This is a genomic window from Microbacterium oleivorans (assembly GCF_023715745.1).
GTDB classification, from domain to species: Bacteria; Actinomycetota; Actinomycetes; order Actinomycetales; family Microbacteriaceae; genus Microbacterium; species Microbacterium oleivorans_D.
In genome coordinates this window covers 56449-114119 of the sequence record NZ_JAMBOV010000003.1, presented here as the reverse complement: position 1 = coordinate 114119, position 57671 = coordinate 56449, and the positions used below count along the sequence as shown (strand labels likewise).

Sequence of the window (57671 nt, the reverse complement as noted above, 5' to 3'; positions counted from 1 at the left end):
GACCTCGAGTGCTGCCGAACGACCCGGGTCGGACAGCGTCCCTGCCGCGAGGAACGCGCCGCGCCAGACTGCGGCGAGGTCGGGGCGTGCGCCGGTGGTGAGCTTGTTCGGCAGTCCGCGGACCGGGCGTCGACGGTTGTCGAGCAGTCCGGTCTGACGCGCCAGGGTCTCTCCGCCCTCGATGACGCGGACCGCGACGAGGTTGGCCGCCCGTCCGCCGGAGGATTGGACGTGCGCGAGTTCCGGCCGGACTCCGTAGATCTCCACGAGGTCCCGGGCGACGCGGCGGGCCAGGGTGTCGGTCTCCACCTCGGCCTCGACGGCGACGCGGCCGGCGATCGAGTGGAGCCCGCCCGAGAAGCGCAGGATCGTCGTGAGCTCTGCGACGCGGGCCGTGGGCCGCGGATCACGCACCGAGGTGAGTTCCGTCTTCACGTCAGCAGTCAGCGGCACGGCGATCCTTCGGTGGGGGCGAGGGGGACAAAGGATCAGCTTACTCGCGCACCGGTCACTCGCGACCCAGGTCGCGGTGCGCGACCCGCACCGCGACGCCCGGTTCGGCGCTCAGCCGCTCGGCCAGCTCGAACGACGTGACGACGGATCGGTGCTTGCCGCCGGTGCACCCGATCGCGATGACCGAATGCCTCTTGTTCTCGCGCTGATAGCCCTGCAGGACCGGGCGGAGCGCTGTCGCGTACGCGTCGATGAACTCGCGGGCGCCCTCCTGCTCGAGCACGAACTCGCGGACGGCATCGTCCTCGCCCGTGAGCGCACGCAGCGTCGGCTCCCAGTAGGGATTCGGGAGGAACCGCATGTCGGCCACGAGGTCGACGTCGGGCGGCAGGCCGTACTTGAACCCGAAGCTCATCACGGTGACGGTGTGACGCGCGTCGCCGTCCGCGCTGAACAGATCGACGATGCGATTCGCCAGCTGGTGGATGTTGAGACCGCTCGTGTCGACGATGACGTCGGCGGCCTCGCGGATCGCTGCGACCCGCTCGCGTTCACGACGGATGCCGTCGAGGATCGTCCCCTCCCCCTGCAGCGGGTGAGGACGCCGGACCGCTTCGAACCGTCGGACGAGCACATCGTCCGACGCGTCGAGGAACAGGACCCGCAGCTGCCTTCCGTCGCGCAGCGAGTGCGTGACGGAGGGGAGCTCGCCGAACAGCTGCCGGCCGCGGACGTCGACGACGGCGGCCACCCGGGGCAGCGCATCGGCGGCGAGGGCCGTGAGATCCAGCAGATGCGACAGCATCTGCGGCGGCAGGTTGTCGACGACGTACCAGTCGAGGTCCTCGAGGGCGTTCGCGGCCGTCGTGCGCCCTGCGCCGGACATGCCCGTGACGATCAGGACCTCGCCCGTCGTCTGGCCGTCCATCCGCACCCCGCCTTCCACGCGTGTCATCCCAGCCTAACCACCGGCGGGCACCGCATCCGAACCGGCAGCGAGGTGCGCATGGATCGTGGCCGCCAGCCGGGGACCGATACCGGGGAGTTCCTGGATCTCCTCGGGTGTCGCCTGCTTCAGGCGGCTGACCGAGCCGAAGTGGCGGAGCAGCGCCTTGATGCGGGTCGCTCCGAGTCCCGGCACCTCCGCCAGCACCGTCGTGATGTCGCGACCGCGCTTCTTGCGCTGGTGCGTGATCGCGAATCGGTGCGCCTCGTCACGCAGCCGCTGGAGCAGGTAGAGCGCCTCGGAGGAGCGCGGAAGGATCACCGGGAAGTCGTCGTCGGGCAGCCACACCTCCTCGAGCCGCTTCGCGATGCCGCACAGCGCGATCTCGTCGTGTCCGGCGTCGCGCAGCGCACGCGCCGCCGCCTGCACCTGCGGCTGTCCGCCGTCGACGAGCAGCAGCTGGGGACGATAGGCGAAACGCGGGCGCTTGCGGGTGGCATCCACCTCGCCGTCCGCCGTGGGATCGATCGCCTCCTGCTCGGCTTCGTCGCGGTCGATGTGCGCGAGCCGCCGCATGAGCACCTGGTACATCGAGTCGGTGTCGTCCGTCGTCTCGGCGACCGAGAAGGACCGGTACTGATCCTTCCGCGGTAGGCCGTCCTCGAACACCACCATCGACGCCACGACGCCCGTCCCGCCGAGGTGGGAGATGTCGAAGCACTCGATGCGCAGCGGCGCCTCGGTCATGCCGAGGGCTTCCTGCAGATCCGTCAGCGCCTTCGTGCGGGCCGTGTAGTCGCTGGTGCGGCGGGTCTTGTGCAGCATGAGCGCCTGTTGGGCGTTGAGTGTGGCCGTCCGCATGAGGTCGGCCTTCTGCCCGCGCTGTGCGACCTGCAGCGTCACCTTCTTCCCGCGCCGCGACTGCAGCCACTGCTCGAGTTCGGCGGCGTCGTCGGGAAGGGTCGGCACGAGCACCTGACGCGGGATGTCCTCGGCGGATGCCGCGCCGTAGGCGCGCTGCAGGATCTGGTCCACCAGCTCGGGACCGGAGATGTCCAGCTCTTTGTCGATGGTCGTGGCACGGACCCCGCGGACGCGGCCACCGCGCACGACGAAGTGCTGCACCGCGGCGGAGAGTTCGTCCTCGGCGACACCGAACAGGTCGGCGTCCGTGTCCTCGCTCAGCACGAGCGCGCTGCGGTTGAGGACGGCGTCGAGGGCCTGCAGCTTGTCGCGGTACGACGCTGCAGCCTCGTAGTCCATCGCGGCAGCCGCTTCGCGCATCCTCGCCTCGAGCCGCTTCGTGAACCGTTTGTCGCTGCCCGACATGAAGGCGACGAAGTCGTCGACGATCGCGCGGTGCTCCTCGATGGTCACCGTCATCGAGCAGGGTCCCCCGCACCGACCGATCTGCCCGGGGAAGCAGGGCCTCCCCGTCGCCATCGCCTTCTTGTAGGACGAGTCGCTGCACGTGCGGATCGGGAACACCTTGATGAGCTGGTCGATCGTGTCGTGGACCGCCCAGACCTTCGGGTACGGGCCGAAGTACTTCGCTCCGCGGATGCGGCGGTTGCGCGTCACGATGACCCGCGGGGCCTCGTCGGCGAGCGTCACCGCCATGTACGGGTAGGATTTATCGTCCTTGTACCGGACGTTGAACGGCGGCGAGTACTCCTGGATCCAGGTGTACTCCAGCTGCAGCGAGTCGATGTCGGTCTTCACGACCGTCCACTCGACCTTGGCCGCCGTCGTCACCATGCGACGCGTGCGCTCGTGCAGGGTGTGCAGCGGTGCGAAGTAGTTCGACAGCCGCGCGCGCAGATTTTTGGCCTTGCCGACGTAGAGGATCCGCCCGTCGGCATCGAGGAACCGGTAGACCCCGGGATCCGTGGGGATCTCTCCCGGCTTGGGCTTGTACGGCAGCGCGGACGCCACGTCAGCCCGCCTTGCGCGCGGGAGCCACTTCCAGGATCTCGGCGAGGAACTGGCCGGTGTGGCTCTCCGATACGGTCGCGACCTGCTCCGGGGTCCCCGTCGCCACGATCGTTCCGCCGCCCGAGCCGCCCTCCGGTCCCAGGTCGATGACCCAGTCGGCCGACTTGATCACGTCGAGGTTGTGCTCGATGACGAGCACCGAGTTCCCCTTGTCAACGAGGCTGTTCAAGACCTCGAGCAGGCGCTGCACGTCTTCGAAGTGCAGACCCGTCGTCGGCTCGTCGAGCACGTAGATGGTGCGCCCGTTCGAGCGGCGCTGGAGCTCGGTGGCGAGCTTCACGCGCTGCGCCTCGCCTCCCGAGAGCGTCGTGGCCGACTGTCCGAGCCGGACGTAGCCGAGGCCGACGTCGACGAGGGTCTTGAGGTAGCGGTGGATCGCCTGGATCGGCTCGAAGAAGTCAGCCGCCTCCGAGATCGGCATGTCGAGCACCTCAGCGATGTTCTTGCCCTTGTAGTGCACGGCGAGGGTGTCGCGGTTGTAGCGCTGGCCGTGGCAGACCTCGCAGTCGACGTACACATCGGGCAGGAAGTTCATCTCGATCTTGATGGTGCCGTCGCCCGAGCACGCCTCGCACCGGCCGCCCTTCACGTTGAAGCTGAAGCGACCCGGCTGATAGCCGCGCGCCTTGGCCTCGGTCGTCTCGGCGAACAGCGAACGGATGCGGTCGAACACACCCGTGTAGGTGGCCGGGTTCGAGCGCGGCGTGCGACCGATGGGGGCCTGATCGACGTGCACGACCTTGTCGAGGTGTTCGAGGCCCGTGACGCGGGTGTGCTTGCCGGCCACCCGTCGGGCGCCGTTCAGCTTCGTGGCGAGGACCTCGTAGAGGATGCCGTTCACGAGCGAGGATTTGCCGGAGCCGCTCACCCCGGTGACGGCGGTCAGGACGCCGAGCGGGAAGTCGACCGTGACGTTCTGGAGGTTGTTCTCCCGCGCCCCCACGACCCGCAGCTGTCGGCCCTTGTCGATCTTGCGCCGCTTCTTCGGCATCCGGATCGCACGCCGGCCGCTCAGGTAGGCGCCGGTGATGGACTCCTGGTCCGTCAAGAGCTGTTCGACCGGACCCGAGTGGACGACGTTGCCACCCTCGACACCGGCGCGCGGGCCGATGTCGACGATCCAGTCGGCCGCGTGGATGGTCTCCTCGTCGTGTTCGACGACCACGAGCGTGTTGCCGAGGCTCTTCAAACGCACGAGCGTCTCGATGAGGCGACGGTTGTCACGCTGGTGGAGTCCGATGGAGGGCTCGTCGAGCACGTAGAGGACACCCGTGAGCCCCGACCCGATCTGGGTGGCGAGACGGATGCGCTGCGCTTCCCCGCCCGAGAGCGAGCCGGCAGCCCGGCTCAGGCTCAGATAGTTGAGGCCGACCTGGATGAGGAAGTCCAGACGCGCTCGGATCTCGCGGAGGACCGCGGCCGCGATGGTCGCCTCGCGGTCGGTCAGCGAGAGCTGTGCGAAGAACTGCTGCGCCTCGCCGAGGCTCAGGCGGGAGGCATCCGCGATCGAGTGACCGTGGACGAGCACCGAGAGCACCTCCGGCTTGAGGCGGTCGCCGTTGCAGACCGGGCAGGGCACCTCGCGGAGGAACTCCGCCCACCGCTGACGCTGCGTGTCGGTCTCGGCCTGCGTGAACTGGCGCTCGATGTACGGGATGACACCTTCGAAGCCCGACGCGTACCGCATCTCGCGCCCGTACCGGTTCTTCCACTTGACCGTGACCTTGTAGTTCTCGCCGGTGAGGACTGCGTCCTGTACGTCGGCGGGGAGGTCCTTCCACGGTGTGTCGAGCGAGAATCCGAGGTCGTCCGCGAGACCCACGAGGAGTCGCTCGTAGTACTGGAACAGGCCCTTGCCCTGCGTCGTCCACGGGACGATGACACCCTCGGCGATCGAGAGCTCTTCATCGCCGAGGAGCAGCTCGGTGTCGACGGACATCCGGGTACCGAGACCCGAGCAGGCGGGGCAGGCACCGAAAGGCGCGTTGAACGAGAACGTGCGGGGCTCGATCTCCGTCAGCGTCAGCGCGTGACCGTTGGGGCAGGCGAGCTTCTCGCTGTAGCTCTGCCAGGCGTCGTCACCCTCTTCATCGACGAAGTTGACCTGCAGGATGCCGCCGGCCAGCCCCAGCGCCGTCTCGACGGAGTCGGTGACACGGCTCAGGATGTCGGGGTTCGCCACGAGGCGGTCTACGACGACGGCGATGTCGTGCTTGTAGCTCTTCTTCAGTGTCGGCGGCTCCGCGAGCTGGACCGCCTCGCCGTCGACGATCGCGCGGGCGTAGCCCTTCGCGGAGAGCTCCTTGAAGAGGTCGACGAACTCCCCCTTCTTCTGAGACACGACGGGTGCGACGATCTGGTAGCGCGTCCGCTCCGGGAGCTCCATGAGCTGATCCGCGATCTGCTGCACGGTCTGCCGCTGGATCCTCTCGCCGCACTCCGGGCAGTGGGGAACCCCGACGCGCGCCCACAGCAGACGCATGTAGTCGTTGATCTCGGTGATGGTGCCCACCGTCGAGCGAGGGTTCCGGTTCGTCGACTTCTGGTCGATCGACACGGCCGGGCTGAGGCCCTCGATGAAGTCGACGTCGGGGCGGTCCACCTGGCCGAGGAACTGGCGCGCGTACGAGCTCAGCGACTCGATGTATCGCCGCTGACCCTCGGCGAAGATCGTGTCGAACGCGAGGCTCGACTTCCCGGAGCCGGACAGACCGGTGAACACGACGAGCGAGTCCCGGGGGATCTCGAGGTCGACGTTCTTCAGATTGTGGACGCGCGCGCCGCGGACACTGAGTTTGGAGGCGTGGGGAACGGGGACGATGGGCACCGGTCAATCCTAGGTTGGGCCACCGACACGGGCTCCGCCCTTCGCTGCGGGCGATCAGTCCTCGGGCGCGGGTCGACTTCCGGCGAAGGGCCGCAAGCCGTCTCGCAAGCGTTCGACGTCCGCCACCCCGAGGCCGACCCGTGCCATGATCTGCCGCGGCACGTCGAGTGCACGCTCCCTGAGCGCCGCACCGTCATCGGTCAGCGCGATGTCGAGCACACGCTCGTCCGCGGGGCGCCGGCGCCGGACGACTCGTCCTTGCGTCTCGAGTCGTTTGATGGTCGGCGACAAGCTGGCGGGCTCGACCGCAAGGGCGGTCGCCAACTCGGTGAGCGACTGCGGCGCTCTCTCCCAGAGCGCGAGCATCACGAGGTACTGCGGGTGCGTGAGTCCGAGCGGTTCGAGGACAGGGCGATAGATCGCGACGACGTTGCGTGCGGCGGTGACGATCGCGAAGCAGAGTTGGCTCTCGAGCTTCAGCACGTCATCGTCATCCATCGATCCTCCTCGTCCTAATAGTTAGTATACTAATCATTATGAATGGCGACCAGGAGTCACGACCACCGCTTCGGGAACGGATCCGTGCCGCCGGCGGGTTCTACCGGTGGTGGAACAGTCGCCTCATCCGGTACGCCGGTCCCGCCTCGGTCGGCCCCTACGAGACCGAGCCCGAGCCGGTCAGGAGCGAACGCGCCTGCCCGCTCTGCGGCCACCCGATGTCGATGCACACCTTCGACCGCTCGGGCGAGCGGCCGCTGATGCACTGCCCCTGACGCGCCTCAGGCGTGCCCGGCGCGCTCCATCGCGCGTAGCTCCTTCTTGAGGTCCTGCACCTCGTCGCGCAGCCGTCCGGCGAGTTCGAACTTCAGTTCGTCGGCGGCCGCGAGCATCTGACGGGTGAGGTCCTCGATCGTTGCCTCGAGCTGGTTCGCCCCCTCGGCTGCGATCCCCTCGCGCCGCAGCTGCGGCGTCGGACTCTTGCCCTTGCCGGACTTGGTCTTCCCCTTGCTGCGGCCGTCCATCATGTCGCGCGTGTCGCTGGCCTCGCGCGCGAGCGCATCGGTGATGTCCGCGATCTTCTTGCGCAGCGGCTGCGGGTCGATGCCGTTCTCGAGGTTGTAGGCGATCTGCTTCTCACGACGCCGCTCGGTCTCCTCGATGGCGGCCGCCATCGAGTCGGTGATCTTGTCGGCGTACATGTGCACCTGGCCGGACACGTTGCGCGCCGCGCGGCCGATGGTCTGGATGAGGGACGTCCCCGAGCGCAGGAACCCCTCCTTGTCGGCATCCAGGATCGCGACGAGCGACACCTCGGGCAGGTCGAGACCTTCGCGGAGCAGGTTGATGCCCACGAGGACGTCGTACACTCCCTGGCGCAGCTCGGTCAGCAGCTCGACCCGTCGGAGCGTGTCCACGTCGGAGTGCAGATAACGCACCCGGACGCCGTGCTCGCCGAGGAAGTCCGTGAGCTCCTCGGCCATCTTCTTGGTGAGGGTCGTGACGAGCACCCGTTCGTCCCGCTCGACGCGCAGCTGGATCTCCTCGAGCAGGTCATCGATCTGCCCCTTCGAGGGCTTGACGATGATCTCCGGGTCGACGAGCCCGGTGGGACGGATGATCTGTTCGACGACACCGTCGGCGATCCCCATCTCGTACCGACCGGGCGTCGCCGAGAGGTACACCGTCTGACCGATCCGCTGCTTGAACTCATCGAACCGGAGGGGACGGTTGTCCATGGCGCTCGGCAGACGGAACCCGTGGTCGACGAGCGTGCGCTTGCGCGAGGCATCCCCCTCGTACATCGCACCGATCTGCGGGACCGTGACGTGAGACTCGTCGATGACGAGCAGGAAGTCGTCGGGGAAGAAGTCGAGGAGAGTGTGCGGTGCCTCGCCCGGCATCCGGCCGTCGAGGTGACGTGAGTAGTTCTCGATGCCCGAGCAGAATCCGAGCTGCTGCAGCATCTCGAGGTCGAAGGTTGTGCGCATGCGCAGGCGCTGGGCCTCGAGCAGCTTGCCCTGCGACTCGAACTCCTTGAGTCGCTCCTCGAGCTCGTGCTCGATCGTGCCGATCGCTCGCTGCACCGTCTCGGTGCCCGCGACGTAGTGGGATGCCGGGAAGATCGGCACGCTCTCGAGCTTCTGCACGACGTCGCCGGTGAGCGGATGCAGCATGTACAGCGCCTCGATCTCGTCGCCGAAGAGCTCGATCCGCACGGCGTACTCCTCGTACACCGGGATGATCTCGATCGTGTCGCCGCGGACGCGGAAGTTGCCGCGCGAGAAGTCGACGTCGTTGCGGTTGTACTGCATCGCGATGAACTTGCGGATGAGGGCGTCACGGTCGTACCGCTCCCCCACCTGCAGGGCGACCATGGCGCGAAGGTACTCCTCCGGCGCACCGAGGCCGTAGATGCACGACACCGTGGACACGACCACGACGTCCCGCCGGCTCAGCAATGAGTTGGTCGTGGAGTGACGCAGCCGCTCCACCTCGGCGTTGATCGACGAGTCCTTCTCGATGAAGGTGTCCGTCTGCGGGACGTACGCCTCGGGCTGGTAGTAGTCGTAGTAGCTGACGAAGTACTCGACAGCGTTGTTAGGCATGAGATCGCGGAACTCGTTCGCGAGCTGCGCCGCGAGCGTCTTGTTGTGTGCGAGCACGAGAGTCGGACGCTGCACCTGCTCGATCAGCCAGGCCGTCGTCGCGGACTTACCGGTACCCGTCGCACCGAGCAGGACGACATCGGTCTCGCCCGCATTGATGCGGGAGGCGAGGTCCGCGATCGCCTGCGGCTGATCGCCGCTGGGCTGGTACTCGCTGACGACCTCGAAGGGTCGGACGGAGCGCGTGGTCTGCATGCTCCCAGCGTAGGCGTGGCCTCCGACACCGGCTCCGGCGTTCGCCGTCGGCGTGGACCTCAGCGGGTCAGGCGCTCCCACAGCGCATCGACCTGCGCGACCGTCTCCTCCATCGACCCGGTCGTGTCGATCACGACATCGGCGATCGCGAGCCGGCGACCGTCGTCGACCTGCGACGCGATGCGGGCGTCGGCGTCGGCGGGGCTCATCCCCCGCAGCGAGACGAGCCGCTCCCGGCGCAGCTCGACGGGCGCGTGGGCCACGACCACCAGCTCCCAGGGATCCTCGGCTCGGGCTTCCAGGAGCAGCGGCACGTCGTAGACGACGATCGCTCCCGGATCGGCGGCGTGGGCTGCGGCGAAGCGCGCGGCGGACTCGGCCCGGACCGCCGGGTGCACGATCGCGTTGAGCGTGCGCACGGCATCCTCATCACCGAAGACGCGTGATGCGAGACGCGGGCGGTCCAGTTCGCCCGCTTGCGTCAGCACGTCGTCGCCGAAGGAGGCCGCGATCTCTGCGAGCACCGGCGACCCGGCTCGCTGCACCTCGCGGACGATGGCGTCCGCGTCGACGATCACCGCGCCATGCTCGGCGAGTCGACGCGCGATCGTGGACTTCCCCGACGCGATGCCGCCGGTCAATGCGATGAGAGTCACCCTCCGAGGATGCCACGCCACGTCAGACCCGGGCGGGTCCGCGGTCATCGGGGCCGCCGAACAGAACGGAGGCCTCCAAGCTGCGGGAGGCGCGGAGCGCCGCCGCTCGCGCGGCGTTCAGCAGCACGATCGGTTCGTACCCCATCGTCTCCGTCAGCGCGACCCCCACACCGACGATCGGCAGCAGCCCCGTCGGGTTGCCGGCGAGGTCGTCGATGCAGCCGCGGTAGATCGCCGCCGCCTGACGGCGTGCCTCCGCCGCGGTACTCGAGACGACGCACACCGACAGGGTCGAGTCGCCGTCCTCCCCCACGAACGCCGACGCCGGGGCGTGTCGGCGCACGGCGCGCCGCCACTGCGCCGCGAGCTCGTCTGCGGCATCCGACCCGAACGCCGCAGCCATCTCGTCCATGCCGTCGATGCCCACGACGACGACGCTCAGCAGATCCTGCCGCCAGCTCGCCCGTTCGGCCACGTCGCGGAGCGCGTCGCGATAGGTCCCCGCGAGCATCACGCCGTCCGCGGCGACACCGTTCTCGCTCAGCCACTCAAAACGGCGCGTCGCGCTCTTGGTGGAACGGAGGATGGAGGTCACGACGACAGCGACCATGGTCAGCACGACGGTGGCGATGTTGGCCGACACGGATCCGAACCACGTCGTGAAGAAGTCGCCCTCCGGCCCGTCCGCGAGGAACACCACGAGCCGCGCGCTGTAGTAGACGGCGGCGGCGAGGAGTACGAAGGCGAACAGCTGCGCGTTCCCGACCCGCCCCATCGGACGCCTCAGCGCTTCGACACCCCCCGCGGCGAACAATCCGATGATGGTCACCACCATGACGGGCCAGCCGCCCCAGCTGCCGTCTTCGGGCACTCGGATCACCGCGGCGAGGAACGATGCGACCGTGAGCACTCCGACGATCACAGCGGGCCAGGTGATGGGGCGGTCGTTGAAGCGGCGGTTCCCGAGCCAGATGAACGCGGGGGTGAGCGCGAACGACGCGTTCCCGATGGCGATCGCGACGGCGCCGCCGATCCCCGAGGCCCATGAGATGTAGGCGAAGGTCGTCGCCGTTCCGCAGAGGTAGCCCACGGCCCAGAGGCGGCCCGCTCCGGTGTCGCGGCGGCGCAAAGTCTCCACGACGAAGATCCCCGCGGCGGTCAGAGCGACGATGGCCGTCATGACGGTCACCGAGAAGAGGTCCAGGGTCATCGCTCGTCGTCCCCCGAGGCGGAGCGATCAGCCGCTTCGGCCGCGGTGTCCGCCGTGGCGGGCAACCGCACCATGAAGGTCGTCCCGAGCCCCAGCGTCGATGTCACGGTGATGTCGCCGCCGTGGGCCCGGACGATCTCCCTGCTGATGGCGAGACCGAGCCCGGTGCCCGGCACTCCGCTCTCGGCGCGGAAGAAGCGCTCGAACACCCGCTCCTGATCTTCCGAGGAGAGTCCGATGCCGCTGTCACGGACGAGGAACCAGGAGTGCCTGCCGTCGGTCGACGCGCCCACGGTGATGGTGCCGCCGTCGCGATTGAACTTGATGGCGTTGCTGAGCAGGTTGTCGGCGACCTGCCGGACGCGCGCCGCGTCGATGAACGCGGGGGTCGGGAGCAGGTCGCTCGTGTCGATCCGGATCGCCCGGTCGCGCGCCACCGGTCCGAGATCGGATGCCGCCGCCGCCACGACGTCGGCGAGGTCCGTCTCCTGCGGAGAAAGGGTGACCTCGACCGACATGCGCGACGCGGTCGAGGCGGCAAGGATCCCCGAGACGATCCCGAGGAGACGTTCGCTGTTGCGGTAGGCCACGTCGACCTGGCGAGCGATCGCCGGAGGCAGATCCTCATGGTCGAGGACGAGCTCGAGGTACCCGATGATCGAGGTCAGCGGCGTCCGCAGCTCATGGGAGACCGACGCGACCAGGCTGTCCCGCGCCTTGAGGGCGGTGCGCTCCTCGGTGACGTCGCGCGCGACGAGGACGATGCCGGCGGGCCGCCCGTCGGCATCTTTCATGCGACGTGCGGTCAGGCTGATCGCGGCCCGTCGGGACTCCGAGATGGGGAACCAGACGACGAGGTCGCTGAAGGTCTCGCCCCGGAGGATGCGGGCGAGGGGGCGTTCGTCCGGTGCGAGGGGGGTCTCGCCGTCGGCGGCGTAGATCTCCTGCGTGGCGCCGAGCCGGCCGAAACTCGGGATCCGCTGCTGGAACTTGCCGAGAGCGTCGTTGACGAAGGTGATCTCCCCGTCCGTGCCGACACGGAGCACCCCGAAGTCGACGGTGTCCAGGACCTCGGTGAGCAGCTGCTCCTGACGGCTGGCGTGCCGGAGTGCCGCCGCCAAGCGGACGTTCTGCTTGTCGAGGAGTGCGCGCTGAGCCTGGAAGCGACGCGTGCCGTTGTAGGTGGTGACACCGATCGCGATCACGACCGCGGGGAGGACGATGATCCCCCAGGTGAATTCGAATGACGGCGCGAGGGCGAGCGCGATCCAGTAGGCGCTGATCGATCCGACGCAGCCGACGATCAGCCAGACCCGCCCGAGGCTCGACAGCCACATAGTGGGAAACGCCCACAGCAGGGCGACCCCGGGCACATCCGACGTGCGCATCAGCCCGATGGCGACGATGTCCACCAGCGGGACGATCGCGACCCACGACGGGGGGATGCGCGACCAGGGCACGGCCAGGCTGGCGAGGGCGGCGACGACGACGAGCACGACTCCGGCCGCGAAGGTGGAGGCCTGCGCTATCCATCCACCGGGGAAACCGGACAGGAAGATGCCGGCGACGATCGCGGTCAGAAGGATCTGATTGTTCGCGACGACCCGATCGCGCAGCTCCGTCAAGGGCACGCGCGAGCGCGCAGCCCGCTCGGCGCGCGCGCCGGCGGCGGGCGGAGCCGTGGGCACGCTGTGAGCGTGAGCCGCGCCCTGATCCGCATCTGCCACACGAGAACGTTACCGGCCCGGACGCCGCCGCGGCATCCGCCCGGAAACGACCGAGGGGCCGGAGCACTCGGCTCCGACCCCTCAGTGATGCGGGTGTCGATCAGCGACCGGACAGCTTCTCGCGGAGAGCAGCCAGCGCCTCGTCGTCGGCGAGGGTGCCGGCACCGCTCGAGACCTCGGACGAGAAGGACGACGAGCCCGAGTCGGCGGGAGCAGCAGCCTCGGCCTCGAGAGCCTTGGCGACGGCGGCCTTGTGAGCCTCCCAGCGACCCTGAGCAGCGGCGTACTCGGCCTCCCAGGCGAGGCGGGCCTCGTCGAAGCCTTCCTTCCACTGGTTGGTCTCGGGGTCGAAGCCCTCGGGGTACTTGTACTCGCCGTTCTCGTCGTACTCGGTGACCATGCCGTAGAGGGCCGGGTCGAACTCGGTGCCGTTGGGGTCGACCGACTCGTTGGCCTGCTTCAGCGACAGCGAGATGCGGCGGCGCTCGAGGTCGATGTCGATGATCTTGACGAAGACCTCTTCACCGACGGAGACGACCTGCTCGGCGAGCTCGACGTGCTTGCCCGACAGCTCGGAGATGTGCACGAGGCCCTCGATGCCGTCGGCCACGCGGACGAACGCACCGAACGGGACGAGCTTGGTGACCTTGCCCGGCGCGACCTGACCGATCGCGTGGGTGCGGGCGAAGACCTGCCACGGGTCCTCCTGCGTCGCCTTCAGCGACAGGGAGACGCGCTCGCGGTCGAGATCGACCTCGAGGATCTCGACGGTGACCTCCTGGCCGACCTCGACGACCTCGGATGCGTGCTCGATGTGCTTCCACGAGAGCTCCGAGACGTGGACGAGGCCGTCGACGCCACCGAGGTCGACGAACGCACCGAAGTTGACGATCGACGAGACGGTGCCCTTGCGGACCTGACCCTTGTGGAGGTTGTTGAGGAAGTTCGAACGCGACTCGGACTGCGTCTGCTCGAGCAGGGCGCGGCGCGAGAGCACGACGTTGTTGCGGTTCTTGTCGAGCTCGAGGATCTTCGCCTCGATCTCCTGGCCGAGGTACGGCGTCAGGTCGCGGACGCGACGCAGCTCGATGAGCGACGCGGGGAGGAAGCCGCGGAGGCCGATGTCGACGATGAGACCACCCTTGACGACCTCGATGACGGAGCCGGTGACGACACCGTCGTTCTCCTTGATCTTCTCGACGTCTCCCCAGGCGCGCTCGTACTGCGCGCGCTTCTTGGAGAGGATCAGGCGGCCTTCCTTGTCCTCCTTCTGGAGGACGAGGGCCTCGACCTGGTCGCCGACGTTGACGACCTCGTTGGGGTCGACGTCGTGCTTGATCGAGAGCTCACGCGAGGGGATGACACCCTCGGTCTTGTAGCCGACGTCGAGGAGGACCTCGTCGCGGTCGATCTTCACGACGGTGCCTTCGATCAGGTCTCCGTCGTTGAAGAACTTCAGGGTCTTCTCGACCGCGGCCAGGAAGTCCTCAGCAGATCCGATGTCGTTGATGGCGACCTGCTTGGTGGCCGGGGCGGTCGTTGCGTTAGTCATGTAGGGGGTTGTCCTTGGATGGTGTTGTGTTCGGGCCACGGGGCCAGTCCGCACGAGGACGTGCGGCAACCGATCGTGGCAGGGTGGTTGTTCGTGCAATGTCACGCGGGCGCGGCGCAAGGGCCACGCGTGTGACACTCCAGGGTATCAGAGAGCGTCTGCGTAGTACCAGCGACCAGCGCGCCTCAGGAACCTGCTGTCTTCCTCGAGGAGTCGGCTCTCCCCCGTCGCCGTGTCTCGCCATCGGGCCCGGAACGCTACTCGACCCGTGCGGCCGTCGGGAGTCGTCTCAGAACGGAGCACCTCGAGGCCGAGCCACGAGGTCCCGTCATCCACCGACACGTCATCGGGGCGCGTCGCAGGCCACCAGGTGTCGGCGAGGTGCCGGGCATCCGCCAGCGCGAACGCCGTGTATCGGGACCGCATGAGGTCCTCGGGCGTCTCGGCGGGAACGCCGTCGAGGACGGGTCCGCAGCATGCCGCGAACGCCCGTCGGCCGCAGGGACAGAGCGCGTCCGGCGCAGGCCGACGCCCCCGATGAGCGGATGCCGCAGCCCCGAACGACATGTTCCCTCCCCCGCCGCATGATCGACGCCCGCGAGCTTACGCGCTGTGGAGAACCCGCGAGGAGGGCGGCCCCGGTCACTACCGTGGTCGCATGACCGCTCGACGTTGTGCTGCCCTGCTGGCGACGACCGTGCTCGCGGCGGCCCTCGCGGCGTGCGCGCCCGCGAGTGCACCGACGCCGACGCCCACGCCGACCGGCTTCGCTTCGGAAGAGGAAGCCTTCGCCGCCGCCGAGGCGACCTACCGCGCCTACGTCGACGCCCTGAACCGTGTCGACCTCAGCGACCCCGCCACCTTCGAGCCCGTCTATTCCTTACTGGACGGCGAGGCGCTAGCCAGCGAGAAGAAGACCCTCACACAAATGCACGCGGATGGCTGGAGGGTGTCCGGAGAAACTGAGGTGCCATCGATCTCGGCCGGAGAGATGCCAGCACAGATCCTGGTCTGTCAGGACGTCTCGGGAGTCGCAGTGGTCGACGCCGCCGGTCAATCCCGGGTTTCGCCTGATCGCCCTGACATCTTCGCGCTGGACGTAGAGATCGAGCAGGATCCCACATCTGTTACGGGCGCTCGCATCGTTGCGAGTACAGCGATTGAGGATGACAGGTGCTGACGCGATCACAATCTGCTCTTCTCCTCGTCGGACTCTTAGCATTCGCCGCAGTTGGCCAGGAGACACGCGCCTGGGCCGCGGGAGGCGAATGTGTCGGATCCAACACGTGGACCAATTGCGCGATCGAGAATGACTCTTCCTCGGTCTCGATCGGGGCCACACGCACCGAGACCACGACCCCTCGCTCACCCGCCCGCGGCAACGAGAACAACGGCGGCGGCACGAACGCCCCGATCCTGACGCCTCCGCCCCCGCGCGACCCGAACGCGTACTACCCGGGCGGCCGCACGCGGGAGCAATGGCTGGTCGACTGCGCCTTCGACCTCGCCTGCACGGCCCCGGTCACCGCCCCCGGCACCGCGCCACTGCCCGGTGCCGAGCAGGCGGAGCAGGACCCCGTGGACCCGGATCCCGCGCCCGCGGCACCCGATCCGACCACCGCCACCATCGACGACGTCGCGCATTTCGCGCCCTCACCGCCGCAGGTCGTGGGTGAGCCCGACGGGTTCGGCGTGGTGGGCATGCCGACCAACTTCGTGGTTGCTGCCACCGAGCACACGGTGGACGGTGAGATCTTCGACGTCCCGGTGACCGTTCGATTCACCCCTGTGTCCTTCGTCTTCGATTACGGCGACGGCACCACCCGCGAGACTCGGACGCCAGGGCGTTCCTGGCAGGAGCTCGACGTCCCGCAGTTCACCGCCACCGACACCAGCCACAGCTACAGCGCACCCGGGGAGTACAGCGCGGGCGTCACGATCCGCTACGTCGCGGAGGCCGACGCGGGCGGCGGCTGGTTCGCCGTCCCCGGCACCCTCGCGATCGATTCGCCGTCGACCCTCATCCGCGTCGTCGACGTCGACACGGCGCTGGTGCAGCGCACCTGCGACGAAGACCCGAGCGGTCCGGGATGCTGAATGCGAGGATGAGCGCGTGACCGCACGCCTCATGCTGCTCGACTCCGCCAGCCTCTACTTCCGCGCCTTCTACGGCGTGCCCGACACCGTGAAGGCGCCCGACGGGCGGCCCGTCAACGCTGTACGGGGATTCCTCGACATGATCGCGAAGCTCGTCACCACCTACGAACCGACCCACCTCGTCGCCTGCTGGGACGATGATTGGCGTCCGCAGTGGCGAGTCGACCTCATCCCGTCGTACAAGGCCCACCGCGTCGCGCAGGAAGTCGCGACCGCACCGGACGTCGAGGAGGTCCCCGATCCCCTCGAGATCCAGGTGCCCGTGATCCGCGAGGCTCTCGGGACCCTCCGCATCCCCATCATCGGCGCAGCGGAGCACGAGGCCGACGACGTCATCGGCACGCTGGCCTCGACGAGCGCGATCCCCGTCGATGTCGTCACCGGCGACCGCGATCTGTTCCAGCTCGTCGACGATGCGCGCGGCGTCCGCGTCGTCTACACGGGGCGGGGCATGAGCAAGCTCGAAGAACTCACCGACGCGGTCATCGTCAGCAAGTACGGGATCCTTCCGACCCAGTACGCGGACTTCGCCGCGATGCGCGGCGACGCATCCGACGGACTCCCGGGAGTCGCGGGGGTCGGCGAGAAGACGGCGGCCACGCTCCTCGCGGCCCACGGCGACCTGCCCGGCATCCGTCGGGCCGCCGAGGCCGGCGAAGGGATGAGCGCCGGCGTGCGGACGAAGATCCTCGCGGCGAGCGACTACCTCGACGTCGCCCCGCGTGTGGTCGAGGTCGTCCGCACGCTCGAGCTGCCACAGGTCGACTCGCGCATCGTCGCGCCCGATGACACCGCGGTCGCCGGACTCGCGGAGGCCTGGTCGCTCGGATCCTCCGCGACCCGAGCCGCAGCAGCGCTGTCGGCCCGAGCGTGACTCAGCGCGACGCCTTCCAGTCCCGCAGGCGCGTCAGCGGCCACGTCGTGATGATGCGCTCGGGAGGAACCCCCGCGCGCTCCGCGCGGATCGCACCGTGATCGAGCAGGGACAACTGCCCCGGCGCGTGCGCATCGGAGTCGATCGAGAAGAGGCATCCCGCTTCGATCGCCAGGGCGAGCAGGTCGTCCGGCGGATCCTCGCGCTCCGGGCGCGAATTGATCTCGACGGCGGTGCCGTATTCGGCGCACGCTTCGAACACCGCGCGCGCGTCGAAGGTCGAGGGCGGCCGCGTCCCCCGCGACCCCGAGACGAGCCTGCCCGTGACGTGACCGAGCACGTCCACACGGGGATCGGATGCCGCCGCAACGAGCCGCCGGGTCATCGGCCCGCGTTCCATGCGGAGTGCCGAGTGCGCCGACGCGACCACGACGTCCAGCGAACGCAGGAGCTCGTCCTCCTGGTCCAATGATCCGTCGTCGAGGATGTCGACCTCGATGCCGCTCAGCAGCGTGAACGTCGCGTCGCCGAACCCGGGGATCAGCGTCAGCTGCTCGCGCAGGCGCTCGGCGGAGAGACCGCGGGCGACGCGCAGGCGCGGCGAATGGTCCGTCAGCGCCAGGTACTCGTGGCCGAGGGCACGCGCCGCCTCGACCATCAGGTCGATGGACGTGAGACCGTCCGACCACTCGGAGTGCGCGTGCAGGTCGCCGCGCAGATGCGAACGCAGCGCCGACGCGACGGGCGGTGATACGCGCTCCCGGAGGTCCGCGAGGTAGGTGGGCACCCGACCGGACATCGCCTCGCTGATCACGGCGAATGTGGATCCGCCGATCCCCTTCCGCGCACGGAGGCGGGGCAGGTCGGCTCGCTCGTCCGCGGTCAGGTCCGCCAGGGTCTTCGCGGCGGCGCGGAACGCCTTCGACTTGTACCGGGAGGCGCGATCACGCTCGAGGAGCTCAGCGATCTCCGTCAGCGCCTCGATCGGATCCATGTCGGCCTCAGCGCCCGGATGCCGCGACCCAGGCGTCGAGCTTCGCCGCTGCCGCGCCCGAGTCGACGGCCGCCGCCGCTTCGGCATACGCCTCCGCGAGGCGTTCCACGAAGGACAGCTGCAGCTGACCGGCATCCCGGAACAGGCGGTACGACACGATGCCTGCGGCGGCGTTCAGGAGGACGATGTCGCGCACCGGTCCCGTCTCACCCTGCAGGACACGGCGGACGACGCCCGCGTTGTGCTCGGCGTCCCCGCCGAGGAGGTCGGCGATCTCCGCACGCGGGATGCCCAGATCACGGGGGTCCAAGTCGTGCTCGCGGACGTCGCCTCGACTGATCTCCCAGACCCGGCTGTGACCCGTCGTCGTGAGTTCGTCCATGCCGTCGTCACCCCGGAAGACGAGCGCCGTCGCGCCGCGCGTCTGGAAGACGCCCGTGATGAGCGGCACCCGGTCGACGTGTGCCACGCCGACGGCGTTGGCCTCCGCGCGCGCCGGGTTGCACAGCGGGCCCAGGAAGTTGAAGACGGTCGGGATGCCGAGCTCGGCGCGCGTGGGGCCGGCGTGACGGAACCCGGGGTGGAAGGCGGACGCGAAGGCGAAGGTGATGCCCACCTCGTCGAGCACCTCGGCGACCCGCTCCGGCGAACTCGTCAGGTCGACGCCGAGCGCGGCGAGCACGTCCGACGACCCCGACTTGGAGCTGGCGGCGCGGTTGCCGTGCTTCACGACCGGGATGCCGGTGGCCGCCACGATCACCGACGCCGTGGTCGAGACGTTCACGGTCCCGTAACGATCACCGCCCGTGCCGACGATGTCGAGCACATCGGCCGGCACCGGGAGAGGCACCGCGGCCTCGAGGATGGCGTCGCGGAACCCGACGACCTCGTCGACCGTCTCACCCTTGGCGCGCAGCGCCACGAGGAAGGCGGCGAGCTGGGAGGGAGTCGCGTCGCCCTGCATGACCTGGCGCATCGCCCACGTCGACTCCGAAACGCTGAGGTCCTGCCCGGAGAGCACCGAGGTGAGGATTTCGGGCCAGGAGTACATGTCCGCCATGCCTCCCGATCCTACTCAGCACTCTGTCAGGCGACTCGCGGCCCGGACATCGCACGATCCGATGCCGGAGAAAGGGACGAGTACCTTCAGGAATGCGAAACCCTCCCCCAACATCGGCCATAATGGGGAGCGTGACGACCACTCCCGCGACATACAACCAGGCACTGCGTTCGGTGAAACGACCGGACCCGGTGGCCGTCGGCACGATCGTGTGGCTCGGCAGCGAAGTCATGTTCTTCGCCGGCCTCTTCGCCATCTACTTCACGATCCGCAACACCTCGCCGGAGCTGTGGGCCGCCCGCACCGAGCTGCTGAACATCCCGTTCGCCGCGGTGAACACCCTCATCCTGGTGCTGTCGTCGTTCACGGCGCAGGCCGGCGTCTTCGCCGCCGAGCGCTTCCAGCCCTACCGCCGCGGTTCCCTCTGGAACTTCCGCCAGTGGGGCATGGTCGAGTGGTTCTACGTGACCTTCATCATGGGCGCCGTCTTCGTGTCCGGTCAGGTGTGGGAGTACGCCACCCTGATCGCGGAGGGCATGCCCATCAGCGCCGACTCGTATGCGTCGGCCTTCTACCTGACGACGGGCTTCCACGCTCTCCACGTGACGGGTGGCCTCATCGCCTTCCTGCTCATCATCGGACGCGCCTTCGCCGTCAAGAACTTCGGTCGAAAGGAGATGACCTCCGCGATCGTCGTGTCGTACTACTGGCACTTCGTCGACGTGGTGTGGATCATCCTCTTCGCCGTCATCTACTTCATCCGGTAACACAGAGCGGAGCTGAGTTCCTCAATGGCATCCAAGACCCCGCGTCGGCAGACGGGCCGTCGCAGCAAGTGGGCGGCCGCCGCTCTGATCGGCGTCGGCCTGCTGCTCACGGGTGGCATCTACGCCGGTGCGTCCGCGGCGATGGCCTCGACGACGTCGACCGAGACCTCCACGCTCACCGTCGAGGACGGCAAGAAGCTGTTCCAGGCGAACTGCGCGACGTGCCACGGCCTCGACCTCGAAGGCACGGCGGACGGCCCCTCCCTTTACGGAGTGGGAGAGCTGTCCGTCGAGTTCCAGGTCTCCACCGGCCGCATGCCGCTGCAGGCCCAAGGTCCGCAGGCTCCTCAGAAGGCCCCGCAGTTCACCGAGGACCAGATCAAGGCGATGGCCGCCTGGGTGCAGTCGGTCGCCCCCGGCCCGACCTACCCGGACGAGCGGATCCTCGACGGTGAAGGTAACCTCACCGAGGGCGCCGAGCTCTTCCGCATCAACTGCGCGATGTGCCACAACGTCGCCGCCGCCGGTGGTGCTCTGACCGAGGGCAAGTACGCTCCGGCTCTGACCAAGACCAGCCCTCTGCACATCTACGCGGCCATGGTCACCGGCCCGCAGAACATGCCGGTCTTCAACGACATGACCATCACGCCCGACGAGAAGCGCGACATCATCTCGTCCCTGATGTACCTCCAGAAGAGCGAGCCCGTGGGTGGCTTCACGCTCGGATCGCTCGGACCGGTCTCCGAGGGTCTGTTCATCTGGATCTTCGGGATCGGCACGCTGATCGGCATCGCGGTGTGGATCACCGCGAAGTCCAACTGACCCACCACCGACGCACAGAATTTCACGGACGAGGAGCACAATGTCACACGAGGAAGAGCCGCAGGCGCTCGAGAAGGCTCCTCAGCCTTCGTCGGGTCTCGTCGTCGCGGTCGCCGACCCCGTGCAGAACCCCGGTCTGCCGCCGCACCGCGAGCGCGTGACCGACAAGGATCCGGCGGCCATGGCCCGCGCGGTCCGCACCGTCTACACGCTGTTCTACATCTCGCTCGCCGCCAGCCTCTGGGCTGTCGCCGCGTACATGCTGTTCCCGATCGAGAGCGGCGCCTTCGGCGACATCCGGGCGAACAACCTGTTCATCGGCCTCGGCATCGGCTTCGCGCTACTGACCATCGGTATCGCTGCGATCCACTGGTCGAAGGCGATCATGCCCGACAAGGAGCACATCGAGGCGCGCCATTCGACCCGCGGCAAGGAGTCGACACGCGAGGCTGCCGTCGACGTCTTCCGTGAGGCCAATGAGGAGTCCGGGTTCGGCCGTCGCACCGCCATCCGTGGCGGTCTCATCGCTGCCCTCGTCGCCTCGATCGTCCCGGGCGTGACGCTGTTCCGCGGCCTGGCGCCGCACGCCTCGGAGGAGCACCCGCTCGCGGGGGACCCGGTTGCGCTGCTCAAGCACACGATGTGGAAGGAGGGTGAGCGCCTCGCGCACGACCCGTCCGGACTCCCCATCCGCGCCGCCGACGTTGCGCTCGGCTCCGCTGTGCACGTCATCCCCGAGTCCCTCAAGGACGTCGACCACCTGGATGGATACCTCGAGGAGAAGGCCAAGGCCATCGTCCTCCTGATGCGGTTGCTCCCCGAGCAGCTGCCCGCCGAGTACAACCGCCTCGACTGGTCCTACGACGGGATCGTCGCGTACTCGAAGGTCTGCACGCACGTCGGATGCCCCGTCGCGCTGTACGAGCAGCAGACCCACCACCTGCTCTGCCCCTGCCATCAGTCGCAGTTCGACGTGTCGCGCGGCGCCGAGGTCATCTTCGGCCCGGCCGCCCGCCCGCTCCCCCAGCTGCCCATCACGGTCGACGCAGACGGATACCTGATCGCCAAGAGCGACTTCGAAGAGCCCGTCGGGCCAAGTTTCTGGGAGCGTCATTGAGCACCGTGACTGAATCCTCGTCCACCACAGCGGTGGCCAAGCCGGCTGAGAAGCCGCTCGGCGGCCGCTTCATCGGCGCCACGGCCAACTACCTCGACGAGCGCACCAGCATCTCTGGGCTCGTCAAGGAGATCGGCCGCAAGATCTTCCCCGACCACTGGTCGTTCATGCTGGGCGAGATCGCGCTCTGGAGCTTCGTCGTCGTCTTCCTGTCGGGCTCGTTCCTGACGTTCTTCTTCGAAGCCTCGATGGCGCCCACGCACTACAACGGCGCGTACGCACCGCTGCGCGGCATCGAGATGTCCGCTGCTCTCGAGTCGACGCTGAACATCTCCTTCGACCTCCGCGGTGGTCTGCTCGTCCGCCAGCTGCACCACTGGGCCGCGCTGCTGTTCATCGCCGCGATCGGCGTGCACATGCTGCGCGTTTTCTTCACGGGCGCGTTCCGCAAGCCGCGTGAGCTCAACTGGGTGATCGGGTTCGTCCTGTTCATCCTCGCCATGGCGCTCGGATTCACCGGCTACTCGCTGCCGGACGACCTGCTCTCGGGCAACGGCCTCCGCATCATCGACGGCATGATCAAGGGTCTGCCGCTGATCGGCACCTGGACCTCGTACCTCCTCTTCGGCGGCGAGTTCCCGGGTATGGCGATCGTCGGCCGCCTCTACACGCTGCACATCCTGCTGCTGCCGTTGATCCTCATCGCCCTGATCGCAGCTCACCTGATGCTGATGATCATCAACAAGCACACCCAGTTCGCCGGCCCCGGCCGCACGAACGACAACGTCGTGGGCTACCCGATGGTCCCGATCTACATGTCGAAGATGGGCGGCTTCCTGTTCATCACGTTCGGTGTGCTCGTCCTCATCGCCTCGATGTTCACGATCAACCCGATCTGGAACTACGGTCCGTACGACCCGTCCCCCGTCTCCGCCGGCACCCAGCCCGACTGGTACATCGGCTTCGCGGACGGCGCCCTGCGTCTGGCACCCTCGAACCTCGACCTGGTCCTGTTCGACCACACGTTCTCGTTCGGCATCCTGCTCCCGGTCGCGGTGCTCGGTCTGTTTATCGTCCTCGTGGCGGTCTACCCGTTCATCGAGGCGTGGGTCACGGGTGACAAGCGAGAGCACCACATCGCGCAGCGGCCGCGTCACGCGCCGACCCGCACCGCCATCGGTGTCGCAGGCGTCATCTTCTACGCCGTCCTGTGGGCCGCCGCGTCGTCGGACATCATCGCCACGCACTTCCACCTGACGATGGAAGGGGTGATCCACTCCCTCCAGGCGCTGCTGTTCATCGGTCCGATCGTCGGCTACTTCGTCTCGAAGCGGATCGCCATCGCACTGCAGAAGAAGGACCGCGAGATCGCGCTCCACGGCTACGAGTCGGGTCGTATCGTCCGCCTGCCCGGCGGCGAGTACATCGAGGTCCACCAGCCCGTCGACGCGTACGAGCGTGTCAAGCTGATCGATTTCGAGGTCCACGAGCCCCTGGTGGTCCGTCCCAACGACAACGGCCGTATCCCCTGGCACCAGAACGTCCGCGCCTCGCTGTCGCGCTGGTTCTTCGAGGACCGCCTCTCGCCGGTCACGCAGACCGAGCTGGATGCTGCGATCGCCCACCAGCACCACGCGCTCGAGCACATCGCGCACGAGGAGCAGGAGGAGCTCCGCGGGGCTCACGAGCGTGCCGGCGTGCCGAACGCGCCGCTGCACCCGATCGACGACGGCCACAACCCCGAGACCGCCAACCGCCCGTCGAACATCATCGTGGTCGACGACGCGCCGCGGAAGAAGGACGACAGCTCGAACAGCTGACTGCCTCTCTGGCAGAAATGCGGCGGGGTCTGACCGACAGGCCGGACCCCGCCGCATTGTCATTCCCTTAGCGTCGAGACATGACCTCCTCCCCCACAGACGCACTCACCTACTTCCAGACGAAGCTGCGGCACGAGACGGACCCCAGCGACGTCTACGCCGCTCAGAAGGCCGGCGACCGGTTCGTGCTCGTCGACGTGCGCAACCGAGAGGCGTGGGACCAGGGACACGCGCGTGGCGCGCTGCACATGCCCTACCGGGAAATCGCGATCCGCGCACCGCAGGAGATCCCGGCGGGCACCCCGGTGGTCGTCTACTGCTGGAGCCCCGGTTGCAACGGCGGCGCCCGCGGCGCGGTCGAGTTCGCGCAGCTCGGCTACACCGTGCGCGAGATGATCGGCGGGTTCGAGTACTGGGCTCGCGAAGGGATGCCGGTGGACGCGGCATCCGGCCCGCTCCCCCGGGTCTTCGACCCGCTCGTGATGCCGGTGCGCGCTGAGGCGTAGTCGCCGCCGAGCGCCCGCTCAGGCGCTCGCCAGGCCCGCCTCGATGACCTCGGTCCATCGAGAAGCCGCAGCACCCGCGATCACCGGCACCACGGTGGCGTCCGGCTGATCGCCCACGACGTCGCAGACGACGGCCGTCACGTTGTCGCGGGACGCTGCCTCGAGCGCGAGCTCGACGACAGCATGTGCCGCTCGGACCGGGTCCGTCTCCCCTCGGAGGACCTCTGCCAGTGCGTCCTCGGGTAGGTAGTCGGTGACGCCGTCGCTGCAGAGGAACCATCGATCGCCGGCACGTACGTCGCGCGTCTCGACCCGGACGACGTCTTCGTCGTTGCCGCCGAAGGATGCGGTGATGACGTTGCGGCGCGGGTGCGTCCAGGCATCCTCGGGACGGACGAGCCCCCGGTCGACCAGGGCCTGCACGAAGGAGTCGTCCCGCGTCTGACGCACGAAGCCGCCGTCCCGCAGGAGGTAGGCCCGGGAGTCGCCGGTGTGCGCCACGACGAGCTCCTCACCGGCGGTGAGCCACACACCGGTCAGTGTGCTCGCCATCCCCGCGAGTGCGGCATCGCGGCGGATGTGTGCACCGATGTCCCAGTTCGCGGCTTTCAGCCGCTCGATGAGCTCTGCCGCGGACGGGAGTGCACCACGCAGGGTGATCAGCTTGTGGATGATCGCTGCGGATGCGAGGTCGCCGGACGGACCACCGCCAACGCCGTCCGCCACAGCTGCGGCGAACGGCGATGCGAAGGCGGCGTCCTGGTTGACGTCGCGGTAGCCTCCGACGTCCGATCGGACGCCTGCGTGGATGCGCACGGGGACTCAGCGGGCGAAGTAGCCCCGGTAGTACTCGTAGACCCAGCCGACGATGGCGACGACGAAGATGCCGAGCCCGATCGGGATCATGAACTCGCCGACGGCGAGCCCGATGAACGCGACGGCTGCCGAACCGGCGAGCACCAGCGGCCACCAGGACCAGGGGGAGAACTCGCCCATCTCGGGGTCGCCGTCGTCGATGTCAGCGGTGAGCGAATCCTCGGGGAGGACGCCGCCCTGCGCCTTCTCGACACGGCTCGTGTAGAACGCGATCATCGCACCCATCGCCGTCACGAAGACGAGGGCGACGGAGCCGACCCACTCGATCCGGTTGAACACCGGGAGCTGCGGGTGGGCGATGATGTTCCACGCCACGTAGACGACGGCGACGAGACCGAAGAACGCGGTCAGGATCCACCAGAGGTTGACGTTGGTCTTCACTTACTTGACCTCACCGTTCGTCAGATCGACCACCGGGGCGTCGGGTGCGTCCTTCGCGGGACCCACGCCGACCGGAATGCCGGCTTCGGGGTGGTTCAGGTCGAATGCGGGGCGCTCGCTGCGGATACGCGGGATCGACGTGAAGTTGTGGCGGGGCGGCGGGCAGCTGGTCGCCCACTCGAGCGAGCCTCCGTAGCCCCACGGGTCGTTGACCGTGACGCGAGGCGCGGTACGGGCCGTTATCCAGACGTTCAGAAGGAACGGGACCATCGATGCCGCGAGGATCATCGAGCCGATCGTCGACACCTGGTTCTGCCAGGTCCAGCCGTCCTGCATCGCGTAGTCGGCGTAGCGTCGCGGCATGCCGTCGGCGCCGAGCCAGTGCTGGATGAGGAACGTCATGTGGAAGCCGATGAACAGGAGCCAGAAGTGCACGAGGCCGAGGCGCTCGTTCAGCATCTTGCCGGTCCACTTCGGCCACCAGAAGTAGAAGCCGGCGAACATCGCGAAGACGACGGTTCCGAAGACGACGTAGTGGAAGTGCGCCACGACGAAGTACGAGTCGGAGACGTGGAAGTCCAGCGGCGGCGAGGACAGGATGATGCCCGTCAGACCACCGAAGACGAACGAGACCAGGAAGCCCAATGCGAAGACCATGGGCGTCTCGAACGTGATGGAACCCCGCCACATCGTGCCGATCCAGTTGAAGATCTTCACGCCCGTGGGGACGGCGATGAGCATCGTCATGAGGGCGAAGAACGGCAGCAGGACGGCACCCGTCACGTACATGTGGTGCGCCCAGACCGACACCGAGAGGGCCGCGATCGCGATGGTCGCGTAGACGAGGGTCTTGTAGCCGAAGATCGGCTTGCGGCTGAACACCGGGAAGATCTCCGAGACGATGCCGAAGAAGGGCAGCGCGATGATGTACACCTCGGGGTGGCCGAAGAACCAGAACAGGTGCTGCCAGAGCAGGACACCGCCGTTCGCCGGGTCGTAGACGTGAGCGCCGAGGATGCGGTCGGCTGCCGCGGCGAAGATCGCCGCCGCCAGGACCGGGAACGCCATCAGGATCAGGATGCTGGTGACCAGCGTGTTCCAGCTGAAGATCGGCATGCGCCACATCGTCATACCCGGCGCGCGCATCGTCATGATCGTGGTGATGAAGTTGACGCCACCGAGGATCGTGCCGAAACCGCTCATGCCGAGGCCCAGCATCCAGAGGTCACCACCGGCACCCGGGCTGAAGCTCTCGCTCGCCAGCGGCTGATAGGCGAACCATCCGAACGCGGCCGCACCCTGCGGGGTGAGGAAGCCGGCGACGGCGATCGTCGAGCCGAAGGTGAAGAGCCAGAACGCGAAGGCGTTCAGTCGCGGGAACGCGACGTCGGGCGCGCCGATCTGCAGCGGCAGCAGTGCGTTGGCGAAGCCGGCGAACAGCGGCGTCGCGAACATCAGCAGCATGATCGTGCCGTGCATCGTGAACAGCTGGTTGTACTGCTCCTTGGTCGGCACCACCTGCATGCCGGGCTCGAAGAGCTCCGCACGGATGATCAGCGCCATGACGCCGCCGAGCATGAAGAACAGCACGGACGCGATCAGGTACATGTACCCGATGGTCTTGTGATCGGTGGAGGTGATCCACTTCACCACGATGTTGCCCTTGTGCTCGACGCGCGAGCGGCTCAGCAGTGCCGCCTGGCGAGGGGGAAGGGTCGGTGCCGGAGGCGTGATGGTGGCCATCAGTTGTTCTCTCCCTCAGCGGCAGGTGCGCCGGTGCCCGGTGCGTTCTGCTGTCGATCGAGGACGTCATCGATGTCGCCGGTCTGCCCCTGGGCCTCGAGCGAAGCGATGTAGTTCTCGTATTCGGACTCCGAGACGACCTTCACGTTGAAGAGCATCATCGAGTGGTACTGGCCGCAGAGCTCGGCGCACTTGCCGACGTACTCGCCCTCCTTGGTGGGGACGAAGGACCAGTAGTTGTCGCGTCCCGGGTACATGTCCTTCTTGTAGAGGAAGTCCACGATCCAGAACGAGTGGATGACGTCGCGAGACTCGAGCTGCAGCGTCACCTTCTTGTTGACGGGGAGGACGAGCTCGGGGAGCTCGTTGGTGATGTTGCCCTGCGCGTCGGTCTGCGCCTGGACACCCATCGTCCAGACGGACTCCTCGGTGTCGTTGCAGTCGGAGCCGTTGTACTGGAAGTCCCATGCCCACTGCTTGCCGATCGCGGTGATGCAGACGTCAGGGGTCTCGTGCTGCGTCTCGATGATCGTCTGATCGCGAGCGGTGAAGGCGAAGAAGCCCAGCACGAGGATGACCGGAGCGATCGTGAAGAACATCTCGATCGGCATGTTGTAGCGCAGCTGCACGGGCAGACCCGACTGCCCCTTGCGACGCCGGTAGGCGATGGCAGCCCAGCCCATGAGGGCCCAGGTGATGACGCCGACGGCGAGGACGACGATCCACGACGTGGTCCAGAGGCCGGCGATCATCGACGTGTGGTTCGTCGCCTGGCCGCCCTCCTCGTCGAAGCCGGGGAGGAAGCCGTTCGCTGTCGTGGGGCTGCAGCCCGCCAGCGCGACCGCGGAGGCGATCGTGAGCGGGAGAGCTACCCAACGGAGTCGGCGATTGACGCGCACAGTGCACCTTTCGGGGACATGAAGGTCAGACTCATGCCAGTCTAGGGCAACCTCTTACGGAGTTCCGGCCATCCGCTCAGGATGGCCGGCACCGATCGAGGGAGCCCGGGATGGATCAGTGGAAGCTGTCGCCGCAGGCGCAGCTGCCGGCGGCATTGGGGTTGTCGATCGTGAAGCCCTGCTCCGAGATCGTGTCCTTGAAATCGATCTTCGCGCCGTCGAGGTAGGGCACCGACATGTCGTCGACGATGACCTCGACGCCGTCGAAGTCGACCGTCTTGTCGCCGTCGAGGTACCGCTCGTCGAAGTAGAGCTGGTAGATCAGGCCCGAGCATCCGCCGGGCTGGACCGCGACCCGGAGCCGCAGGTCGTCGCGGTTCTCCTGCGACAGCAGGCTCTTCACCTTCTCGGCGGCGGCGTCTGTGAGGGCGACGCCGTGGGCGGGAACGGTGTCGGTGGACTGCGTGGCGATGTCGGTCATGACTCTCCCCATGGTCGGGCCGCCAGTGCTCTTCAGGAACGGGGGCGGCGTGCTCTCTCGATTCTACGTCCCGGCGCGCCCGTCGGCCCGGCGACCCGAGTGGATCGTCGCGCGGGATCAGTCGGATGCGTCGAGTGCCGCGAGCAGCAGCGCCTCAGACACCAGCGCGTTGCGGAACGTCTCGACGTGCAGGGACTCGTTGGGGCTGTGCGCCCGGGCATGCGGATCCTCGACACCGGTCACGAGGATCTCGGCCCCCGGGAACTCCCGCACCAGATCGGCGATGAAGGGAATCGAGCCGCCCACACCGATGTCGATCGGGGTACGGCCGTAGCCGCTCTCGAGCGCAGCACGGGCAGCTTCGACGGCCGGGCCGGAGGTGTCGACCAGGAAGGGATTTCCGAAGTCGACGTCACGGAATGTCAGCCGCGCGCCGAACGGTGCCCGGCTGCGGAGGTGCGCCTCGATCGCGGCGAACGCGTCGGCAGCCGCCTGGCCGGGAGCGACACGGGTGCTCAGGACGACGGAGACCTTCGGCGACAGCGTGTTCGACGCGTTCCGCACGCTGGGCGCATCGATGCCCGTGATGGTGATCGACGGCTTGTTCCAGATGCGGCTCAGGATCTCATCGCGCCCGATCGGCGACACACCCTCGGGCAGCCCCGCCTCGCTGCGCAGCGTCTCCTCCGAATACGGCGGGGTCTCGGCGTCCCGCGATTCGAGCCCGTCGACGGCGACCGCACCGTCCCCATCCCACAGCGTCGCGAGCAGCGTGACGGCCGCGAGCATGGCATCGGGGACGGCTCCTCCGAACATCCCGGAGTGCGAAGCGTGCTCGAGCGTCTCGATGTCGAGGGTGAAGCGGACGTTACCGCGCAGCGACACCGTCAGCGCCGGTGTCTCGGAGTCCCAGTTTCCCGAGTCCGCGACCACGATGACGTCGGCGCGCAGCGCATCGGCGTTGTCGCTCAGGAACTGCGCGAACGACGCGGACCCGGCCTCTTCCTCCCCCTCGAAGAAGAGGTTCACGCCGAGGTCGAAGTCCGGACCGACCGACTCGACCAGCGCACGGAGCGCACCGATGTGGGCCATGATGCCCGCCTTGTCGTCGGCCGCACCGCGACCGTAGATGCGACCGTTCCGCAGGGTCGGCTCGAAGGGCGGGGACTCCCACAGCGACTCGTCGCCGACCGGCTGCACGTCGTGGTGCGCGTAGAGGAGGATCGTCGGCCGACCGTTTCGCGCGGGTCGCGTGGCCAGCACCGCCGGCATCCCCTCCTCTCCCGTCTCGGGGATGACCGCGGTCCGAATCTCCACCCGCTCGAAGATCCCCAGGTCGTCGACGATCGCCTTGACCGCCTCGGCGCTGCGCTGCACCTCGGCGCGGTCGAATCCGGGGAACGCGATCGAGGGGAACGCGATCGAGGGGATGCGGACGAGGGAGCCGAGGTCGGCGAGGGCGGCGGGAACCTGGGTGAGGGCCGCCTCCCGCACCGCGGAAGACCGGGTGGTGTCGGAAGTCATGCGGGTAATCTTATGTCGCACGCCTTTTTCGCCGATTCCGAGGAACCGCCCCGTGGCAAAGACACCGCCTCCCGCCGACACCGCCCCCGACGCCCCCACCGGCGCCGGGAAGAACCGCCCGACGCCCACGCGCGCCGAGCAGGAAGCGGCGCGCAAGCGGCCTCTCGTGGCGAACACGAAGGAGGCTCGTGCGCGAGCGAAGGCGGAGCTCGCGGCCCAGCGCGAGAAGGCCCGGATCGGCATGGCCAACGGCGACGAGCGCTACCTGACGCCTCGCGACCGCGGCCCGCAGCGGCGCTTCGCGCGCGACTACACCGACGCCGGCTGGCACTTCGGCGAGCTCGTCATGCCGCTGCTCGTCATCGTCATCCTCTTCGCCCTGGTCCCGAACACCGCCGTCGTCTTCTACGCGTACATCGGCCTCTGGGCCTACCTGCTCTTCGTGGTCGCCGACATGATCATGCTCTCGCGCAAGGTGAAGAAGCTCGCCGCCGCCAAGTGGGGCGACCGCCGCGAGAAGGGTCTCGGCTGGTACGCGGCGATGCGCTCGGTGCAGATGCGGTTCATGCGTCTGCCGAAGCCGCAGGTCAAGCGGGGCGAATACCCGAGCTGAGCCCCGGACAACCACGACGGCCCCGCACCGGAAGGTGCGGGGCCGTCGTCGTGGGTGGAGCGGATGCCGGGGCTCAGCGCACCAGCCCGCGGTTGACCTCGCGCGCCCAGAGCGGTCCGCGATAGATGAATGCGCTGTAGCCCTGCACGAGGTCGGCACCGGCGGCGAGCCGCTCACGAATGTCCCTGGCGGTCTCCACTCCCCCGGCGGCGATGACGCAGAAGTCGGCGGGCACCGCCGCGCGCACCCGGCGGAGCACGTCGAGCGAGCGCTGCCGGAGCGGGGCACCGGAGAGGCCTCCGGCCCCCATCGCCTCGACGCATGCGGCATCCGTCGTCAGTCCCGTCCGGGCGATCGTCGTGTTCGTCGCGACGATGCCGGCCAGCCCGGTGTCGACCGCGAGAGCGGCGATGCCGTCGATCTCGTCGTCCGTGAGATCGGGGGCGATCTTCACGAGGAGCGGTGTCGCGCCCGCGGCATCCTTCACCGCGGTCAGCAGAGGACGCAGGGTCTCGACGGCCTGGAGACCGCGCAGCCCCGGGGTGTTCGGGGAGGAGACGTTCACGACGAGGTAGTCGGCCACCGGGGCGACGAGTCGCGTGCTGGCGACATAGTCCGCCGTGGCGTCGGCGACGTCTACGATGCGCGACTTGCCGATGTTCGCGCCGAGGACCGGGCGGTGCGCACGTCGCCTCATGCGCGCCAGACGGCCTGCGACGACAGCGGCGCCCTCGTTGTTGAACCCCATGCGGTTGATGAGCGCGCGGTCGGCGGGGAGGCGGAACAGGCGCGGGCGCGGGTTGCCCTCCTGAGGGATCGCCGTGACGGTACCCACCTCGATGTGCCCGAATCCGAGAGCGTGCAGGCCGAGCGCCCCGACGGCGTTCTTGTCGAAGCCCGCGGCCACGCCGAAGGGCGAGTCGAAGACCAGACCGAGCGCCTCGGTGCGCAGCCGCGGGTCCGGTCGCGTGAGAGCTCGCGCGACCCAGAAGAACGGGGGGACGGCGGCGAGGCGGATGACGACCATCCCGAGATGGTGGGCCGTCTCGGGGTCCAGTCGGCGGAGGACGAGGTCGAAGAGGAGTCGATACATCGGCTCCCAGCCTAGGGCGACGGCGCAGACGCCGTGATCAGACCTCGTCCCGCGGGACCCGCTGCGCGTGATCCGCGCGGAGCAGCGCGATCGCCTCATCGAAGTCGTCGAGCGTCTCGAAGGCCTGGTACACGCTCGCGAAACGCAGGTAGGCGATCTCGTCCAGTTCGCGGAGAGGCCCGAGGATCGCCAGACCGATCTCGTTCGTGTCGATCTGCGAGACACCGGTCTGGCGGACGGCCTCTTCGACGGCCTGGGCGAGCATGGCGAGATCCGCCTCGGTGACGGGGCGACCCTGGCACGCCTTGCGGACGCCCGACATGACTTTCTCGCGGCTGAACGACTCGATCACGCCGGAGCGCTTGATGACGTTCAGACTCGCCGTCTCGATCGTGGAGAACCGTCCACCGCACTCAGGGCACTGCCGACGACGACGGATGCTGAGCCCGTCGTCGCTCGTGCGCGAGTCGATGACGCGGGAATCGGAGTGACGGCAGAACGGGCAGTGCATGGCGGCATCCAGCCTACGCGTCGAAGCGCGCCGTCACGGCCTCACCGTGCGCCGGCAGGATCTCGGCGCCGGCGAGCGTCACGATGTCGTCGTGCACCGCCTCGAGTGCCTCGCGGTCGTAGGTGATGACCTGCTGCGGGCGGAGGAAGGTGGATGCCGAGAGGCCGGACGCGTATCTCGCCTGACCGCCCGTCGGCAGCACATGGTTGCTGCCCGCGAGGTAGTCGCCCAGACTCACCGGGGTCCAGGCGCCGACGAACACGGCGCCGGCGTTGACGAAGTCCTCCGGGTGCGGATCGGCCAGGTGCAGCTCGAGGTGCTCGGGCGCGTACGCGTTGCTGAACGCCGTCGCCGTGGAGATGTCGTCGACGAGGACGACGGCGGACTGCGGACCGGCCAGCGCCTGCGCGACGCGGTCGGCGTGGTGCGTCGCGGCCGAGCGCCGCTCGACCTCGACCACGACCGCCTCGGCGAGGGCGGGTGCGTCGGTCACGAGGACGGCTGCCGCCTGCTCGTCGTGTTCAGCCTGACTGACGAGATCGGCGGCGACCAGCCGCGCATCGGCGGAGTCGTCGGCCACGATCAGGATCTCGGTGGCGCCTGCTTCGGAGTCCGTGCCGACCATGCCGGCCACGACACGCTTGGCGAGGGCGACGAAGTTGTTGCCGGGGCCCGAGATCACGTCGACCGGGTCGAGGCCGAGCCCGGGAACGCCGTGCGCGTAGGCGCCGATCGCCCCGGCGCCGCCCATCGCGTAGACCTCGGTGATCCCGAGCAGCCGTGCCGCGGCCAGGATGACCGGGTGCACCCGGCCGCCGTGATCGCGCTGAGGCGGGGAGGCGAGAGCGACCTGCGCGACGCCGGCGACCTGCGCGGGCACGACGTTCATCACGACACTCGAGGGATAGACCGCTTTGCCGCCGGGCACGTAGACCCCAGCCCGGCGGACGGGCCGCCAGTGCTGCTCGACGCGCGCTCCGGGATCGATCTCGGTCACGACGGGCGCCGGAACCTGGGCGGCCGACGCCCGGCGGACCCGGTCGATCGCCTTCTCGAGCGCACGACGGATCGCCGGGTCGAGGGAGGTCAGTGCCTCATCGAGGTGGGCGGCCGGGACCCGGATGTCGTGACCCTCCACGCCGTCGAACCGCGCGGCCTGCTCACGCAGGGACGCCTCGCCCCGGGCCGCGACGTCCGCGACGACCGCTGCCGCCGTCGTCAGCGCCTCGTCTCGCGCAGCGGTGGCACGGGGAACAGCGGCGAGGAGGTCGGCCGGGGAGGCGGCGCGACCGCGGAGGTCGATCGTGCGGAGCATCCCTCCAGGGTACCGGCGGCTCAGCCCCGGGTGACGCCCGAGACGTCCGTCAGGTAGCCGATCCGGCCGTCCTCGTGGCGCACGACGAACGAGTCCCCGCGGTCCTCGATGACGAGCGCCCACGCGGTCGGGCCGATGCGGAACAGCGGGGTCCCGTTCTCGTCCACGACGTCGCGTTCGACCGGGGCGAGCGCCCAGAACGCCTGGTGCGCGGAGGCCGGAGCCGGCGCAGGCTCGTCGTCCTCGATCGGGTCACCGAGCGGTGCCGGGTCGGGGTCGACCGACGGCGCCGCCATCGTGAAGCGGGCGTCGGAGATCGGACGCGCCACGACGGGGCGCGCGCCGCGGGCGACGCGGTGCGAGACGGTCTCGCTGCGGTGGAGGAAGTCCTCGTGGAACGGCGGGATGAAGGGAGCCACCACGGTCAGCGCGACACCGGCGGCCATGAGGATGACCTCGACCCACACGACCCAGCTGCTCAGCCAGATGCCGGTGGCGGCGCCGCGGGCGATGTTGTTCCAGAGCCAGCTCAACCAGAGCACAGCCGAGACGGAGAAGGCGACGGAGGCGAATTGATCGATCCCCAGGGAGCCGACCCGACGGATGCCGTCGGGCGAGAAGCGGCGGAGCACGAGCAGGAAGACCGCCACCGTCGGCACGCCGATCGCGAGGATCCAGTCGATGCCCGACGACCATACGCTCGAGCCCCCCAGGAGCTGGGTGTAGGGGCTGTCCCCGTAGAGCGGGAAGAACGAGAAGATGAATGCGAGTGCCCAGACGCCGAGCAACGACACCTCGCGCAGCGAGAACGGCCCGATGCCGTACTGCGGGGGGATGTGTCCGGGCTCGGCCGGGCTCGTGGGATCCGCTGGGTCGATCGGCTCTGCCGCGTTCGTCGGCTCTGCCAGGGGGGCCGGATCGACGGGGGCGACGACAGGCTCGTCCGGGGCCGCGGCGGGGACCTCGTCGGCGGGCTGCGCGACGGTGGGCGCCCCGGTCTCTGCGGGGACGGGAGCCCCGGCATCCGCCGAGAAGTCGTACGCCTCGGTCTCGTTGTCGGCGGACGAGGTGTCGTACACCGCGGTCTCGGGCGCACGGACCACGGTGATGTCGAGATCCTCGACACTGCTCCCGTTCTCGTCGGGCGTCTCGGGGGTCGGCTTCTGATCGGTCACGATACTCCTTCCGCGCGGCGCCGGGGGGCACCGCCTGCGATCCTACCCCGCTCGGTTCAGCCGACTCAGCCGAGACACTGGGGTCCCAGCAGACCCTTCAACTCGCCATAGAGGTCGACTGTCACCCCCACCTGCGCGGGGACCTCGAAGACCTTGGCGACGCCTGCCCGATGCAGCTTGAGCGTCACCTCCGTGTTCCCCGGATGCCGGTCCAGGACCGCCGCGAGCTGACCGATCGTCGTCTCCGTCGCCCGATGCTCGGGGAGGAGGAGGACGAGCGGCCCCGCCGCATCCACCGATCCGAGGTCGGGTACGAACGCGGACTGACCGTGCAGGTTGCGCCCGTCGTCGCGCTGGGAGACCCGACCTCGGACGACGAGGATCGAGTCGGCCTGCAGCATCGACTGGAACTCGGTGTACGTCTTGCCCATGAACATGACGGTCACCTCACCGTCGAAGTCCTCGACGGTGATCATGCCGTACGGGTTGCCGCTCTGCTTCGCGACGCGGTGCTGCACACTCGTGACCAGACCCGCGATCGTGACGATGTCCCCGTCGGAGATGTCCTCGGAGACAAGGAGGTCGTGGATGGAGGTGGAGGCGTGTTTGGCCAGCGGGATCTCCAGCCCGGCCAGCGGATGATCGGAGACATAGAGGCCGAGCATCTCGCGTTCGAAGGCGAGCTTGTCCTTCTTCGTCCACTCCGGACGCTCCGGGACACGCGCGACCTGCTGCGGCTCGTCGTCGCCCCACAGGCTGTCGAAGTCGAATCCGACCTCGCCGTTGGCCTCGCGGCGTTTGTCGAGGACCGCCTGCTCGGTCGCGTCCTCGTGGATCTCCATAAGCGCGCGCCGCGTGGAACCGAGCGAGTCGAACGCCCCTGCCTTGATGAGCGATTCCACGGTCCGCTTGTTCGCGACGTGGGCGGGGACCTTCGCCAGGAAGTCGTGGAAGCTCGCGTACGCTCCATCCGCTCGCGCCGAGACGATCCCGTCCACGACGTTGGTGCCGACGTTGCGCACAGCGCCGAGCCCGAATCGGATGTCCTCGCCGACCGCCGCGAAGTAGCGGATCGACTCCCCTACGTCGGGCGGCAGCACACGGATGCCCATCCGACGGCATTCGTTCAGGTACACCGCCATCTTGTCCTTCGAGTCGCCGACGCTCGTGAGGAGGGCGGCCATGTACTCGGCGGGATAGTGCGCCTTGAGGTACGCGGTCCAGTAGGACACCAGCCCATAGGCGGCGGAGTGGGCTTTGTTGAACGCGTAGTCGGAGAAGGGCAGCAGGATGTCCCAGAGGGCCTTGATCGCGCCCTCGCCGAAACCGCGTTCCTTCATGCCGCCCGAGAAGCCCTCGTACTGCTTGTCGAGCTCGGACTTCTTCTTCTTGCCCATCGCGCGCCGCAGGATGTCGGCCTGACCGAGCGAGAAGCCGGCCACCTTCTGCGCGATCGCCATGACCTGTTCCTGATAGATGATCAGGCCGTACGTCGTGTCGAGGATCTCCCGCAGCGGCTCCTCGAGCTCCGGGTGGATGGGGGTGATCGGCTGCACGCCGTTCTTGCGCAGGGCGTAGTTCGTGTGCGAGTTCGCCCCCATGGGGCCCGGTCGGTACAGCGCGATGACGGCCGAGATGTCCTCGAAGTTGTCGGGCTTCATGAGGCGCAGCAGCGACCGCATCGGCCCGCCGTCCAGCTGGAAGACGCCGAGTGTGTCACCGCGACTCAGCAGGTCGTAGGCCGCACGGTCGTCCAGCTCCAGGTGCTCGAGATCGAGCTCCTCCCCGCGGTTGCTGCGGATGTTGTCGAGGGCGTCGGAGATGATCGTGAGGTTGCGCAGCCCCAGGAAGTCCATCTTGATGAGGCCGAGGGTCTCGCACGACGGATAGTCGAACTGCGTGACGATCTGACCGTCCTGCTCGCGCCGCATGATCGGGATGATGTCGATCAAGGGCTCGCTCGACATGATGACCCCGGCCGCGTGCACACCCCACTGGCGCTTCAGACCTTCGAGGCCGATCGCCCGGTCGAAGACCGTCTTCGCCTCGGGGTCCGTCTCGATGAGCGAGCGGAACTCGCTCGCCTCCTTGTACCGCGGATGCTTCGCGTCGAACATGCCGCCGAGCTCCATGTCCTTGCCCATGACGGGCGGAGGCATCGCCTTGGTGAGGCGCTCGCCCATGGAGAAGGGGAATCCGAGGACCCGACCGGCATCCTTCAGCGCCTGCTTCGACTTGATCGTGCCGTAGGTGACGATCTGCGCGACCCGCTCGGAGCCGTACTTCTCGGTCACGTAGTCGATGACCTCGCCGCGGCGGCGGTCGTCGAAGTCGACGTCGAAGTCGGGCATCGAGACGCGGTCGGGGTTGAGGAACCGCTCGAAGATCAGGCCGTGCTCGAGCGGATCGAGGTCGGTGATGCGCATGGCGTACGCGACCATCGAGCCCGCACCCGAGCCACGGCCGGGACCGACGCGGATGCCGTTGTCCTTGGCCCAGTTGATGAAGTCGGCGACGACGAGGAAGTACCCCGGGAAGCCCATCTGCAGGATGATCCCGGTCTCGTACTCGGCCTGCTTGCGGACCCGGTCGGGGATACCGTCCGGGTAGCGGTAGTGAAGGCCCGCCTCGACCTCCTTGATGAGCCAGCTGTCCTCGGTCTCGCCCTCGGGGACCGGGAAGCGGGGCATGTAGTTCGCTGAGGTGTTGAACTCGACCTCGCACCGCTCCGCGATGAGCAGGGTGTTGTCGCAGGCCTCGGGATGATCGCGGAAGAGCTGGCGCATCTCCTGCGCGGTCTTGATGTAGTAGCCGTCGCCGTCGAACTTGAAGCGGTTCGGGTCGTCGAGCGTCGATCCCGACTGCACGCAGAGGAGGGCGGCGTGAGCGTCGGCCTCGTGCTGGTGCGTGTAGTGCGAGTCGTTGGTCGCGACGAGCGGAATGCCGAGGTCCTTCGACAGGCGGATGAGGTCGGTCATCACGCGACGCTCGATCGACAACCCGTGGTCCATGATCTCGGCGAAGTAGTTCTCCTTGCCGAAGATGTCCTGGAACTCGGCAGCGGCGGCTCGGGCCGCCTCGTACTGCCCCAGTCGCAGTCGGGTCTGCACCTCGCCCGACGGACAGCCGGTCGTCGCGATGAGGCCCTTGCCGTAGGTCTGCAGGAGCTCGCGGTCCATGCGCGGCTTGAAGTAGTAGCCCTCGATGCTCGACAGCGAGCTGAGCCGGAAGAGGTTGTGCATGCCCTCGGTGCTCTGACTCCACATCGTCATGTGGGTGTACGCACCGGAGCCGGAGACGTCGTCGCTCTTCTGATCGGGCGAGCCCCAGGCGACACGGGATTTGTCGCCGCGGTGGGTGCCCGGCGTGACGTAGGCCTCGAGACCGATGATCGGCTTGACCCCGGCGGACTGGGCGGCACGGTAGAACTCGAAGGCGGCGAAGGTGTTGCCGTGGTCGGTGACGGCGATCGCCGGCATCCCGTAATCAGCTGCCGCCTGCGTCATCGCGCCGATCTTCGCGGCCCCGTCGAGCATCGAATATTCGCTGTGCACGTGCAGATGGACGAAGGAATCGGATGCCACGGATCGAGTCTACGTTCCGGGTCCGACACGGGACCTAGGCTGGTCGGCATGGTCACTCCCGAGTTCGTCCTCGCCCTGCGCGAGAAGATCGGCACTGCCCCGCTCCCCCTCGTCGGAGTCACCGCGATCGTCTTCCGCGACGAGAAGGTGCTGATCGGACGGCGGGCGGACAACGGGTCGTGGCAACCCGTGTCGGGCATCGTCGATCCCGGAGAGGAGCCCGCCGACGCGGCCGTGCGGGAGTGTCGCGAGGAGGCGGGCGTCGTGGTGCGCGCCACCCGCCTCGCCGCCGTCCAACAGATCCCCCGCATCCAGTACGCCAACGGCGACCAGGTCGACTACCTCGACCTCGTCTTCCGCTGCGACTGGGTGTCGGGCGAGCCGCATCCGGCCGACGGGGAACTCACCGAGGTCGGGTGGTTCGGCCTCGGCGAGCTGGTGGACGTCGATCAGACCCACGTTCGCAAGATCGCCCTCGCCATCGCCGAAGACGATCCCGCGAGCTTCGCCGGCGGCCGCTGACTTTCAGGGCAGGTCACGGTGCTCCGCTCCGAGGATCACGACTGGTCGCGCAGCATCTCCAGGGCGTGGGCGAGGTCCGCCGGATACTCCGAGCGGAAGGTCGACCACACCCCCGTCGCGGGGTGAGCGAAGGAGAGCTCGCGCGCGTGGAGCCACTGCCGGGTGAGCCCCAGCCGCTGCGCGAGCGTCGGGTCGCCGCCGTAGAGGGGATCTCCGACGCACGGATGCCGGTGGGCGGCCATGTGCACCCGGATCTGGTGCGTGCGCCCCGTCTCGAGATGCACCTCGAGCAGCGAGGCACGGGGGAACGCCTCGAGCGTCTCGTAGTGCGTCACCGAGTCCTTGCCGTCGGGGGTGACCGAGAACTTCCATGAGTGGCTGGGGTGGCGGCCGATGGGCGCGTCGATGGTCCCGACCAAGGGGTCGGGGTGGCCCTGGACGACCGTGTGGTAGATCTTGTCGACCTCGCGTTCCTTGAACGCACGCTTCAACGCGGTGTACGAACGCTCCGTCTTCGCGACGACCATGAGACCGCTCGTGCCGACGTCCAGCCGGTGCACGACACCCTGTCGCTCGGCGGCGCCCGACGTCGCGATACGGAACCCTGCCGCCGCCAAGGCCCCGACGACGGTCGGGCCCTCCCACCCCAGCGAAGGATGCGCGGCGACACCCGCCGGCTTGTCGACCACGACGATGTCGTCGTCGTCGTGGACGATACCGAGATCGGGTACGGCGATCGCGACGATCTCAGGACCCCGCTTGTCCTCCCAGTCGACCTGCAGCCAGGCGCCGGCGGCGAGCTTGTCGGACTTGCCGACGGTGCGCCCGTCGAGTTCCACTCCCCCTGCCTCGGCCACCTCTGCCGCGAAGGTCCGGGAGAAGCCGAGGAGCTTCGCCAACGCGGCGTCGACCCGCGTGCCGTCCAAGCCGTCGGGAACCGGGAGACTACGGCTGGGCATGAGGATCAGCGGGCGCCGACGACTCCTCGTCGACGGCGGTCGCCGCAGTCGCGGCATCCTTCTCCCGTGATCCGTCGAAACGGATGCCGAGGAGGACGAGGATCGCGACGGCGAGCATCATCGTGACGATGAACGAGTCGGCGACGTTGTAGATGGCCGACGGGAACCCCAGCCAGAGCCACGGCGTGTGGATGAAGTCGACGACGTGTCCGACGAGGAATCCGGGGGCGCGGAACAGGCGGTCGCCGAGGTTTCCGAGGATGCCGCCGAGCAGCAGTCCGAGGACGATCGCCCAGGCTCGCGAGCGCACCCGCGTGACCGCGAGCACGACGATCGTCACGGCGGCGGCGGCGAGGACGAGGGTGAACACCCAGGTCACTCCCTCACCGAGGGAGAAGGCCGCTCCGGGGTTGAAGGTCAGGTACAGCTGGAAGAAGTCTCCGAGCACCGGGACCGCCTGCCGCTCGGGCAGGTTCTCAAGAGCGAGGAACTTCGTGAACTGGTCAGCGGCCAGCACCAGCACCGCGAGGATCGCGATGGTGGTGCCGGCCGCTGCGGCGCGCAGTGTCGTCCGCGACGCGGACGTTCGGCTCGACAACGTGCGAGTGGTCAGGACGCGGGGATGGGCGTCGAGCCCGAGGTGCCGGCGACGTCGAGGTCGCGCAGCTTCTCCTCGATGAAGCCACGCAGCTGGACGCGGTAGTCGCGCTCGAACTGACGCAGCTCGCTGATGCGGCCCTCGAGGGTGCCGCGCTCGCTCTCGAGGCGCGAGATCTCGTCCCGGGCCTTGGAGCGGGCCTCGTTGAGGATGGCGTCGGCCTCGGCCTGCGCCTCGGAGATGAGCTTCTCCTTCTGGGCCTTGCCCTCGGCCACGTGCTCGTCGTGCAGGCGCTGTGCGAGCTCGATGATGCCGGCGGACGCGGCTGCAGGAGCGGTTGCGCCGGCGGCGGGCGCTTCGGCGACGGGCTCGGACGGAGCCGGGGCCTCTTCGACGACGTCATCCTGCGGGGCGGATGCAGCGGCCTCGGGGGCGGGCGTCTCACCGGACTCGTAAGCCGCGAGCTTCGCCTTCAGCTCCTCGTTCTCAGCGATGGTCTTGCGCCACTCGACGACGATCTCGTCGAGGAAGTCGTCGACCTCATCCGGGTCGAAACCCTCCTTGAAGCGAACATGCTGGAACTGCTTGGTGACGACGTCTTCGGGAGTCAAAGGCATGTGTCTTTCCTCTTTCGGGGCTCAGGAAGCGGGCCGGTCAATGAAGACCCGCGAGGCGCGAGCCGTACCCCGACAGCATAGTCCGCGGCCGTCGTGGGTGCGACGACGGGGGGCGTCACACGCGGCTCAGGACCTGCGTGACGGACAGGAGCACGAAGCAGCACAGCATCGTGATCGGGAAGGCGAGATCCAGCGCGATGGGACCGATGCGCAGGGGCGGGATGAAGCGCCGGAAGAACTTCAGCGGCGGGTCGGTGACGGTGAACACGACCTCGGCGAAGACGAGCCACCCGCCGCGCGGACGCCACTCCCGGTTGAACATCGGGATGTACTCCAGCACCAGGCGTGCCAGGAGGAACAGCACATAGATGAGCAGGAGCGCGTTGAGGATCCCGGCGATGAGGCCGATGACCGACACGACGTCAGTGGGCGAAGGGGGCGGAGTCGGCGTCGCCCTGAGCGATCGCGCCTTCGCCGGAGACCGCGACGTTCTCGGGCGACAGCAGGAAGACCTTGCTCGTCACGCGCTCGATGCGGCCGTACAGCCCCAGCGAGAGGCCGCTGGCGAAGTCGATGAGACGACGAGCGTCGGCATCGCTCATCTGCGACAGGTTGATGATGATGGGGATGCCGTCCCGGAAGTTCTCGGCGATCATCTGCGCGTCGCGATACTGCTTCGGGTGCACCGTGACGATCTCGCTGACGGTGGCCGGAGCGGGCTGACGGACGACGGCCGGACGGTGGATGGGCGTCACGGGAGCGGTCTTGTTCTCGACCTGCTTCTCGCGGCGGGGAGCCGGCTCCTCATAGACCTCTTCCTCGTCGGCGAGGCCCAGGTACACCATGGTCTTCTTGAGCGGGTTCGACATCGCATCCTCCGTATTGCTCGTCTGTGATGAGGCTAACCGTGCAGGGGCCTCGGGCCGGTGATTGCCGATCCGATCCGCAGGTGTGTCGCACCCGCGGCGATCGCCTCGGCGAAGTCGCCGGTCATCCCGGCGGAGATCCAGTCGGCATCGGGCGCCACGCGGCGCAGTTGCGCGGCGTGGGCGGCGAGCCTCGCGAAGGCCTCGGCGGGTTCCTCGCCGAGGGGTGCCACGGCCATGACGCCGCGCAGTCGCAGTGATGGGCAGGATCCCACGACATGCTCGGCGAGAGCCTCCACACCCGCGGGCTGAACGCCCCCGCGACCCGGGTCGTCGGTGAGGTTGATCTGGATGAGGACATCCAGGATGCTCTCGTCTCCGTCTTCGCGGGCGGAGTCGAGCGCGTCGGCGAGTCGCGCGCGGTCAACCGAATGCACCGCATCGGCATCCCGCCGCACGGCCTTCGCCTTGTTCGTCTGCGCCTGACCGATGAAGTGCCAGCGCAGCGGGCTTCCCGCGTACGCGACGCGTTTGGCGCTGAGTTCCTGCTGCCGGTTCTCACCGACATCGGCGACTCCGAGGGCGGCGAGGTCCTGCACGAGTTCGACGGGGTGGAACTTCGTCACGACGATGCGGGTGATCGTCGCGGGATCGCGGCCCGCCGACCGAGCGGCATCCGAGATGCGCGCGTCGATGTCGGCGAGCCGCGAACGCAGATCCACGAGGGATTACTTCAGGAAGTCGGGGATGTCGAGGTCGTCATCGCCGAAGGCCGAGTCGTAGTCACTCGACGAGGACGCGGGGGCGGACACCGTGACCGACTCGCGACCGCTGTGCTCGGCCGCGGCGAGGTCGCGAGCGACCGTGTCGGCGGGCAGCGGCGGCAGCACCGGAGCGGATGCCGGGCGCGACGCCGTGATCGGCTCCACCTTGACCTGCGGCTCGCCTCCGTCGAAGCCGGCGGCGATCACCGTGACGCGCACCTCGTCGCCGAGCGTGTCGTCGATGACGGTGCCGAAGATGATGTTGGCCTCGGGGTGCGCGGCCTCCTTGACGAGCTGCGCGGCGTCATTGATCTCGAAGATGCCGAGGTTCGAACCACCCTGGATCGAGAGCAGCACGCCGTGCGCGCCTTCGATCGACGCCTCGAGCAGAGGCGACTCGACGGCGAGCTCGGCCGCCTTGATCGCGCGATCGGCACCGCGAGCGGATCCGATGCCCATGAGGGCCGAGCCCGCGCCCTGCATGACGGACTTGACGTCGGCGAAGTCGAGGTTGATGAGACCCGGGGTCGTGATCAGGTCCGTGATGCCCTGCACACCGGCGAGGAGAACCTGGTCGGCCGTGGCGAACGCCTCGATCATCGAGATGCCGCGGTCGCTGATCTCGAGCAGACGGTCGTTGGGCACGACGATGAGGGTGTCGACCTCTTCCTTGAGCTTCGAGACGCCCGCCTCGGCCTGCGTCTGACGACGACGCCCCTCGAACGAGAACGGCTTCGTCACGACACCGATGGTCAGTGCACCGATGGACTTCGCGATCCGCGCGACGACCGGAGCACCGCCGGTGCCGGTGCCGCCGCCCTCGCCCGCCGTGACGAAGACCATGTCGGCGCCCGCGAGCGCCTCCTCGATCTCCTCGGCGTGGTCCTCGGCGGCGCGACGACCCACCTCGGGGTCGGCGCCGGCGCCCAGACCGCGCGTGAGCTCGCGGCCCACGTCGAGCTTGATGTCGGCGTCGCTCATCAGCAGCGCCTGGGCGTCCGTGTTGACGGCGATGAACTCGACGCCGCGAAGGCCGAGCTCGATCATGCGGTTGACGGCGTTCACACCGCCACCGCCCACGCCAACGACCTTGATCACAGCAAGGTAGTTCTGGTTCTGGCTCACGCCGGCCTCCGTATCGTCCTGAACCTCGAGTGCAAACCTTCAACCTCAACCAGAGGTTTAAAGAATTGCCGAGTATGCAATTCCTGATTCCGAAGGTAAGCGGCACTGCGACGCGCGGCCGCAGCGACGTGGGCGTGTCGCGCGATCTGATCCGGCTCAGCGGATGACGACCGCGCCGGGCGAGGAGATGTCGTATTCGTCGACCTCGGACGGGGGCTTCGCAGCCATCGCAGCCGTGAGGACGCGCGACTTCTCCACCGGGTCGTCGGAGCTGCCCCACACGATGTCCGCCCCGTCGATCGTGAGGGTGACATCGTCGGGCGTCGTGGCGGCCATCGCGGTCACCTGGGTGCGCAGATCCTCGGGAAGCGAGCGATACACCGCACCGACTGCGCGGAACGCGCGCGATCCGACGCCACCGGTCGCCTCGATCGCCGGATACCCCTTCGGCGCCTCCTCGGAGGTGGACAGGACGACCCCGGCGGCATCGACGAGGGAGAACCCACCGCGGGTCGAGACCACGCCGACCGGAGTCCGTTCGATGATCCGCACCACCAGCTCCTGAGGCGGACGAGCCTCGATCGAGTAGCTCTCCACGAGTGGGAAACCGACGAGTGCCGCCTTCACCGCACTGGAGTCCACGAGCGCCAGCGGCGTGCCCTTCTCCCCCGCCAGCGCGGCCTCGACCGCGTCGGGATCGAGCCGATCCGTGCCGAGAACCGTGATGCGGGAGACGGCGAACAGAGGACTGTAGGCGGTCGCGACGGCTCCCAGTCCGACGACCAGGACGGCCGCGAGCGAGGCGATCCAGACGGAGCGGCGGCGGCGCTGACGGACGGTGAACCGCCGCACCTCGCGACGGAGGGCCCGGCGGCGGGCGCGCGCCGCCGCCCAGACGTCTCGCACGCCGAGCGGGCGGTCACCGGCATCCGGAGTCTCCTCGTCGGGGACGACATCGTCGGCGGCGACCGTCGGCGCGAACGGGACGAGACGGCCGGGCCGCGCCGGCTCGATGACCTCGGTGATCTGTTCCGGCGACGGGTCCCGGTCGGGTGCCGTTCGTTCCGCGTGGGGCGGGCCGGTCGGAGCCGGCTCGACCGGAGTCGCCTCCGCGGCGGGTCGACGTGCCGGCGGCGTCGTCGGCAGGGGGGACGGCCGCCGCATCGTCACTCCTGCCCGAGCGCGTCGAGGACCTGCGGGATGATGCGGTAGACGTCGCCGCAGCCGAGGGTGATGACGTAGTCGCCGGGCCGGGCCACCGAGGCCGTGTACTCGGCCGCCTGCTGCCAGTCGGCGACGAAGCGCACCCGGTCCTGATCGGCGAATGCGCCGCTGACGAGGGCCCCGGTGACACCCGGGACGGGGTCCTCTCGGGCGCCGTACACGTCCAGGACGACGGTGTGGTCGGCACGCGATTCGAGGACGTCTGCGAATTCGCGGTACATGGCCTGCGTGCGCGAGTAGGTGTGCGGCTGATGGACGGCGATGATGCGCCCGTCGCCGACGACCGTACGCGCCGCCGCCAGCGCGGCGTCGACTTCGGTCGGGTGGTGGGCGTAGTCGTCGTAGACCGCGACCCCCGCGCGGACGCCGTGGAGCTCGAACCGACGGATGGTCCCGCCGAACTGTTCGACCGCGCGCAGCGCCGGCTCCAGCTCGTACCCGAGGGTGAGGAGCACCGCGACGGCGCCGGCGGCGTTGACGGCGTTGTGCGCACCGGGGACGCTGAGCGCACCCGAGGCGGACCGCCCGCCGTGGTGGAGCGTGAACGAGACCGGTCCGTCGGTGAGGATGTCGCCTACACGCACATCCGCCTCGGCGGCCGTCCCGAAGGTCACGACGTTGCCGTGCGACAGCGACGCGGTGACCTCGCGGGCTCCGGGGTCGTCGGCGGAGATGACGACGGCCTGCGAGGCTGCATCCGCGAAGCGGACGAAGCCCTCGTAGAACGCCTCGCGCGAGCCCCAGTGGTCGAGGTGGTCCGGGTCGACGTTGGTGATCAGCGCGACGGCGGTGTCGTAGAGCCGGAACGACCCGTCCGACTCGTCGGCCTCGATGACGAAGAGGTCGCCCGCACCGGTGCCGCTGGAGACGCCGAGCGAGGCGATGACACCGCCGTTGACGAAGGTCGGATCCGCACCGATCGCGCGGAGCCCCGTCACGATCATGCCGGTCGAGGTGGTCTTGCCGTGCGCTCCCGCCACGCTCACCAGGCGGCGACCGCCGACGAGCCAGTGGAGCGCCTGCGACCGGTGCAGAACGGGCACTCCCCGCTCCTTCGCCAGGAGGTACTCCGGGTTCTCGGGCCAGATGGCGCCGGTGAACACCACCGCGTCGACGTCGTCCGGCAGGTTCGCGGCGTCGTGCCCGACGTGGACCGCCGCGCCGCGCGCCGCCAGCGCCTGCATCGCCGCACTGTCGGAGCGGTCGGATCCCGATACACGGATGCCGCGATCGAGGAACATCCCGGCGAGACCCGACATCCCGGAACCGCCGATCCCGATGAAGTGGGCGGCAGTGATGTCCGCAGGGATGGGGAGCGTGAGATCGGGGCGAATCATGGCCCGTCAAGTCTAGGTCGGGCGGGCTGCGGGGTCGTCGCGGCGCGCTGGCCGCCCGCTCTCGGACCTCAGCGCGCCAGCGCGCGGTCGATCAGGCCGATGACGTTCTCGCTGCCCGAACGGGTGCCGACCTGCGCCGCCGCCGCCCGCATGCGCCCTAGTGCAGAGGAGTCCGTCAGGAGCGGCACGACGGCCGAGCGGATGCGGTCGCCCGTCAGTTCCGCGTCGGGGATGATCACGGCCGCACCGGCCGCGACCGCGGATGCCGCGTTCAGGGCCTGTTCCCCGTTGCCCACCGCGTAGGGAACGTAGACGGCCGGGAGTCCGAGCGCACTGAGCTCGCTGACAGTCGCCGCGCCGGATCGCGAGACGACGGCGTCGGCGAGGGCGAAGGCGAGGTCCATGCGGTCGATGTACGGCACGATCCGGTAGGCGGGGTCACCGGGATCGGCGATGTCGTTGCGCTCGCCCGCGGCGTGCAGGATCTGCCAGCCTGCGGCGACGATGTCCTCCCACGCGTCCGCGAACGCCCGGTTGAGTCGGACGGCGCCGAGCGACCCGCCGAACACGAGCAGGACGGGACGAACGGCATCCAGTCCGAACTCCGCGGCGGCGTCGGCACGGAGGGCATCCCGGTCGAGGTTCACGATCTCGGGGCGCAGCGGCATCCCGACGACCTCGGCGCCCCGCAGCGGGGTGCCCTCGAAGGCGACACCGGATGCCGCGGCGCCGCGCGCGCCCAGTACGTTGGCCAGTCCGGGCTTGGCGTTAGCCTCGTGCACGACGACCGGAATCCGCGCGCGACGTGCGGCGACGTAGGCGGGAGCCGAGGCATACCCCCCGAACCCGACGACGACATCGACCGAGCGCTCCCGGATGTGACCGCGGACCTGACGCACCGCGCGCGCGAACCGGGCAGGGAACCGGAGCGCCGCGGCATCCGGTCGACGCGGGAACGGGACCTTTTCGACGAAAAGCAGCTCGTATCCGCGCTCCGGGACCAGTCGGGCCTCCAGGCCCTCGCGGGTACCCAACACGAGCACGGTGGCGTCCGGGTCGCGGGCCATCAGGGCGTCGGCGACGGCGAGCAGCGGATTGACGTGGCCCGCGGTGCCACCGCCGGCCAAGAGGTACGTGGTCACCGGATCGAGCCTACCGGCGGGCAGGACGGGCCATCGGCGCCGACGTGGGCAGCGTCCGCGCGAAGGCCAGGAGCACACCGCACGCCATCAGCACCGAGACGAGCGACGTCCCGCCCTGCGACATGAAGGGCAGCGGGACGCCGAGCACCGGGAACACGCGCAGCACGACACCGATGTTGATGAGCGCCTGACCGACGATCCACACGGTGATGCCGCCCGCCGCGATGCGGATGAACGGGTCGTGGGTCTTCCGGATCACGTGGAAGGCGCCGACCGCGAAGAGTGTGAACAGCGCAAGGACCACGATGCACCCGATGAGGCCGAGCTCCTCGCCGACGATCGCGAAGATGTAGTCGTGGGATGCCGCGGGCAGCCATGCGTATTTCTCGCGCGAGTTGCCGAGCCCCAGACCGAAGACACCGCCGCTGGCGAGGCCCCAGATGCCGTGCAGGGGCTGGTAGCACGACGTCAGGTACTCGTCGATGCAGTTCGGGTTCAGGAAGCTCGCGATGCGCGCCATGCGGTTCGCGCTCGTCAGCGCGAGCACCGCGACCGCCACGACGGCGATGACCACGGGGATGATGAACACCCGCAGCTTCACTCCTGAGAAGAAGAGTGCGCCGAGCAGGATGAGCACCAGGATCATCGCGGTTCCGAGGTCTTTACCGGCGATGACCGAACCGATGACGATGGCGCCGACGGGTACCACCGGGATGAACACATGGCGCCAGAGTCCGAGCAGCGTGTGCTTGCGGTACAGCACATAACCGAGCCACAGCGCGAAGGCGAGCTTCAGGAACTCCGAGGGCTGCGCCTGGACACCCGCGATGGAGATCCAGTTGCGGTTCCCATCGAACTCGTAGCCGAGGGGTGTGAAGACGAGCAGCTGGAAGGCCAGGGCCGCTCCGAGCGCGATCCACGAGATGCGCTTCCAGAACGTCACCGGCAGCCGACTGAAGACGAACATGAGCGGGACGCCGAGGATGGCGAACATCGCCTGCCGCATGACGGTCTGGAAGGGGCCGCCATCGCCTGCGGTCGCCATCGTGGCCGACAGCACCATGACGAGTCCGAAGATCGTGAGGATCAGCGCCGTCGAGGCGATGAGGAGGAACTCGCTCGGAACCGGGGCGAACACCCGCCCGAGCGCGACTCGCGCAGTGAAGGGCGAGGAACCTCGGTCAGCCGGATCCGACGGGGCCGGACGGTCGGTCGTAGTCGTCACCGGCGTCCTTTCCCATCCGTGCGTTCACCGCGTCGGCGAAGCGTCGGCCGCGGTCCGAGTACGAGGCGAACTGGTCGAAGGACGCCGCCGCCGGAGCGAGGAGGACCACGTCTCCGTCCTGCGCGACGCCCGCCGCCAACGCGACGACCTCGGTCATGACGTCCTCAGTCTGAGCGTGGTCGACCTCGAAAACCGGCACCGTCGGCGCGTGTCGCGCGAATGCCGCAACGATCGCCGAGCGTTCGACGCCGATGACGATCGCCGCCTTGACCGCGGGACCGCGGGCCGCGACGAGGTCGTCGATGTCCACGCCCTTCAGCTGGCCGCCGAGGACCCAGACGGCACCGGGGTACGCCTGCAGGGAGGATGCCGCCGCATGCGGGTTGGTCGCCTTCGAGTCGTCGATCCAGGTGACACCCTGGGCGACCGCGACGACCTCGATCCGATGCGGATCCAGCCGGAAGCCACGGAGCGCGTCGCGGATCGCCGCCGGCGGGACATCCAGCGAACGCGCCAGCGCGGCAGCCGCCAGGATGTTGGCGACGACGTGCGGCGCGGCCAGCCCCGTCTGCGAGAGCTCGTCCAGCGTCGTGAGCTCGAGAGCGTTCGTCCGTCGTTCCTCGAGGAAGGCACGGTCGACGAGGATGCCGTCCACGACGCCGAGATCGCTCGGGCCCGGGACACCGAGGTCGAAGCCGATGGCGCGGCATCCCTCGACGACTTCCGCGTCCTCCACCATCTCGCGCGTCGCGATGTCGCTCTTGTTGTAGACGCACGCGACGCGGGTGTTCTGGTAGACGAACGCCTTCGCATCCCGGTACGCGTCGAAGGATCCGTGCCACTCGAGGTGGTCGGCGGCGAGGTTCAGGCAGACGCTCGCGTGCGGCGAGACCCGATCGTCGCCGGCCTGCAGGCTGAGGTACCAGAGCTGGTGGCTCGAGACCTCGATGACGAGGACGTCGAAGCCCGCGGGGTCGCGCACCGCGTCCAGGACCGGCACACCGATGTTGCCGCAGGGCGCAGCGCGCAGTCCGCCTGCCACGAGCATGGTCGCCGTCAGCTGCGTCGTCGTGGTCTTGCCGTTGGTCCCGGTGATCAGCACCCAATCGGCCGGTGATCCGTCGGCGCGCAGCACCTTGTCGCGCACCCGCCACGCGAGCTCGATGTCGCCCCAGACGGCCACACCCGCCTCCCGTGCCCACGACACGATCGGGTGGTGCGGCGGGAAGCCGGGAGAGGCGATGACCACGTCGGGCCGGTGGGCGATGAGCGCCTCCGGAACGCTGTCGAGCGTGCCCTCCCAGAGCCGCGCGCCGATGACGGGAAGCAGCCGCGCATATTCCTCGTCGGCCTTCTCCGTCACGACGAGGACGTCCGAGCCGAGCTCCGCGAGCGTGTCGGCGACTGAGAACCCGGTCATCGAGAGACCGAGGACGGCGACCCGGAGTCCCGACCAATCGGCGTTCCAGCTCGTCAGCCGGCTGAGGTCGGCGGTCATACGGCGGCCAGCCAGCCGACGTAGAAGAGTGCGACGCCGAAGATCGCGAAGATGCCGGCGATGACCCACATGCGCACGACGATCGTGATCTCAGGCCATCCGCGCATCTCGAGGTGGTGGTGGAACGGGCTCATGAGGAACAGGCGTTTGCCACCGGTCGCCTTGAAGTAGTACCGCTGCAGGATGACGGATGCGGGAGCGATGATGAAGACGCCGGCGAGGATGACCGAGAGGATCTCGGTGCGGCTGAGGACGGCCATCGCGACGATCACGCCGCCGATCGCCATCGAGCCCGTGTCGCCCATGAACAGCTTCGCCTTGGGCGCGTTCCACCAGAGGAATCCGACGAGCGCGCCCACGAACGATGCGGCGACGATCGTGAGCCCCATGGGGTCGCGTGTGTCGTAACAGGCCGCGGTGTACTCGGTGGCGAGGGCGGCGGAGTGGCAGCGCTGCTGGAGCTGCCAGAACGTCACCAGGCTGTAGGCCGAGACGGTGAAGATGCCGGCGCCGGTCGCCAGGCCGTCGAGGCCGTCGGTGAGGTTGGACGCGTTGGACCATGCCACCGACATGAACGAGATCCACAGCAGGTAGAGGATCCAGCCCGCGACCGCTCCGAGCGCCATGAATGAGAGCGTCGGGATGTCGCGGAAGAACGAGATGTACGCGGACCCCGGGGTCTCGCCGTACTGGTTCGGGAAGTTCAACGCCATCACGCCGAACGGGACGGCGACCGCCACCTGGCCGACGATCTTGCGCCATCCCGAGAGACCGAGGCTGCGCTGTGACCGGACCTTCATGTAGTCGTCGATGAAGCCGATGATGCCGAGGCCCACCATCATCCACAGGACGAGCAGACCGGAGACCGTCGGTTCGGTGCCGCCCGTGTAACTGCCGACGAAGAAGCCGACCATCGTGCCCAGGATGAAGACGATCCCGCCCATCGTGGGCGTGCCGCGCTTCGTGTGGTGACTGGGGTTGTTGATGTCCTCCGGGGTGCGGATGACCTGCCCCCACCCGATCTTCCGGAAGATCCGGATGAACAGGGGCGTGAGGAAGAGGGTGAATGCCAACGAGATCGTCGCAGCGGCCAGCAGGGATCTCACGAGAACGATTCTCCCAGACGATCGCCGAGGAACCTGAGCCCCGCGGAGTTCGAGGACTTCACGAGCACCCGGTCGCCGTCGCGGAGCTCTGTCATGAGGTACTCGTAGGCCTCGTCGGCCGTCTCGAAGAACACCGCCTCTCCGTCCCAGGATCCTTCGCTGATGGCGGCGAGGTACAGGCGTCGCGCCGCCGAGCCGATGACCACGATGCGCTCGTATCGCAGCCGCACGGCTTGGAGCCCGATGCGGTCGTGCTCTTCCCCCGCCCGCTCGCCGAGCTCGGTCATCGCCCCGAGGACGGCGACCTTACGCTGCCCGGGCGCGGTGATCTGGGCGACGGTGCGAAGGGCTGCCGCCATCGAGTCGGGGCTCGCGTTGTATGCGTCGTTGATGATCCGCACGCGGTCGCTTCCGAGCGGCTGCATCCGCCAGCGCTCCGCGATCTCGACCGTGCCGATGCGTTCGACGGCGTCGGCGGGGTCCACCCCGAGGACGTGCGCGACGGTGATGGCCGCGAGCGCGTTCAGGACGTGGTGCTCGCCGAGCACTCGGAGGTGCAACGGCAGACGCCGGCCGTCGACCAGGATGGTGGCGGTCGTCCCGGATGCCGTGACGTCGACGTCCACTGCGCGGACATCGGCGGAGGGTCCGCGCCCGAACCACCGGACGTCGGCACCGCGCTCCTCGGCTGCGGAGGCCATCGCCGCGACCCGGGCGTCGTCCGCGTTCAGAACGGCGGTTCCGCCCCGGCGGAGCGCCTGGACGAGTTCGGTCTTGGCCTTCTGGGTCGCTTCCACGCCGCCGAATCCGCCGGCGTGCGCGAGCCCCACCATCAGCACGGCGCCGATGTCCGGGGTGATGAGGCCCGCGAGTTCGGCGATCCGACCGGGCCGGGAGGCACCGAGCTCGCTGACGAGGAACCGGGTGTCCTCGGTCACGCGGAGCATCGTCACGGGTGCACCGACCTCGTTGTTGAAGGAGGCTCGAGGGGCGACGGTGGGCCCCTCGTCCTGGAGGATGCGAGCGAGGAGGTTCTTCGTCGTCGTCTTGCCGTTCGAGCCGGTGATCCCGACCACGCGGAGCTCGCCCCGCGCGCGGACACGGGAGACCACCTCGCGGGCCAGCGCGCCCAGGGCGGCGACGGCATCCTCGACGACGACCTGCGAGACCGGCACGTCGACGTGTCGCTGCACGATCGCCAGGCCCGCGCCGGCCGCGACGGCGTCGCCGACGAACAGATGACCGTCCGTCGCGTCGCCCGGCTTGGCGACGAAGACCGAGCCCGGGCCCATCTCGCGCGAATCGGTGTCCACGGTGCCCGAGACGATCGTCTCGGGGGTGTCGGCGCCGTGGAGCTGAAGGGTGCCGCCGACGGCGTGCGTCACCTCGGCGAGCGTCATCCGGATCATGCTGGGGTGTCTCCTCGTGCGCTCGGGTTCAGCCTGTGACGGGCAGGAGGGGGGTCTCCGAGCCCGACGGCATGACGCGGTAGTGCGTGAGCACCTGCGCCATCGCCTTCTTGAACACCGAACGGTTGGCCGACGACATGCGCTGCTTCTTGGGCTCGTCGAAGACCGTCAGGACAACATACTTCGGATCCTCCGCCGGAGCGAAGCCGACCAGGGACGTGAAATACGTGTTCGGCTTGTATCCGCCCTTGCCGTCGGAGATCTGAGCCGTGCCGGTCTTGCCGCCCATGCGGTAGCCGGGAAGGGCGATGTCCTCGGCGAGCGTTCCCTGCGCGAAGACGTTCTCGAGCATGAGGGAGACCTCGTCGGCGGTCTCCTTCTTGATGACCTGCTCGGGCTCGGCGAGATCGGGTTTCACCACGGTGCCGTCGGGCTTCGTGCACGACTCGACGAGTGATGCCGGCATCCGCAGACCGTGGTTCGCGAAGGTCTGGTAGGCGCTGGCGACCTGGACCGCGGTGACGGTGAACGCCTGCCCGAAGGTGGTGGCGTACTTCGTCTGGTTGTCCCACGTGTCGGCCGGCGCGATCGTCGTCTTCGGCTCACCCGACCAGTCGAGACCCGTCGGCTGGCCGGCGCCGAACCTGGTCAGGTAGTCGTAGCGCGTCTGGGGGTCGACCATGCCTCCGAACTGCGACATGGCGACGTTGGACGAGGTCACCAGACCGCCGTTGAGGGTCAGGTTCTCCGTCGCGTGATTCTCGGAGTCGTTGACGACCGCACCGTTGTCGAAGACCATCCTGTCGGGAACGGTCACCGTCGATTCCGGGGTCACGCCCGCCTGCTCGATGGCCGTCGCGGCGGTCACCGGCTTGAAGGTCGAGCCGGGCTCGAAAGAGAACCGCAGCAGCCTCGACCCGCGATCCTCGGGTTCGCTGGCGCCGGGGTCGTTGGGGTCGACCGTGGGGGTCTCCGCCAGCGCGCGGATCTTGCCCGTCGAGACCTCCATGACGATGATCCCGCCCCAGTCCGCCTGATATCGCTCGGTCTCTTCGGCGATCAGCTGCTGCATGTACCACTGCAGGTCGGCGTCGATGGTCAAAGCGAGGGTGCCGCCGTCCTTCGCGGGCTGCTCGACCGCCGTCCCCGGGATGACCACCCCGTCAGCGCCCTTCTGGTAGCGGATGCTGCCATCCGTGGGCTCGAGGCAGGAATCCTGCAGCGCCTCGACGCCTTCGAGCGGCTTGCTGTCCGATCCGACGAATCCCAGGATGTTCCCGGCGACCGCACCGTTCGGGTACGACCGCGAGGCGACCGGATCGAACGAGATGAACGGGATCTGCAGGTCGGCCAGGGCGCGGAACTCCGCCGTCGAGACCGATCGTTTGATCCGCGCCCAGCGCGAGCCCGCGTCCTTCGCGATCGCGTCGTCGGCGACCGCCTGGACCTCTGCGGCCTCCTGTCCGGTGATCTCGGCGATCTGCGCCGCGATCTCCGGCCACGTCACGCGGACTGTCGTCTTGCCGTCGTCTTCCTTGACGAGGGAGCCGTTCTCGTCCCGGAGGGACATGCCCTTCTCCGCCAGCATCGGGTCGACGACGACGTCGTAGCGCAGGATGCTGGTGGCGAGCGGGGTGCCGTGGGTGTCGACGATGGAGCCTCGGGCACCCTCGAGTGTCGAGGTGACCCGCATCCCCTTGCTGAATGCGTCGTCGACGTGCTGACTCGCGTTGACGACCTGGATGTCGATCAGCCGGGCGACGAACGCGATCAGGACGACCAGGACGACGGCGAGGGCGACGACGGTGCGACGGCGCGGGCCTCGGGTTGCTCGTGTCGTCATGTTCTCAGTGTGTGCTCGGGGTCGGCAGTCCGTCGGTGATGGCAGGGGGTGTCGGCGTATTGGCCAGCAGCTCCTCATCGATCGAGACGCCCGAGTCCAGGCTCGCCTCCGGATCGGTGACGAGCGGGACGCCGGCGACGAGTGCGTTGGAGACGGCTGCGCGGGAGAGCGCCTCGATCGAGGAGGCGTCCGATGCCCCCTTCTGCGGTCCGAGCGTCGTGCCGTCGCTCAGGCGCAGGTAGTTCGGCTCGCCACCGGCGACCAGGCCGAGCGCGGCGGCGTTCGCGGCGAGGAACTGCGGCGAGCTGAGGCCGGCGATCTCCTCCTCGAGGATCTGCTTCTGGTAGTTCGCGTCCCGCTGCTGCGCCGTCAGGTCCTTGACCTCGTAGGCGCCCTGCGTCGTGACGATGGACAGTCCCATCTGCACGCCGGCGATCGCGAGCGCGCCGGCGACGGCGACGATGCCGAACACGAGTCGAGGACGGCGACGCGGGTGCATGGCGATCCCGACGCCGGGGCGACCCAGCGGGCGCAGGACCGGCGCGGTCGACTCGACGACGGCGTTGTCGATGGCTGTGGTGGCCAGGGCCGGAGCGGTCATGACGCCTCCCTCACTCGCTCTGCCGCGCGCAGACGCACCGGGGTGGCGCGCGGATTGCGGGACTTCTCTTCGTCTGATGCCACTTCCGCGCCCTTGGTGAGCAGGCGGAAGCGGGGGGCGTGCTCGGGCGGCTCGATGGGGAGGCCGGCCGGCGCCGTGGACCGGGTCGCCTCGGCGAAGACGCGCTTGATGAGCCGGTCCTCGAGCGACTGATAGGACATGACGACGATCCGACCGCCCACCGGCAGGATGCCGAGGGCTTCGGGCATCGCACGTTCCAGCACGGCCAGCTCGCCGTTGACCTCGATCCGCAGCGCTTGGAACACCCGCTTGGCGGGGTGCCCGCTGAGCGCGCGCTGCACAGCGACCGGGGTCGCCGCGATGAGGATCTCGACGAGCCGCCCGGAACGGTCGATCGGAGCCTCCTCGCGCGCGGCGATGATGGCGCGGGCGTAGCGCCCGGCGAGCTTCTCCTCGCCGTACCGCTCGAAGATCCGACGCAGGTCGCCCTCGCCGTAGGTGGCGACGATGTCCGCCGCCGTGGTCGGCGCGGTCTGATCCATCCGCATGTCCAGGGGCGCGTCCTTCGCGTACGCGAACCCGCGCTCCGCCTCGTCCAGCTGCAGGGACGACACACCCAGATCGAACAGGATGCCGTCGGCCTTCGCGACACCCGCACTCCGCACGGCCTCGGCGATGCCGTCGTAGACGGTGTGCACCAGGGTCACGCGGTCGCCGAAGCGCGCGAGCCGCTCCCCCGCGATCCGGAGCGCGTCGGTGTCGCGGTCGAGGCCGATCAGGCGCACGCCCGGGAACCGCTCGAGGAGCGCCTCGGAGTGGCCTCCCATGCCTTCGGTGGCGTCCACGATGACGGCGCCTTCGCGCTGCAGCGCGGGCGCGAGCAGCTCGACGCAGCGGTCGAGGAGGACGGGGGTGTGGATGTCGTCGTGGCTCATGGTGCATTCGGTTCTGTCGGTGGCCCTCGGCCCCGATCCCCATCCGCTCCGACCTGGCGCCGGGGAAGTGCGTCAGGGCGAGCGGCTGGGAGTCGCGGTCGAGGATCAGAAGAGTCCCGGGATCACCTCCTGCTCCATGTCCGAATAGGTGTCCTCGTTGCTGTCGGCGTACGCGTTCCAGGCGTCGGCGTTCCAGATCTCGGCGTGTGCGCCGACACCCGTGACGACGAGTTCGCGTTCGAGGGCCGCGTAGGTCCGCAGGTGCGGAGGGATGGTGATGCGGTTCTGGGAGTCGGGCTTCTCGGCACTCGCGCCGGAGAGGAACATGCGCTGGAAGTCGCGCGCCTGCTTGTTGGTCAACGGCGCTTCCCGGATGCGCTCGTACACCCGCTCGAACTCCGCCGAGCTGAACACGTACAGGCAGCGTTCCTGACCGCGGGTGATCACGACGCCTGGGCCGAGGTCGTCGCGGAACTTGGCCGGCAGGATGACCCGGCCCTTGTCGTCCAGCTTGGGGGTGTGAGTGCCCAACAACATCGCTCGGTCACCCCCTTCGTCCGGCCCGCTCCAGGATGACGCCACTTTACTCCACTTTCCTCCACTTAGCGACAGATCCACGCCCCCATCGCTTCGTGGTCCGGCTGCACGCGGATCCACGGCGATGAAGGTGTGCGGGAAGCGTCGCCGCACGGGCGCAAAAAAGCACCGACCCGGAGGTCGGTGCTTCAGAAGTGGAGGGAGGTGGAGGGTCAGATCATCGATCGTCGTTCCTGCGATCCCAGCGATCGTTCATCCGGTCCATGAAGGACGCGGATGCCGGTGCCTTCGCGGCACGCGGCTTGCGGGAGCCCGATGCGGCGCGCGCTGCCGCCGCACCCTTCGCGGGAGTGAAAGCGAGGACGACACCGCCCACCATGATCACGAAGGCGATCACACCGATGATGGTGAGAGAGGTGGCCACACCGACGACGAGCCCGGCGATGCCGAGCAGGACGATGACGGACCCGTAGACGATGTTGCGGTAGCTGAGGGGGGCGGCTCCCCGGTCCGCGCTGACAACATCGGCGTCGTTGCGCATGAGATGGCGTTCCATCTCGTCCAGCAGACGCTGCTCCTGCTCTGACAGTGGCATGCATCCCCCTCGGGTCGGTCCATCAAGTGTACGCGTGCGCGCGATCACTAGGCTAGGCCCGTGTCCCCTTCCCCCGACCCGATCGTGGCCGTTTCCCAGCGAGTCGAGAGGTTCCTGCAGGACCAGCGGGATGCGGTCGCGGAATTCGGTGACGAGGCCCGCTCCTTCGTCGATTCCGGAGCCGCCGCGGCCACGGGAGGCAAGGGCT

The 57671-nt window shown here is 68.6% G+C and carries 55 protein-coding genes (2 of these 55 only partly in view); 12 read left to right on the top strand and 43 right to left on the bottom strand.

Annotated features, from left to right (window positions below; genetic code table 11):
* The 5 genes in view from whiA to M3190_RS08415 are tightly spaced (at most 55 nt apart) and all read right to left on the bottom strand, a layout consistent with a single transcriptional unit that may run on beyond the window.
* On the bottom strand, nucleotides 1-453 hold the beginning of the coding sequence (gene whiA / locus M3190_RS08435) for a DNA-binding protein WhiA (RefSeq protein ID WP_251580529.1). The gene continues 525 nt to the left of window position 1, outside the view; the window shows 453 of its 978 coding nt (coding positions 1-453); its start codon is at nucleotides 451-453; its stop codon lies off the left edge, out of view.
* A 55-nt stretch (nucleotides 454-508) separates the two neighbouring features.
* Nucleotides 509-1381: an RNase adapter RapZ gene (gene rapZ / locus M3190_RS08430; protein WP_251581245.1), complete on the bottom strand. Its 873-nt coding sequence runs from the start codon at nucleotides 1379-1381 to the stop codon at nucleotides 509-511.
* Nucleotides 1382-1414: 33 nt separating this feature from the next.
* The gene (gene uvrC / locus M3190_RS08425) at nucleotides 1415-3334 is read right to left on the bottom strand and encodes an excinuclease ABC subunit UvrC (protein ID WP_251580528.1); all 1920 of its coding nucleotides are present in this window, start codon (nucleotides 3332-3334) and stop codon (nucleotides 1415-1417) included.
* A gap of 1 nt (nucleotide 3335) precedes the next feature.
* Complete coding sequence (uvrA, locus tag M3190_RS08420; RefSeq protein WP_251580527.1) at nucleotides 3336-6221, bottom strand: excinuclease ABC subunit UvrA; 2886 nt, start codon at nucleotides 6219-6221, stop codon at nucleotides 3336-3338.
* 54 nt (nucleotides 6222-6275) lie between these two features.
* A complete protein-coding gene (locus tag M3190_RS08415; protein WP_251580526.1) occupies nucleotides 6276-6719 on the bottom strand; it encodes a MarR family winged helix-turn-helix transcriptional regulator in 444 nt (147 codons plus the stop codon).
* Nucleotides 6720-6757: 38 nt separating this feature from the next.
* Between M3190_RS08415 and M3190_RS08410 the strand changes: the two genes are divergently transcribed.
* Nucleotides 6758-6994, top strand: coding sequence for a hypothetical protein (locus M3190_RS08410; protein WP_251580525.1), 237 nt, complete (start codon nucleotides 6758-6760; stop codon nucleotides 6992-6994).
* A gap of 6 nt (nucleotides 6995-7000) precedes the next feature.
* Here M3190_RS08410 and uvrB read toward each other — a convergent pair whose 3' ends face one another.
* The 6 genes from uvrB to M3190_RS08380 all read right to left on the bottom strand — a co-directional run bounded on the left by uvrB (nucleotide 7001) and on the right by M3190_RS08380 (nucleotide 14794).
* Nucleotides 7001-9082, bottom strand: coding sequence for an excinuclease ABC subunit UvrB (gene uvrB / locus M3190_RS08405; RefSeq protein ID WP_251580524.1), 2082 nt, complete (start codon nucleotides 9080-9082; stop codon nucleotides 7001-7003).
* A 59-nt stretch (nucleotides 9083-9141) separates the two neighbouring features.
* Nucleotides 9142-9738 carry a dephospho-CoA kinase gene (gene coaE, locus M3190_RS08400; protein WP_251580523.1) on the bottom strand — a complete coding sequence of 199 codons (597 nt, stop codon included), beginning with the start codon at nucleotides 9736-9738 and terminating at the stop codon, nucleotides 9142-9144.
* Between the two features lie 22 nt (nucleotides 9739-9760).
* A complete protein-coding gene (locus M3190_RS08395) occupies nucleotides 9761-10948 on the bottom strand; it encodes a diguanylate cyclase (RefSeq protein ID WP_251580522.1) in 1188 nt (395 codons plus the stop codon).
* Entirely contained in the window at nucleotides 10945-12636 is a 1692-nt protein-coding gene (locus M3190_RS08390; RefSeq protein ID WP_251580521.1) for a sensor histidine kinase, read from the bottom strand. The genes M3190_RS08395 and M3190_RS08390 overlap by 4 nt, the downstream gene beginning before the upstream one ends.
* 139 nt (nucleotides 12637-12775) lie before the next feature.
* Nucleotides 12776-14227: a 30S ribosomal protein S1 gene (gene rpsA, locus M3190_RS08385; protein ID WP_064002307.1), complete on the bottom strand. Its 1452-nt coding sequence runs from the start codon at nucleotides 14225-14227 to the stop codon at nucleotides 12776-12778.
* A 147-nt stretch (nucleotides 14228-14374) separates the two neighbouring features.
* The gene (locus M3190_RS08380; RefSeq protein WP_251580520.1) at nucleotides 14375-14794 is read right to left on the bottom strand and encodes a YchJ family protein; all 420 of its coding nucleotides are present in this window, start codon (nucleotides 14792-14794) and stop codon (nucleotides 14375-14377) included.
* A gap of 91 nt (nucleotides 14795-14885) precedes the next feature.
* Here M3190_RS08380 and M3190_RS08375 point away from each other — a divergent pair, with 91 nt between their 5' ends.
* The 3 genes from M3190_RS08375 to M3190_RS08365 are packed head-to-tail and all read left to right on the top strand — an operon-like array spanning nucleotide 14886 to nucleotide 17258.
* Nucleotides 14886-15407 (top strand): hypothetical protein, encoded by a 522-nt coding sequence (locus M3190_RS08375; protein ID WP_251580519.1) that lies wholly within the window; start codon nucleotides 14886-14888, stop codon nucleotides 15405-15407.
* A complete protein-coding gene (locus M3190_RS08370) occupies nucleotides 15401-16324 on the top strand; it encodes a hypothetical protein (RefSeq protein WP_251580518.1) in 924 nt (307 codons plus the stop codon). Before M3190_RS08375 ends, M3190_RS08370 begins: the two co-directional genes overlap by 7 nt.
* Nucleotides 16325-16340: 16 nt before the next feature.
* Nucleotides 16341-17258 carry a 5'-3' exonuclease gene (locus tag M3190_RS08365; RefSeq protein WP_251580517.1) on the top strand — a complete coding sequence of 306 codons (918 nt, stop codon included), beginning with the start codon at nucleotides 16341-16343 and terminating at the stop codon, nucleotides 17256-17258.
* Nucleotide 17259: 1 nt separating this feature from the next.
* Here M3190_RS08365 and M3190_RS08360 read toward each other — a convergent pair whose 3' ends face one another.
* Entirely contained in the window at nucleotides 17260-18252 is a 993-nt protein-coding gene (locus tag M3190_RS08360) for a PHP domain-containing protein (protein ID WP_251580516.1), read from the bottom strand.
* Nucleotides 18253-18259: 7 nt separating this feature from the next.
* On the bottom strand, nucleotides 18260-19312 hold the full coding sequence (gene trpD, locus M3190_RS08355) for an anthranilate phosphoribosyltransferase (protein ID WP_251580515.1): 1053 nt from the start codon (nucleotides 19310-19312) through the stop codon (nucleotides 18260-18262).
* A 122-nt stretch (nucleotides 19313-19434) separates the two neighbouring features.
* On the opposite strand from trpD, the gene ctaE reads away from it, so the two are divergent.
* The 5 genes from ctaE (at nucleotide 19435) to M3190_RS08330 (ending at nucleotide 24344) form a co-directional block, all read left to right on the top strand.
* Entirely contained in the window at nucleotides 19435-20079 is a 645-nt protein-coding gene (gene ctaE / locus M3190_RS08350) for an aa3-type cytochrome oxidase subunit III (RefSeq protein WP_064002312.1), read from the top strand.
* 24 nt (nucleotides 20080-20103) lie between these two features.
* Nucleotides 20104-20901 carry a cytochrome bc1 complex diheme cytochrome c subunit gene (gene qcrC, locus M3190_RS08345; protein WP_251580514.1) on the top strand — a complete coding sequence of 266 codons (798 nt, stop codon included), beginning with the start codon at nucleotides 20104-20106 and terminating at the stop codon, nucleotides 20899-20901.
* A 40-nt stretch (nucleotides 20902-20941) separates the two neighbouring features.
* Nucleotides 20942-22018, top strand: a complete 1077-nt coding sequence (gene qcrA, locus M3190_RS08340; protein ID WP_251580513.1) for a cytochrome bc1 complex Rieske iron-sulfur subunit — start codon at nucleotides 20942-20944, stop codon at nucleotides 22016-22018.
* Nucleotides 22015-23838: a cytochrome bc1 complex cytochrome b subunit gene (gene qcrB, locus M3190_RS08335; RefSeq protein WP_251580512.1), complete on the top strand. Its 1824-nt coding sequence runs from the start codon at nucleotides 22015-22017 to the stop codon at nucleotides 23836-23838. Before qcrA ends, qcrB begins: the two co-directional genes overlap by 4 nt.
* Before the next feature lie 80 nt (nucleotides 23839-23918).
* Nucleotides 23919-24344, top strand: a complete 426-nt coding sequence (locus M3190_RS08330) for a rhodanese-like domain-containing protein (RefSeq protein ID WP_251580511.1) — start codon at nucleotides 23919-23921, stop codon at nucleotides 24342-24344.
* Between the two features lie 18 nt (nucleotides 24345-24362).
* Here M3190_RS08330 and M3190_RS08325 read toward each other — a convergent pair whose 3' ends face one another.
* From M3190_RS08325 to M3190_RS08300, 6 genes are all read right to left on the bottom strand, one after another.
* Nucleotides 24363-25160 carry a PP2C family protein-serine/threonine phosphatase gene (locus tag M3190_RS08325; RefSeq protein WP_251580510.1) on the bottom strand — a complete coding sequence of 266 codons (798 nt, stop codon included), beginning with the start codon at nucleotides 25158-25160 and terminating at the stop codon, nucleotides 24363-24365.
* Between the two features lie 6 nt (nucleotides 25161-25166).
* Nucleotides 25167-25601, bottom strand: coding sequence for a cytochrome c oxidase subunit 4 (locus tag M3190_RS08320; RefSeq protein ID WP_251580509.1), 435 nt, complete (start codon nucleotides 25599-25601; stop codon nucleotides 25167-25169).
* Nucleotides 25602-27344, bottom strand: coding sequence for an aa3-type cytochrome oxidase subunit I (ctaD, locus tag M3190_RS08315; RefSeq protein ID WP_251580508.1), 1743 nt, complete (start codon nucleotides 27342-27344; stop codon nucleotides 25602-25604).
* Nucleotides 27344-28243, bottom strand: a complete 900-nt coding sequence (ctaC, locus tag M3190_RS08310; RefSeq protein WP_251580507.1) for an aa3-type cytochrome oxidase subunit II — start codon at nucleotides 28241-28243, stop codon at nucleotides 27344-27346. Before ctaC ends, ctaD begins: the two co-directional genes overlap by 1 nt.
* Before the next feature lie 115 nt (nucleotides 28244-28358).
* On the bottom strand, nucleotides 28359-28724 hold the full coding sequence (gene erpA / locus M3190_RS08305; RefSeq protein WP_251580506.1) for an iron-sulfur cluster insertion protein ErpA: 366 nt from the start codon (nucleotides 28722-28724) through the stop codon (nucleotides 28359-28361).
* A gap of 117 nt (nucleotides 28725-28841) precedes the next feature.
* On the bottom strand, nucleotides 28842-30248 hold the full coding sequence (locus M3190_RS08300; RefSeq protein ID WP_251580505.1) for a M20/M25/M40 family metallo-hydrolase: 1407 nt from the start codon (nucleotides 30246-30248) through the stop codon (nucleotides 28842-28844).
* A gap of 52 nt (nucleotides 30249-30300) precedes the next feature.
* On the opposite strand from M3190_RS08300, the gene M3190_RS08295 reads away from it, so the two are divergent.
* Entirely contained in the window at nucleotides 30301-30861 is a 561-nt protein-coding gene (locus tag M3190_RS08295) for a DUF3043 domain-containing protein (protein ID WP_217531295.1), read from the top strand.
* Nucleotides 30862-30934: 73 nt separating this feature from the next.
* Here M3190_RS08295 and M3190_RS08290 read toward each other — a convergent pair whose 3' ends face one another.
* The 5 genes from M3190_RS08290 to dnaE form a co-directional block, all read right to left on the bottom strand.
* Nucleotides 30935-31954, bottom strand: coding sequence for a quinone-dependent dihydroorotate dehydrogenase (locus M3190_RS08290; protein WP_251580504.1), 1020 nt, complete (start codon nucleotides 31952-31954; stop codon nucleotides 30935-30937).
* Between the two features lie 37 nt (nucleotides 31955-31991).
* The gene (nrdR, locus tag M3190_RS08285) at nucleotides 31992-32465 is read right to left on the bottom strand and encodes a transcriptional regulator NrdR (RefSeq protein WP_251580503.1); all 474 of its coding nucleotides are present in this window, start codon (nucleotides 32463-32465) and stop codon (nucleotides 31992-31994) included.
* A 13-nt stretch (nucleotides 32466-32478) separates the two neighbouring features.
* Nucleotides 32479-33780, bottom strand: coding sequence for a histidinol dehydrogenase (gene hisD / locus M3190_RS08280; RefSeq protein ID WP_251580502.1), 1302 nt, complete (start codon nucleotides 33778-33780; stop codon nucleotides 32479-32481).
* Nucleotides 33781-33800: 20 nt separating this feature from the next.
* A complete protein-coding gene (locus M3190_RS08275; RefSeq protein WP_251580501.1) occupies nucleotides 33801-34955 on the bottom strand; it encodes a hypothetical protein in 1155 nt (384 codons plus the stop codon).
* 65 nt (nucleotides 34956-35020) lie between these two features.
* Nucleotides 35021-38539 carry a DNA polymerase III subunit alpha gene (gene dnaE / locus M3190_RS08270; protein WP_308222248.1) on the bottom strand — a complete coding sequence of 1173 codons (3519 nt, stop codon included), beginning with the start codon at nucleotides 38537-38539 and terminating at the stop codon, nucleotides 35021-35023.
* Between the two features lie 48 nt (nucleotides 38540-38587).
* On the opposite strand from dnaE, the gene M3190_RS08265 reads away from it, so the two are divergent.
* Entirely contained in the window at nucleotides 38588-39061 is a 474-nt protein-coding gene (locus tag M3190_RS08265) for an NUDIX hydrolase (protein WP_251580500.1), read from the top strand.
* Between the two features lie 35 nt (nucleotides 39062-39096).
* On the opposite strand, the gene M3190_RS08260 is transcribed toward M3190_RS08265, so the two are convergent.
* The 19 genes from M3190_RS08260 to M3190_RS08170 form a co-directional block, all read right to left on the bottom strand.
* A complete protein-coding gene (locus tag M3190_RS08260; protein ID WP_251580499.1) occupies nucleotides 39097-40020 on the bottom strand; it encodes an RluA family pseudouridine synthase in 924 nt (307 codons plus the stop codon).
* Entirely contained in the window at nucleotides 40007-40618 is a 612-nt protein-coding gene (lspA, locus tag M3190_RS08255; RefSeq protein ID WP_251580498.1) for a signal peptidase II, read from the bottom strand. The genes M3190_RS08260 and lspA overlap by 14 nt, the downstream gene beginning before the upstream one ends.
* Before the next feature lie 11 nt (nucleotides 40619-40629).
* The gene (locus M3190_RS08250; RefSeq protein ID WP_251580497.1) at nucleotides 40630-41235 is read right to left on the bottom strand and encodes a DivIVA domain-containing protein; all 606 of its coding nucleotides are present in this window, start codon (nucleotides 41233-41235) and stop codon (nucleotides 40630-40632) included.
* Between the two features lie 115 nt (nucleotides 41236-41350).
* Complete coding sequence (locus M3190_RS08245) at nucleotides 41351-41653, bottom strand: YggT family protein (RefSeq protein WP_064002334.1); 303 nt, start codon at nucleotides 41651-41653, stop codon at nucleotides 41351-41353.
* Between the two features lie 4 nt (nucleotides 41654-41657).
* Entirely contained in the window at nucleotides 41658-42104 is a 447-nt protein-coding gene (locus tag M3190_RS08240; protein WP_251580496.1) for a cell division protein SepF, read from the bottom strand.
* Between the two features lie 32 nt (nucleotides 42105-42136).
* Nucleotides 42137-42823: a YggS family pyridoxal phosphate-dependent enzyme gene (locus M3190_RS08235; protein ID WP_251580495.1), complete on the bottom strand. Its 687-nt coding sequence runs from the start codon at nucleotides 42821-42823 to the stop codon at nucleotides 42137-42139.
* Nucleotides 42824-42829: 6 nt separating this feature from the next.
* The gene (gene ftsZ / locus M3190_RS08230) at nucleotides 42830-43990 is read right to left on the bottom strand and encodes a cell division protein FtsZ (RefSeq protein ID WP_251580494.1); all 1161 of its coding nucleotides are present in this window, start codon (nucleotides 43988-43990) and stop codon (nucleotides 42830-42832) included.
* A 156-nt stretch (nucleotides 43991-44146) separates the two neighbouring features.
* Nucleotides 44147-45154, bottom strand: coding sequence for an FtsQ-type POTRA domain-containing protein (locus M3190_RS08225; RefSeq protein WP_251580493.1), 1008 nt, complete (start codon nucleotides 45152-45154; stop codon nucleotides 44147-44149).
* A gap of 2 nt (nucleotides 45155-45156) precedes the next feature.
* Nucleotides 45157-46551, bottom strand: coding sequence for a UDP-N-acetylmuramate--L-alanine ligase (murC, locus tag M3190_RS08220; protein WP_251580492.1), 1395 nt, complete (start codon nucleotides 46549-46551; stop codon nucleotides 45157-45159).
* Between the two features lie 68 nt (nucleotides 46552-46619).
* Complete coding sequence (locus M3190_RS08215) at nucleotides 46620-47693, bottom strand: UDP-N-acetylglucosamine--N-acetylmuramyl-(pentapeptide) pyrophosphoryl-undecaprenol N-acetylglucosamine transferase (RefSeq protein ID WP_251580491.1); 1074 nt, start codon at nucleotides 47691-47693, stop codon at nucleotides 46620-46622.
* 10 nt (nucleotides 47694-47703) lie between these two features.
* On the bottom strand, nucleotides 47704-48918 hold the full coding sequence (gene ftsW / locus M3190_RS08210) for a putative lipid II flippase FtsW (protein ID WP_251580490.1): 1215 nt from the start codon (nucleotides 48916-48918) through the stop codon (nucleotides 47704-47706).
* Nucleotides 48875-50416: a UDP-N-acetylmuramoyl-L-alanine--D-glutamate ligase gene (gene murD / locus M3190_RS08205; protein ID WP_251580489.1), complete on the bottom strand. Its 1542-nt coding sequence runs from the start codon at nucleotides 50414-50416 to the stop codon at nucleotides 48875-48877. Before murD ends, ftsW begins: the two co-directional genes overlap by 44 nt.
* A complete protein-coding gene (gene mraY, locus M3190_RS08200; RefSeq protein ID WP_251580488.1) occupies nucleotides 50413-51522 on the bottom strand; it encodes a phospho-N-acetylmuramoyl-pentapeptide-transferase in 1110 nt (369 codons plus the stop codon). Before mraY ends, murD begins: the two co-directional genes overlap by 4 nt.
* Entirely contained in the window at nucleotides 51519-52931 is a 1413-nt protein-coding gene (locus tag M3190_RS08195) for a UDP-N-acetylmuramoyl-tripeptide--D-alanyl-D-alanine ligase (protein ID WP_251580487.1), read from the bottom strand. Before M3190_RS08195 ends, mraY begins: the two co-directional genes overlap by 4 nt.
* Nucleotides 52932-52959: 28 nt before the next feature.
* Entirely contained in the window at nucleotides 52960-54774 is a 1815-nt protein-coding gene (locus M3190_RS08190; protein ID WP_251580486.1) for a peptidoglycan D,D-transpeptidase FtsI family protein, read from the bottom strand.
* Nucleotides 54775-54778: 4 nt separating this feature from the next.
* On the bottom strand, nucleotides 54779-55375 hold the full coding sequence (locus tag M3190_RS08185; RefSeq protein ID WP_251580485.1) for a hypothetical protein: 597 nt from the start codon (nucleotides 55373-55375) through the stop codon (nucleotides 54779-54781).
* Nucleotides 55372-56331, bottom strand: a complete 960-nt coding sequence (gene rsmH / locus M3190_RS08180; protein ID WP_251580484.1) for a 16S rRNA (cytosine(1402)-N(4))-methyltransferase RsmH — start codon at nucleotides 56329-56331, stop codon at nucleotides 55372-55374. Before rsmH ends, M3190_RS08185 begins: the two co-directional genes overlap by 4 nt.
* 105 nt (nucleotides 56332-56436) lie before the next feature.
* Nucleotides 56437-56868: a division/cell wall cluster transcriptional repressor MraZ gene (gene mraZ / locus M3190_RS08175; RefSeq protein WP_064002348.1), complete on the bottom strand. Its 432-nt coding sequence runs from the start codon at nucleotides 56866-56868 to the stop codon at nucleotides 56437-56439.
* A gap of 217 nt (nucleotides 56869-57085) precedes the next feature.
* Nucleotides 57086-57463, bottom strand: coding sequence for a DUF3040 domain-containing protein (locus M3190_RS08170; protein WP_251580483.1), 378 nt, complete (start codon nucleotides 57461-57463; stop codon nucleotides 57086-57088).
* Between the two features lie 60 nt (nucleotides 57464-57523).
* Between M3190_RS08170 and M3190_RS08165 the strand changes: the two genes are divergently transcribed.
* Nucleotides 57524-57671, top strand: the start of a protein-coding gene (locus M3190_RS08165; RefSeq protein ID WP_251580482.1) for a polyprenyl synthetase family protein. Its footprint extends 950 nt past the window's final position; 148 of the gene's 1098 nt are visible here — the first part of the coding sequence; its start codon is at nucleotides 57524-57526; its stop codon lies beyond the right edge, outside the window.

Coding starts and splice junctions, on each gene's coding strand:
- M3190_RS08360 (WP_251580516.1), bottom strand. CDS start 18,252: ATGGATCCGATCGAGGCGCTGACGGAGATCGCTGAGCTCCTCGAGCGT.
- erpA (WP_251580506.1), bottom strand. CDS start 28,724: ATGACCGACATCGCCACGCAGTCCACCGACACCGTTCCCGCCCACGGC.
- rpsA (WP_064002307.1), bottom strand. CDS start 14,227: ATGACTAACGCAACGACCGCCCCGGCCACCAAGCAGGTCGCCATCAAC.
- M3190_RS08240 (WP_251580496.1), bottom strand. CDS start 42,104: ATGTCGAACCCGCTCAAGAAGACCATGGTGTACCTGGGCCTCGCCGAC.
- M3190_RS08225 (WP_251580493.1), bottom strand. CDS start 45,154: ATGCGGCGGCCGTCCCCCCTGCCGACGACGCCGCCGGCACGTCGACCC.
- trpD (WP_251580515.1), bottom strand. CDS start 19,312: ATGGCGGACATGTACTCCTGGCCCGAAATCCTCACCTCGGTGCTCTCC.
- M3190_RS08395 (WP_251580522.1), bottom strand. CDS start 10,948: ATGACCCTGGACCTCTTCTCGGTGACCGTCATGACGGCCATCGTCGCT.
- M3190_RS08300 (WP_251580505.1), bottom strand. CDS start 30,248: ATGACTTCCGACACCACCCGGTCTTCCGCGGTGCGGGAGGCGGCCCTC.
- M3190_RS08410 (WP_251580525.1), top strand. CDS start 6,758: ATGAATGGCGACCAGGAGTCACGACCACCGCTTCGGGAACGGATCCGT.
- ctaE (WP_064002312.1), top strand. CDS start 19,435: ATGGGGAGCGTGACGACCACTCCCGCGACATACAACCAGGCACTGCGT.
- nrdR (WP_251580503.1), bottom strand. CDS start 32,465: ATGCACTGCCCGTTCTGCCGTCACTCCGATTCCCGCGTCATCGACTCG.
- M3190_RS08170 (WP_251580483.1), bottom strand. CDS start 57,463: ATGCCACTGTCAGAGCAGGAGCAGCGTCTGCTGGACGAGATGGAACGC.
- M3190_RS08380 (WP_251580520.1), bottom strand. CDS start 14,794: ATGTCGTTCGGGGCTGCGGCATCCGCTCATCGGGGGCGTCGGCCTGCG.
- rapZ (WP_251581245.1), bottom strand. CDS start 1,381: ATGGACGGCCAGACGACGGGCGAGGTCCTGATCGTCACGGGCATGTCC.
- murD (WP_251580489.1), bottom strand. CDS start 50,416: ATGACCGCCGACCTCAGCCGGCTGACGAGCTGGAACGCCGATTGGTCG.
- qcrA (WP_251580513.1), top strand. CDS start 20,942: ATGTCACACGAGGAAGAGCCGCAGGCGCTCGAGAAGGCTCCTCAGCCT.
- hisD (WP_251580502.1), bottom strand. CDS start 33,780: ATGCTCCGCACGATCGACCTCCGCGGTCGCGCCGCCTCCCCGGCCGAC.
- rsmH (WP_251580484.1), bottom strand. CDS start 56,331: ATGAGCCACGACGACATCCACACCCCCGTCCTCCTCGACCGCTGCGTC.
- M3190_RS08185 (WP_251580485.1), bottom strand. CDS start 55,375: ATGACCGCTCCGGCCCTGGCCACCACAGCCATCGACAACGCCGTCGTC.
- ctaD (WP_251580508.1), bottom strand. CDS start 27,344: ATGGCCACCATCACGCCTCCGGCACCGACCCTTCCCCCTCGCCAGGCG.
- M3190_RS08260 (WP_251580499.1), bottom strand. CDS start 40,020: ATGCCCAGCCGTAGTCTCCCGGTTCCCGACGGCTTGGACGGCACGCGG.
- M3190_RS08290 (WP_251580504.1), bottom strand. CDS start 31,954: ATGTATCGACTCCTCTTCGACCTCGTCCTCCGCCGACTGGACCCCGAG.
- M3190_RS08190 (WP_251580486.1), bottom strand. CDS start 54,774: ATGACGACACGAGCAACCCGAGGCCCGCGCCGTCGCACCGTCGTCGCC.
- murC (WP_251580492.1), bottom strand. CDS start 46,551: ATGATTCGCCCCGATCTCACGCTCCCCATCCCTGCGGACATCACTGCC.
- M3190_RS08195 (WP_251580487.1), bottom strand. CDS start 52,931: ATGATCCGGATGACGCTCGCCGAGGTGACGCACGCCGTCGGCGGCACC.
- M3190_RS08415 (WP_251580526.1), bottom strand. CDS start 6,719: ATGGATGACGATGACGTGCTGAAGCTCGAGAGCCAACTCTGCTTCGCG.
- qcrC (WP_251580514.1), top strand. CDS start 20,104: ATGGCATCCAAGACCCCGCGTCGGCAGACGGGCCGTCGCAGCAAGTGG.
- M3190_RS08330 (WP_251580511.1), top strand. CDS start 23,919: ATGACCTCCTCCCCCACAGACGCACTCACCTACTTCCAGACGAAGCTG.
- M3190_RS08265 (WP_251580500.1), top strand. CDS start 38,588: ATGGTCACTCCCGAGTTCGTCCTCGCCCTGCGCGAGAAGATCGGCACT.
- uvrB (WP_251580524.1), bottom strand. CDS start 9,082: ATGCAGACCACGCGCTCCGTCCGACCCTTCGAGGTCGTCAGCGAGTAC.
- M3190_RS08250 (WP_251580497.1), bottom strand. CDS start 41,235: ATGCCTTTGACTCCCGAAGACGTCGTCACCAAGCAGTTCCAGCATGTT.
- M3190_RS08375 (WP_251580519.1), top strand. CDS start 14,886: ATGACCGCTCGACGTTGTGCTGCCCTGCTGGCGACGACCGTGCTCGCG.
- mraZ (WP_064002348.1), bottom strand. CDS start 56,868: ATGTTGTTGGGCACTCACACCCCCAAGCTGGACGACAAGGGCCGGGTC.